Consider the following 51,422-nt stretch of genomic DNA (forward strand, 5'->3'; position numbering starts at 1 on the left):
CGCGGGCCGTATCATCGAAAGGGGTGATGATGTCGGGCGTAAGCTGGGCCAACTCAGCGCGATTCGGCGTTAAGATATCCACAAGCGGTAGCAAGCGATCAATAAACAATTGACGCAAAGCAGGTGTGGATAACTCAGTTCCGCCACCGGCTTTAAAGACCGGATCGGCCACCACGGGAATGCCTGGAAAACGGCGAATAATTTGCTCTGCGGCGCGCAGGGTGTCTTCGTCGGCGAGTAGGCCAAGCTTAATCGCCGCGACCTGCATCTCACTAATTGCCTCGGCCATTTGGCGCATCGCGGTCGGATCAGCAGGGATCACGCGTGTCACATTATGACAATTTTGTACCGTCAGCGCAGTGGGGATCGTTACCGCCCAACCGCCACAGGCAGCAATAGATTCGCTATCAGCGATTAACCCTGCCCCACCAGTCGGATCATGCCCGGCGAGTACCAACACCACGGGAGGAAGTGGTTGACGCATCAAAAGGGCTTCACAACGGCGAGAATAATAATCGCCACCAGCGCAATCACCGGTGCTTCGTTAAACCAGCGGAAAAACACATGTCCTTTGGTACAACGATCCTGGGCAAACTGCTTTAAATAGATCAAACAAACGTGATGATAGGCAATAAGCAGAACCACTAGCGCCAGCTTGGCGTGCATCCAGCCCTGGCTAAACCATTCGGGCACCAGGTAGAGCATCCAGCCACCAAAAATGAGCACCGCAATCATCGAGGGTGTCATGATGCCACGGTAGAGCTTACGCTCCATGGTTTTGAAATAACTGATAGCCAGTTCGTCGCCATTATCCCGCGCAGTGGCGTGATACACATACAGGCGGGGTAAATAGAACAGCGCAGCGAACCACGTCACTACGGCCATTAAGTGAATAGCCTTCACCCATAGGTACATTGTCGCTCCTTAAAGTGATGAATCCTTCTCGCGTTTATCAGTGCCAAGGTCATCGGCGCCGCGTGGGTCAGTGTAGTGATAATAACGCTCGATGGCGCCACGGGTGATAATACCTGAAATACGCCGCTGCTTTGGCCGATAGCCGTGCACAACGTAGAGCGCCCCTAGGGCATTATCCTGCAGTTTTAGAAACGCTTCAGAAAGCGTCGCCTGTAAACCAATCGGCGCCAGCTCCAAACGCTGCCCAGGGATTTCGAGTAGATCAATCAACTCATCCGCAGGCGGCTCTTCACCCTGCAGCGCCTCATCGTGTTCAAGTAGCCAGCGTGCCAATTCAGCTGCTTTTAGCGCCAGCACTGGTTTTTCCTCTGTTGAGCGCTCAATAACTAACCACACCGGGTTGGTTTCTAATAAAAGTCGCGCTTGATCAGGCGTGATCATGCGATCGGTGCGCACCAGTTGACGCTCCATCACCGCAGGCACCGAAACCCGTGAGAGTGCTTGCATCAACGGTTGCTGAAGCGGGTGCAGCCCGTAGCGCACCGTGCTGATAAAAAAGCCTTCACAGCCAGTCAATTGACGCGAGGTTAAACACGCCACTACCACCGCCAACATGCCGGGAAGCATAATACTCGGCGTGTGGGTTAACTCCAAAAGCGCCATTAGCGCAGCCAAGGGCGCTTGTAACACCGCCCCCATCATTGCAGCCATACCTAGCATCGCGTAAATGCCAGGATCCGCGGCTTTATCGGACCAAAGCCAGCCCCCCAGTAAACCAAACAGCGCGCCTGTGGCAGCGCCTATGACCAACACCGGGCCGATAATACCGATGGGAACACCGCCAGCGACGGTTAGCGCCGTAAGCAGCAGTTTGACGATCATTAGCGCCAGCAGCACTTTAATTTCCAGCTGGTTATTGAGCGCCGCCGCCACGCTGTCATAGCCGATGCCCTGAACCTGGGGGAACCACCAGGCCACCGCGCCAGTTGCCACCCCTACCAAGCCAAGACGCAACCAAAGCGGCCACTGCATAATCCGCTGACTGCGTGAAATATGAATAAACAGCCCGGCTAGCAGACCAATCACCAGTCCGGTAACCACAATCCACGGCAAGTTGATCAGTGAGCCCAGTGCTATCTCGGGGATACGGAAAGCGGGTTCGTTGCCATACGCCAACTGCGCCACCAGCGCGCCCATGGTAGAGGCCAAAATCACGGGCATAAAGCTCATTAAAGTGTACTCCATCATCACCACTTCCATGGCAAAGATGACACCCGCGATAGGGGTGTTAAAAGAGGCGGAAATAGCAGCTGCGGTGCCGCACGCCACGAGTACTCTAAGGCTATTATTAGGCAAACGTATCTGCTGACCAAGCCCGCTAGCCGCCGCTGCCCCCAAGTGAATAGCCGGGCCCTCACGACCCGCAGACAAACCACCTAGCACCACGACAACGCCCACCCACCACTGATTGAGCCAGTTGCGTAACGGAAAACGGCCTTGATGATAGGTAAGCCGCTCAATCACGTGGCCAACGCCCAGCTTGCGCGCTGCCGGTTTTTGCCGGTACAGCAGCACACCCACAAGGGTAACCGCCAGCATGGGTAGCAGCGCACGTAGCCAGGGTGCCATGCTTTCAAACGCTTCTGGATCGCCATCGGTCATGTAAAGCGCGGCGCCCGCTTCCAATAGCAGTCGAAACGCCACCATCACAGCGCCGGTAATAACCCCCGAGACAAGGCCCAGCAAACAGAGTTGCGGAAGGGCGTCGACGTTGGCCAACTGGCGACGAAAACTCTCTAAGGTAAAATCCGATCGGGAAAAACGCGCCACAGCGACCTTCCTTGCTCTTGTATCTTTACACTCTTGTGTATCATAGCTGGATACGCTTAAACAGCTTGGTGTCCTATGCTTAAGCTAATAGCGAATTTGGTTTTCTACTCAGCGGCATCCGTAAGGAGTGATTTGTGATTAAGGTCGGCATTGTTGGCGGTACCGGTTACACCGGCGTTGAACTACTGCGGCTACTCGCCCAGCACCCCCACGTCAACGTAGCCATGATTACCTCGCGCTCGGAAACCGGCGTCAAGGTGTGCGATATGTACCCCAACCTGCGCGGCCATTACGACACGCTGGCGTTTAGCGAGCCGGACGCCAAACAGCTGGGCGCCATGGATGCGGTATTTTTTGCCACACCTCACGGCGTTGCTCACGCCCTGGCGGGTGAGCTACTCGAAAACGGCACTCGGGTGATCGATCTATCGGCCGACTTCCGGCTGCGCGATGCCGACGAGTGGAGCCGTTGGTACGACCAGGCCCACGGCGCCCCGGAACTGTTGCAAGAGGCGGTCTACGGGCTGCCGGAAATGCACCGTGAGAAAATCAAAGAAGCACGTTTAATCGCCGTACCCGGCTGCTACCCCACTGCCGTTCAATTGGGCTACCTGCCGCTTCTGGAAGCGGGTTTGATCGACCCAGGTCAACTGATTGCCGACTGCAAATCCGGCGTTACCGGCGCAGGTCGTGGCGCTAAAGTAGGTTCACTGCTCGCTGAAGCCAGCGAGTCGATGAAAGCCTATGGCGCCTCGGGCCACCGCCACCTGCCGGAAATTAGCCAAGGACTTAGGGATATCCAGCAGTCCACGGTGGGTTTAACCTTTGTGCCCCACTTAACGCCGATGATCCGCGGCATTCACGCCACCCTTTACGGCCAGCTCACCACTGAGCCCGGCGATCTGCAGGCTCTATTTGAGCAGCGCTACGCTAACGAACCCTTTGTCGATGTGATGCCTGCTGGCAGTCACCCAGAGACGCGCAGCGTCAAAGGCATCAATACCTGCCGCCTAGCGGTCCATCGCCCCAGCAATGGCAATACGGTCGTGGTGCTATCGGTGATTGATAATTTGGTCAAAGGCGCCTCGGGCCAAGCGATCCAAAACCTCAACCTGATGTTCGGCTTTGACGAGAACACCGGACTTACTGCCCCCGCGCTGATGCCTTAAACACCTCACCAAAACCAGCATGCAGAGGGCAGCTCAGAGAGGAGGTCATTTGCCAAGGAAGGCAAATGTAGCGTCCATGGAAGGATTCACAGCGCCTCCTCGGCGAGCTGCCCTCTGCTTGATATACCAACACAATAGTTGACCAATTTGCTGGGAATTACCCATAATCACCCCCCAATGCCGATTTATTCGTTCTTTAAGCTCGCGGGAGGTACCCATGAGCGGTGCAGAAGCCTTTGTTCCGACCCCACTACTGCTCTCTGATAGTGCACGAAAACGTATTAACGCACTGATTGCAGAAGAAAATAACCCATCACTCAAACTGCGGGTCTACGTGACCGGTGGCGGCTGTTCGGGTTTTCAGTACGGCTTCGACTTTGCTGACAATGTCGCCGACGATGACACTGTGATTGAGTTCGGTGAGGCCGCACTGGTCGTCGACCCCCTCTCTTACCAGTATCTGGTGGGCTCCACGGTCGACTACGAAGAAGGCTTAGCGGGCGCGCGTTTTCGCGTTCAAAACCCCAATGCCACCACCACCTGCGGCTGCGGCGCTTCCTTTATGGTCTAAACAGCGTTGGCCCACGACGCTCCCCGTGACTTGACGCCCTGACGGTTTCTCGCCAAGGTTGATAGGTCAATAACGGCTAAAAAGGGTATTCGAGCGCCATACCTTGCTCGGAAACCCGCTACTAGCCACATAAAGCACGGGGAAACTTATGAAAGTTGCACTACCACTCAGCCTGACCAAAACAACGCTTGCACTCGCACTGGGATTGGGCAGCGCCACTGCCGCCATGGCTCAAACGCCATCGGTGAACGTGGCCACTGACCCAAGCTTTGTGCCATTTGAAATGATGGATCAAGAGACCGGCGAAATGGTCGGCTTCGATATGGATATCATCAACGAAGTCGCCGAACGTGCAGGCTTTGAAGTCAACCTGACGACCATGGAATTCTCCGGCATCATTCCCGCCGTGCAAACGGGTAGTCAAGAGATCGCCATCGCCGGTACCACCATCACTGACGAGCGCTCTGAAGTCGTTGACTTCTCCGACCCCTACTACGATTCAGGTTTACGCATCATTGTCCGCGCCGATAACGACAGCGTCGAGACACTAGAAGACCTCCAAGACCTCGCCGTCGGTACCAAAATTGGTTCCACCAGTTATGACTACCTTCAGCAAGAACTCGGCGAAGATGCTGAAATCACCCCCTTCCCAGGGACTGCCGACATGTACATGGCGCTGCTAGGCCGCAACGTCGACGCCGTGCTCTATGATGCCCCTAACGTCTCTTACTTCTCGCAAACTCGCGGTGAAGGCCGTACCAAGGTTGTTGGCCCTCTGTATGAAGGTCAGCAGTACGGCATCGTGTTCCACAAAGGCAGTGAGTGGGTAGAGCCGACTAACGAAGCGTTGGCCGCCATGCGCGAAGATGGCACCTACGATGAGATCTACACCAAGTGGTTTGGTGAAGCGCCTAGCGAAGAGTGAGTATAAAAGCTCTCTATTAGCGTAACGCTGTTACAGGGCCGGGTGGCCACAACCCCCGGCCCTGCTGCATTTCTCATGTGTTTTTTGTCATCTGCTTTTGTTTCAGGAGTCTACGCGTGGACGTCAATTTTCAGTTTGATTGGTCGGCAGCGTTTGGGTCTATCCCTTACCTGCTGCCGGGTATTCCCTGGACGCTGCTTATCTCGTTTGGCGGTCTCGCCATCGGATTCTTTATCGGAATATTCTTTGGCCTATTACGTATTAGCCGCCTGCGTTGGCTACGCTGGCCAGCCATCGTTTACGTCGAAGTATTTCGCGGCACGCCTATCCTGGTACAAGTACTGTTTATTTTTTACGGCTTGCCGCAACTATTAGGCAGCCCAATTAACGCGCTGGTCGCCGGTATTGCTGCGATCGCGGTTAATTCCGGTGCTTACATTTCAGAAATTGTGCGTGGCGGTGTGCAATCAATTGAACGCGGCCAGGGTGAAGCATCACTCTCCCTAGGGCTCTCCCGCACTCAAGCATTTCGCTACGTTATCTGGCCCCAGGCGTTTCGGCGCATGATTCCTCCCCTCGGTAACCAGGGCATCATCAGCATCAAAGACACCTCACTGTTTTCAGTGATAGGCGTCGGTGAGCTAGTGCGTCAGGGGCAGATCTATATCGCCACCACCTTTACGGCGCTTGAGGTCTACTTCATGGTCGCCCTGATGTACCTGGCAATCACCTGGACCCTATCAATCATCCTCCGCCAGCTTGAGATCAGGGGCCTGGCAGGACAATAAGGACACGCGCAATGAGCGAGACAATGAGCAACACAACGCAACCCATTGTGCGTATGCAGCAGCTTAATAAACACTTTGGCAGCCTGCACGTACTTAACGATATTGACCTAACGATTGTGCCTGGTGAAGTCGTCGTGATCATCGGTGCCAGTGGCTCTGGCAAATCCACGCTAATTCGCTGTATTAACGGTTTGGAAGAGTTCCAATCGGGCAGCCTGGTGGTCGACAGCAACGAACTATTGCCCCATGGGAAGAGTACCCAAGCGCTGCAAACCATCCGTACCGAAGTGGGCATGGTCTTTCAGCAATTTAATCTCTTTCCTCATCTCAGCGTGATCGATAACGTCACCCTGGCGCCAATGAAAGTGCGCGGTTTAAGCCGTGACGACGCGGTCAGCAACGCCAAACGCTTGCTTGACCGGGTAGGTATCGCTGATCAGGCTGACAAGTACCCCAGCCAGCTCTCAGGCGGTCAACAGCAACGTGTGGCACTGGCTCGTGCCTTGGCGATGGAACCCCGCCTGATGCTGTTTGACGAGCCCACATCGGCGCTGGATCCGGAAATGATCGGTGAAGTGCTGGATGCCATGCGCGAGCTGGCCAAAGAGGGCATGACCATGGTGATTGTTACCCATGAAATGGGCTTTGCCCGCGAGGTCGCCGACCGGGTGATTTTTATCCATAAAGGCGAGATTACCGAGCAGGGCCACCCTGAAAAACTGTTCGATTCTCCTCAACACGAACGTACTCAATCCTTCCTTGCTCGCGTGCTCAAACATTAAATTGAGCCCCTTCTACGCGTTAAAATAACCGCCAATTCACGCTGAATAACGCTTTTTTACTGGCCTGTCGACACGACAGGCCATTTTTTTGCCTGTGGATAAACTTTTTTTACATTGATCGGTTTTATCTCCGTAAGGCCCACCATGTACATCGCTTAGCGTTAGCTCCACACCAATCGTTGATTGTTCACAGGTGCGGTAACAACCCAGGTACTGGACGGTGGATAAGCCGTGGCTAATTACAGCTGTGGATAAAGCACTATTCCATCCACAGGCTTAACACCCTTTCTGCCCAGGAACTCCCGCCTTCAAACATGTAGAAGTCAACAATATAAGCGCATGAAATTATTAAGAATAAATCGCTTACACACAGAAATTGTCCACACTAGTAATTACAACATTTACAGAACTTCTCTTATTTTATATTTATGTTGTTATTAATAGAGACTGTTTAACAATTTGGGGTGTGGAAAAACCTGACGGTTACCCACAGGGGGTTTATACTTGCCGCCTCATTGATCTAAGGTGGCTGCGTCTAGAATCGACTGCACTGGCCACATCATCCGTGCCGATAGGCACAAGACGAGGTGTCTCTTGAATTACCCCGACCGCTTTGACGTGATTGTCATCGGCGGTGGCCATGCGGGAACTGAAGCCGCACTGGCCTCTGCTCGCATGGGCTGTCAGACCCTGCTGCTCACCCATAACATCGAAACTCTGGGCCAAATGTCGTGTAATCCCGCCATCGGTGGCATCGGCAAAAGTCACTTGGTCAAGGAAATTGATGCACTGGGCGGCGCCATGGGGCTTGCCACGGACTTGGGTGGCATCCAGTTTCGCGTGCTCAATGCCAGCAAAGGGCCCGCCGTTCGGGCCACTCGTGCCCAGGCTGACCGCATCCGTTACAAGGCAGCGATCCGCGGAATGCTGGAAAACCAGCCCAACTTAACGATCTTCCAGCAAGCCGCAGGCGATCTGATTGTGGATAACGACACCGTACGAGGCGTCGTCACGGAAACCGGCATCCGCTTTCATGCCGACAGCGTCGTGCTGTGTACCGGGACATTTTTGGGTGGCGTGATTCACATTGGTTTGGATCAAAGCAAAGGTGGCCGAGCAGGCGATCCGCCCTCCAACGCGTTGGCCGAACGTCTGCGCGCGCTGCCGTTTCGCGTTGATCGCCTAAAAACCGGCACACCGCCGCGTATTGATGCCAAAAGCGTGGATTTTTCCCAGTTGGAAGAGCAGCCCGGCGATAGCCCAACGCCGGTTATGTCCTACCTGGGATCACGGGAAATGCATCCTCAGCAGGTGAGTTGCCATATTGCTCACACCAATCAGCAGACTCACGATCTGATTCTGGCCAACCTTGATCGCTCGCCGATGTATTCCGGTGTGATCGAAGGCATCGGGCCGCGTTACTGCCCATCGATTGAAGACAAGGTTCATCGCTTTGCCGATAAATCGAGCCATCAGGTGTTTATCGAGCCCGAAGGTTTGGATACCCATGAGCTCTACCCCAACGGCATCTCGACCTCGCTGCCGTTTGACGTTCAGATTCAAGTCGTGCGTTCTATCAAAGGCCTGGAAAACGCCCATATCACCCGGCCTGGCTACGCCATTGAGTACGACTTTTTTGATCCGCGGGATTTAAAACACTCGCTGGAAACAAAATTTATCCACAACCTGTTTTTTGCCGGCCAGATTAACGGCACTACCGGTTACGAAGAAGCCGGTGCTCAAGGTTTGCTCGCAGGCCTGAATGCCGCCCGTCGCGCTCAAGAGCTGGATGCCTGGTATCCCCGCCGCGATGAAGCCTATCTCGGTGTGCTGGTCGATGATCTAATCACCATGGGCACCAAAGAGCCCTACCGGATGTTTACCTCCCGGGCGGAGTACCGCCTGCTGCTACGCGAAGACAACGCGGATCTGCGTTTAACTGAAGCGGGCCGAAAATTGGGGCTTGTCGACGACACGCGCTGGTCAGCGTTTAGCCAGAAACGTGAGGCTATCGAACAAGAGCGCGCGCGGTTAACCACCCTGTGGATACAACCGGGAAGTCCAGCGGCTGAACAAGTGGCCGAAAAAACCGGCGCACCGCTCACTCGCGAGTATTGCCTGAGTGATCTGCTTAAACGCCCTGAATTAAATTACAGCGATTTGGCCAATCTGCCCGGTATCGAGGGCACCCTGGTCACTGACCCGGCAGTCGCCGAGCAGGTACAAATTCAGGCTAAGTATCAAGGCTATATTGATCGCCAGCAGCATGAGATCGATAAGCTCAAGCGCCACGAAGCCACGCCACTGCCTGCGGAACTGGATTATTTGAAAGTGGAAGGCTTGTCTAACGAAATTCGCCAAAAACTGGCTGAAGCGCGGCCAGAAACGCTTGCCCATGCGGCGCGGATTTCAGGCGTCACCCCGGCGGCCGTCTCTATTTTGCTGGTGCATCTGAAAAAGCGCCGATTGGTGGCAGCGGCTGAGGTAGTTAACGGATGAGTTCGTTGAACCCACTGTTGAAGACGCTACCTGCAAGCGTTGCACTACGGCTTGATCAAGGGCTTAGCCAGTTAGGCATCGCCGTTGACGAACATCAACGCGAACAGCTGTTAGGCTTATTGGCACTGTTGCACAAGTGGAACCGGGCTTATAACCTCACAGCGGTACGCGAGGTGGATGACATGGTGTCGCGCCACGTGTTGGATAGCGCCGCTGTGTTGCCCTATGTGCAGGGGCCGCGGCTACTGGACGTGGGCGCGGGCCCTGGACTTCCTGGCATCGTATTAGCGATATTAGCCCCCCAGCTTGATGTGACACTGCTGGATAGCAATGGCAAAAAGGTGCGCTTTCAGCGACAGGCGGTAATGGAGCTAGGGCTTGAAAACGTAACACCCGTACAGGCGCGGGTGGAACAGTTTGAAGCCGCCGCTTTTGATCAGGTGATTTCCCGGGCATTTGCCAGCTTGGTCGATTTTGTCACCTTGACCCGCCAGCTACCCAGCGCCGACGGCCAGTGGTTAGCCATGAAAGGCCCTGGGGCGGATGATGAACTGCGCGACCTGCCCGCCGGTATACGTTTACACCAGCGTCATTTGTTAGAAGTACCCTTTGAAGCAGCCCAGCGGCAGTTGCTGATCTTGAATTTTGAGAGCTGAATATTTAAAGCTGAACGTTGATTCTGACCCCCAGAAGGAGTTGAGCAAGTGAGCCAGATCATTGCCCTGACCAACCAAAAAGGCGGCGTGGGCAAGACCACCTCGGCCGTTAACCTGGCGGCCAGTCTCGCTGCGCTCGACCGTCGCGTACTGCTGGTGGATCTTGACCCCCAAGGCCATGCCAGCATGGGCAGTGGCATCGATAAATACGAGCTCGATAAGAGCGTTCTTGACGTTCTACTGGGCGAAGCAACGGCTGCTGAAACGATTGTCAAAAAGCTGGCGGTCAAGTACGACGTACTGCCGGGTAACGGTGATCTCACCGCCGCCGAAGTCGAGCTGCTGGATCGCGATAAAAGCGAGAGCTGCTTAACCAACGCACTGGCTTCGGTCTCGGATGCCTATGACGTAGTGCTGATCGACTGCCCGCCCTCTTTGAACATGCTAACCGTGAATGCATTAACGGCTTCCGATAGCGTGCTGATCCCTCTTCAGTGCGAATTTTACGCCCTGGAGGGGCTGTCAGCCCTGCTCGATACCGTTGAGCAGATTAAGCAAAATGTGAATCCAGATCTGGCCATTGCGGGCATTTTGCGCACCATGTACGACAAGCGCACCAGCCTAACGCGGGAAGTGGATAAGCAGTTGCGTGACTATTTTGGCGATATGCTATTGAAAACGACTATCCCGCGTAACGTGAAAGTTGCCGAAGCACCAAGCCATGGGCTGCCCGTTACGCAATATGCACGGTTCTCCCGGGGCAGCCAGGCCTACCGCGTGCTGGCGAAAGAGATGATTCGTCGCCTAGCGTTATAAAATGAGGAAAAGCGAATGACGCGTAAACCCGCGCTGGGACGTGGCCTGGATGCCCTGATTGGTGCCGGTGCCCGTCGCCGTGACAGCTTAGAACTTGCCGGTAGCGGCACCCCGTTGGAGCTTTCTGACGCCGCGCGCAGCGCTGTGGCCAGCGACGTTGCCGAGGATCGTCTTGAGCGCTTGCCGTTAGGGCAATTAACGCGGGGTAAATATCAGCCGCGCCGGGATATTCAGCCCGAAGCGTTAGAAGAGCTGGCGGACTCCATTCGCGCCCAGGGCGTGATGCAGCCCATTGTTGTGCGCCCCATCGGCGTGGATCGCTACGAAATTATTGCCGGTGAGCGCCGCTGGCGGGCAGCCCAACTTGCCGAGCTGGACGTCATTCCGGCAGTCATCCGGGAAGTCAGCGATGAAGTTGCCCTGGCGCTGGCGCTGATTGAAAACATTCAGCGTGAAAACCTCAACGCCATCGAAGAAGCCATGGCGCTCAAGCGACTGGGGGAAGAGTTTGAGCTTACCCAGCAGCAGATTGCCGACGCGGTGGGGAAATCACGCACCCAGGTGGCCAATCTGTTGCGTCTGCTGGCGCTAGATCCGGAAGTGCAAACCCTGCTCGAACGGGGTGACCTGGATATGGGACATGCAAGAGCGTTGCTGACGCTGAACAGTACCCAGCAGCGGCAGGTGGCTCATGAGGTGGTCAATAACGATATGACGGTGAGGGCCACCGAAGCGCTGGTGAAAAAAGTCCAAACCAGCCAAACGCCAATCAAAACGTCTAGCCGGCAAAGCAAACAGCCCGATGTGGCCAAGCTTGAAACCCACCTTGGCGAACTGCTTGGCGCGCCAGTTTCCATTGATCATGGCCAAAAAGGCAAAGGTAAGTTAACGATACGCTATACCAGCCTCGAAGAATTAGACGGTATCTTAAATCATATTAAATAGCAGGCTATTCAATATCCCGTAAGAAGCGCACACGTTTTCCCCCTTTGGTCGCAAATCAGCCCTTAAGCGGGCAAAATCGGTGCGACTTCGGTTGAAGGTGTGATAGCGCTTCCCTATAATCGCGCAAGATTTGTGCAGGTTGCCTTGGTTTGTCTAGCTATTAGCTTGTCGAGGTATTGGTTTTTATCAGTGAGGCTGGGCCGGTATGCAGCGATACGAAACCCAGCGTCGAAAAGCCTATGTCGTTCGACTCACGATCGCGCAACTGATGATCACCTTCGTTGGTATGCTAGCTGCCTATCTAGTCGCCGATTTAGAAGGTGTGTCATCGGTGTTTAAAGGGGCGCTGGTAGCCTTATTACCGCATGCCTTTTTTATCAAGCGAATGGGGGTTTTGCGCGGGACTAGCCCTTCAAAGGCTGCGATGCGCCTGTTTCGTGCCGAGGCTGGCAAGTTTGGTTTGACGGTGGCACTGTTTATTGCAGTGTTCGTGATAGCGCCCCCGTCAAACCCTACTTTCTTTTTTTATGCTTATGTTGCGGTTGTTCTAACGCATTGGCTTACGCCTTGGTTAATGCCAAAAAACGCCAATGCTTAGAAAATTGCACAATTAAATTGAGGTGACACATCCATGGCCGCAGGAAACGAAGTCTCAACGACTTACTATATCCAGCACCACTTGCAGAATTTGACCTTTGGCAATCACCCTGAAAACGGTTGGTCGCTGGCGCATTCGGCAGAAGAAGCAAGTGAAATGGGCTTTTGGGCCATCCACCTGGATACCATGGGCTGGTCGATTGCCATGGGGCTGCTGTTTATCTGGATTTTCCGCAAAGCGGGAAAAATGGCCACCACCGGTGTCCCCGGCGGTCTGCAAAACGCAGTAGAAATGGTGTTTGAATTTATCGAGAACATGATTCAAGGAACGTTCAAAGGACGTAACCCGATTATTGCCCCATTGGCATTAACGCTGTTCGTGTGGATATTCCTGATGAACTCGCTAAAAATAATTCCGGTGGATTTCTTCCCGGTCTTATTTGCCAAGCTCGGCGTGGATTACATGAAAATCGTCCCTACTACGGACGTCAATGCTACCCTGGGTATGGCGTTGGGCGTTTTCTGCCTGATTCTCTACTACAGCTTTAAGGTTAAAGGTGTAGGCGGTTTTGCCAAAGAGTTGTCTTTCACGCCTTTCAATCATTGGGCATTGATTCCCTTCAACCTTGTATTGGAAATCGTCGCTTTGTTGGTTAAGCCATTCAGTTTGGCAATGCGTCTATTTGGTAACATGTTCGCCGGCGAAGTCATCTTTATTTTAATCGCAATGTTGCCTTTCTGGGCAATCTGGGTGCTGGATGTGCCTTGGGCCATTTTCCATATATTAATCGTTACGTTACAGGCATTTATCTTTACCGTGCTGTCCGTTGTTTACCTGAGCGCAGCGCACGAACATCACTGAAGTAAACACTGTTTGTAAGACAATACCCTTAACCCTCAACCTTAGACTTTAACTTGAAAAACTAGGAGCATTACCATGGAACTTATCTACATTGCCGCTTCCATCATGATCGGTCTTGGCGCGCTAGGTACCGGCATTGGCTTCGCTATTTTGGGTGGCAAGCTGTTGGAATCTACAGCGCGTCAGCCGGAGCTAGGCGACCAACTGCAAACCAAAACCTTCCTTATGGCAGGTCTGTTGGATGCGGTTCCGATGATCGGTGTTGGTATCGCAATGTACCTGATCTTTGTTGTTGCCGGTTAATGACTGCTGAGCCGAGCGTTAAACGCTCGGTTTTGTTTCACTCCGGTCGCCACGAACTTGTCAGAGGTACATTCCTGTGAATATCAACATGACGCTAATCGGGCAGACGATCGCCTTCGCGATCTTTGTCTGGTTTTGCATAAAGTATGTGTGGCCTCCGATCAGCAACGCGCTTCATGAGCGTCAAAAGAAAATTGCTGATGGCTTGGATGCAGCCAGCCGTGCTAACCGTGATCTTGAGCTTGCTCAAGAACGGGCAGAACAGACGCTGCGCGAAAGCAAGGAGCAAGCTTCGCAAATTCTTGAGCAGGCCAACAAACGCTCTGCCCAGATAGTTGAAGAAGCCCGCGAACAGGCCCGCGCCGAAGGCGAACGCCTAGTAGCGAGTGCACGTTCCGAGATTGAGCAAGAAGTGAATCGCGCTAAGGATGAGCTTCGTGCCCAGGTCTCTTATCTCGCCGTTATGGGTGCCGAGCGTGTTCTTGAAGCGTCGGTCGACGAACAAGCCCATCGCAAGTTACTCGATGAGCTTGCTGCTGAACTGTAAGGAGGTGAACCATGGCGGAATTACTGACCGTCGCTCGTCCTTACGCTAAGGCAGCGTTTGAATACGCGCGTGATCATGAGGCGCTTGATAGCTGGTCACAAGCGCTGAGTTTTTTAAGTGTTGCGGTAGCAGATGACGTCGTGCGCCATCGGCTAAGCAGTCCCAAATTAGACAGCGAACAAAAAGTGTCGCTGCTTGTCGAGCTTATTCCTGAGCAACAGGATGAGGCTTTACAGCGATTTTTGACTGTTTTGGCTGACCAGGGCCGCCTGATGGCGTTGGCATCCATTGCTGATCAGTTTGAGCACCTGCGTGCTGAACACGAGCAGCGGATTGAAGTGAACGTCACCTCTGCTTACGAGCTCGATAGTCAGCAAGAAACGAAGCTAGCGAACGCGCTTAAGAAACGTCTGAATCGCGAAATCTCTATTACTACTCAGGTGGACAAGTCGCTTATTGGCGGTGTCATCCTGCGTGCTGGTGATACCGTTATTGACGGCTCCGTACGTGGTCGATTGAACCGCCTTTTTGACGCGCTAACCGCTTGAGTCTGAGGGACATGGCATGCAGCAACTGAATCCTTCCGAGATCAGCGACATCATCAAGCAGCGAATTGAAAAGCTTGACGTCGCATCCGAAGCCCATAATCAGGGCACCATCGTCACCGTTTCCGACGGTATCGTGAAAATTCACGGCCTCGAAGACGCGATGTTTGGTGAAATGATCGAATTCCCCAACAGCATCTTTGGCATGGTACTCAATCTGGAGCGTGACTCCGTGGGTGCCGTAGTGCTGGGTGACTACCTGCAGCTCGAAGAGGGCATGACCGCCAAGTGTACCGGTCGTATCCTCGAAGTGCCGGTGGGCCCTGAGCTGATTGGTCGCGTGGTCGATGCGCTGGGTAACCCCATTGATGGTAAAGGCGACATCAACACGACCATGACAGACGCCGTTGAGAAAGTGGCGCCGGGCGTTATCACCCGTCAGTCCGTCGATGAGCCGATTCAAACCGGTCTTAAGTCTATCGACGCCATGGTGCCGATCGGCCGTGGTCAGCGGGAGCTGATCATCGGTGACCGTCAGATTGGTAAGTCCGCCATTGCCATCGATGCGATCATCAACCAGAAAGGCAAGGGCGTGACCTGTGTCTACGTTGCCATTGGTCAGAAGCAGTCGACCATTGCCAACGTGGTGCGCAAACTCGAACAGCACGGCGCGATGGAACACACCATTGTCGTGGCTGCTGGCGCTGCCGACCCGGCACCGATGCAGTTCCTGGCACCTTACTCTGGCTGCACCATGGGCGAGTACTTCCGCGACCGCGGCGAAAACTCCCTCATCGTGTATGACGACCTTTCCAAGCAGGCCGTTGCGTACCGTCAGGTATCGCTGCTGCTGCGTCGTCCGCCGGGCCGTGAAGCTTATCCTGGTGACGTTTTCTATCTCCACTCACGTCTTCTTGAGCGTGCTGCGCGCGTTAACGTCGACTACGTTGAGAAGTTCACCAACGGTGAAGTGAAAGGCAAGACCGGTTCCTTAACCGCGCTGCCGATCATCGAAACCCAGGGTGGCGATGTTTCTGCGTTCGTTCCGACCAACGTGATCTCGATCACCGATGGTCAGATCTTCCTGGAAACCAACCTGTTTAACTCCGGTATTCGTCCGGCGATTAACGCAGGTCTCTCGGTTTCTCGTGTGGGTGGTTCGGCGCAGACCAAAATCATCAAAAAGCTCGGCGGTAGTGTACGTCTGGCACTGGCTCAGTACCGTGAACTGGCGGCCTTCTCGCAGTTTGCGTCTGATCTTGATGAAGCCACGCGTAAGCAGCTCGAACACGGTCAACGTGTTACCGAACTGATGAAGCAGAACCAGTACTCGCCAATGTCGGTTGCTGAAATGGCGCTCTCGCTGTATGCCGCCAACGAAGGTTATCTGGATGATGTCGAAGTAAACAAAGTGTTGGACTTTGAACGTGCTCTGCACGACTACATGAAGTCTGAACACGGCGATTTGCTCGATAAGATCAACCAGAGCGGCGACTACAACGGTGAGATTCAAGACAGCTTGAAGTCGGGTCTCGAGAAGTTCAAGGCGACTCAGAGCTGGTAATGTCTGGCCCGCCTGCGGGCGGGTTTGCATGCTTTCTGAGAGCCACGAACGAAGGGTAGATCGCTATGGCAGCTGCAAAAGAGATACGCACCCAGATCGGGAGCATTAAAAATACGCAGAAGATCACCAGCGCCATGGAAATGGTGGCTGCATCGAAAATGCGTAAAGCGCAAGATCTGATGAGAGCCAGTCAGCCTTACGCTAAGCAGATCCGCAATGTGGTCGGCCACATTGCCGACGCGAACCCCGAGTACAGGCACGACTATATGGTCGAGCGTAGCGAGGTTAAGCGCGTTGGTTACATTGTGGTCTCTACAGACCGTGGTCTGTGCGGTGGCTTGAACCACAACCTCTTCAAAGCCTTACTCAAACAGGCCAGCGAGTGGAAAAAGCAGGGCGCAGAGCAGGATTTCTGTGCTCTAGGCGCTAAGGCCAGTACCTTTTTCCGCAACTACGGTGGCAATTTGGTGGCGGCGAAGAGCGGTTTAGGCGAAGCCCCGACCGTTGAAGGTTTGATTGGCAGTATTAAGGTCATGCTCGAAGCGTACGATGAAGGACGTCTCGACCGGCTGTACGTGGTGCACAACGAGTTTGTGAACACCATGACGCAAAAGCCAGTGGTTCGTCAGCTTCTTCCCCTGTCGCCTGATATGGGCGCAGACGCTGAGCAAGACGACGAAAACGCCCGTCCCGGAAGCTGGGACTACCTGTATGAACCGGATGCCAAGGCGTTGCTCGATAGCCTGTTGGTTCGTTTCATCGAATCGCAGGTGTATCAGGCGGTAGTGGAAAACGGCGCTTGTGAACAAGCTGCTCGAATGATCGCTATGAAAAGTGCCACTGACAACGCAGGCGGCCTGATCGACGATCTGGAGATGGTCTACAACAAGGCCCGTCAGGCCGCCATCACCCAGGAAATTTCTGAGATCGTCGGCGGCGCTGCTGCCGTATAACGCCTAGGGAGCCGACTCTTTTCAGCGGCTCCCGGCAGACAGGTTTCATTTGCAGGTTTTAGAGAGGAACCAAGATGAGCGGACGTATCGTACAAATCATCGGCGCGGTGATTGACGTAGAGTTTCCGCGGGACTCTGTGCCCAAGGTCTACGACGCGCTGAAGGTCTCCGATGTTGAGACCATCCTCGAAGTCCAGCAGCAGCTGGGCGACGGCGTGGTGCGCACCATCGCCATGGGCTCCACCGAGGGCTTGAAGCGTGGCATGGAAACGACCAGCACAGGTGCTGCTATTTCCGTACCGGTAGGTAAGGAAACGCTGGGCCGTATTATGAACGTACTCGGCGAGCCGATCGACGAAGCAGGACCAATCGGCGAGCAAGAGCGTATGCCGATTCACCGTAAAGCACCGAGCTATGCCGACCAAGCAGCCTCTAACGAGCTGCTGGAAACTGGCATCAAGGTTATCGACTTGGTCTGCCCGTTTGCCAAGGGTGGTAAAGTTGGCCTGTTCGGCGGCGCCGGTGTGGGTAAAACCGTTAACATGATGGAGCTTATCCGCAACATCGCTACCGAGCACAGCGGCTACTCTGTATTCGCCGGTGTTGGTGAGCGTACGCGTGAGGGTAACGACTTCTATCACGAAATGACTGAATCCAACGTTATCGATAAGGTATCGCTGGTTTACGGTCAGATGAACGAGCCTCCGGGTAACCGTCTGCGCGTTGCGCTGACTGGCCTGACCATCGCTGAGAAATTCCGTGATGAAGGCCGCGATGTTCTGCTGTTCGTCGATAACATCTATCGTTACACCTTGGCAGGTACCGAAGTATCGGCACTGCTTGGCCGTATGCCGTCAGCGGTAGGTTATCAGCCGACGCTGGCTGAAGAGATGGGCGTTCTGCAGGAGCGTATTACCTCGACGAAAACCGGTTCAATCACTTCCGTACAGGCCGTATACGTGCCCGCGGATGACTTGACCGATCCGTCGCCGGCGACCACCTTCTCGCACCTGGACGCTACCGTGGTATTGGCGCGTTCTATCGCCGAGCTGGGTATCTACCCGGCGATCGACCCGCTTGACTCCACCTCACGTCAGTTGGATCCGCTGGTCGTCGGTGAAGAGCACTATGCTACCGCTCGCGGTGTGCAGAACGTTCTTCAGCGCTACAAAGAGCTTAAGGATATTATCGCCATTCTGGGTATGGACGAGCTGTCTGATGAAGACAAGCTGGCCGTTTCCCGGGCGCGTAAAATCCAGCGCTTCTTGTCGCAGCCGTTCTTCGTGGCCGAAGTATTTACCGGTTCACCAGGTAAGTATGTCTCACTGAAAGACACCATCAGTGGCTTCCAGGGCATTCTTGCTGGCGAATACGACGATATGCCGGAACAGGCCTTCTATATGGTCGGCTCCATCGACGAAGCCGTCGAGAAAGCCAACCAGATGAAGAAGTAATCCCGTCCATTAGGGGGATTCGCTATGGCGAATAGCTTTACTTGCAATATCGTCAGCGCTGAAGCATCCATCTTCTCAGGTACTGTTGAGCAGGTGATTGCTTCCGGAATGATGGGTGATCTGGGCATTTTGCCAGGTCACGCTCCGCTGCTGACTGAGCTTCAGCCGGGTCCGGTTCGCGTGATCTATGATGGTGGCACAGAAGAGAACTTCTACGTCACTGGTGGTTTCATGGAAGTCCAACCGGATGTCGTGACGATTCTGGCCGACTCTGCGTCGCGTGCCAGCGACCTCAACGAGGCCGCTGCCGAAGAAGCGCGTCAGCAGGCGCTGAAAGCCTTTAATGAGAAGTCATCGGAGCTTGATTACACTCGAGCTGCTGCTGAACTTGCCGAAGCCGTTGCTCAGTTGCGAACGATTCAGCAGCTGCGTAAAAAGGCGGGTAAAGGCTAACACCCACGCACTTGGCGTGTGTCCAACGCCCCTTAAACCCGCTACCAGGGTTTAAGGGGCGTTTTTTGTTTGGCAGACAGATAAGTAAGTATGGTGAGCTTGGTCAGTAGGATGGGCTGGGCGATGAATGTGTTCGGCAGCACGACGCTTGTAAGCGCGAGGGGTGAGAGCCATGGCACTGAATGATGAAAGTCTACAGGCATTAAAAGCCGAACTGCTCGACGAGTTGGCCAAGGAAGTGCCCAGTAAATCGGTACTCTCTTTGCGTTTGGCCGAAACCCGCTCCGCGGATATCGGTGAAGTGCTTGAGGAGATGATTGAAGACGACGAAGAGCTGCCCGCAGCGCTCGCATTGCTGGATATTCTGTCTGCCGAGCGTGCTGCGAACGTACTGGGTTATTTGCCCGGTGAGAGCCAGCTTGAGGTGGTCGGGGAACTGGATGACAGCCAGGTACTCAAGCTGCTGGAGGAGATGGGTTCGGACGAACGCGCCGACCTGTTTAATCTACTCAGTGAAGACCGCCGTGAAGCACTGCTGCGTCGTATGGCCCACCGCGAGCGGGAAGATCTCAAACGGCTTGCCAGCTACGAAGAGGGTACCGCCGGTGCCATCATGACCTCTGACTATGTCTCCATAGCCAGTGGCATGACGGTGTCGCAGGCCATGATGAGGGTACGTCAGACCGCTCCCGACGCGGAAACGGTCTATCAGCTGTATATTCTGGATAGCGACGGGCAATTGATTGGTACCATGTCGCTGCGCCAACTGATGGTGGCACGCCCCGGCGCCATTGTTGATGACATCATGATCAAAGATGTCATCAGTACACGGGTTGATAATGCTCAGGAAGATGTTGCCCGTATTGTGGCGAAGTACGACCTGTTAGCGCTGCCGGTGATTGATGCGGATGATCGTATGGTCGGTATTGTGACCCACGATGACGCCATGGACGTAGCCGAATCCGAGGCCACCGAAGATTTCCACAAAGGTATGTCCATCGGCCAACTGGAAGATGGCGTAAGCCGCGTGAAGCTCTGGAGTCTCTACCGTAAGCGGGTGTTTTGGCTGGTACTGCTGGTCTTTGCCAACCTTTTCTCAGGTGCCGGGATTGCCTATTTTGAAGAGACCATTGCCGCCCAGGTAGCGCTGGTGTTCTTTTTACCGCTGTTGATCGGTAGTGGCGGTAATGCTGGGGCCCAGGCCGCCACGCTAATGGTGCGCGGTATGGCGACTGGCGACGTAGGTGTCAAAGATTGGGGAAAATTACTCGGCCGAGAGCTTCTCGTTGCAGGGGCGTTAGGTATCACCATGGCCATTGCGGTGACACCAATAGGTATCATGCGTGGCGGTGAAGCTCTAGCGATGGTCGTTGCGCTAAGTATGGTCACCATTGTTCTGTTCGGAAGTCTGCTGGGGATGTGCCTGCCGTTCGTACTCGAGCGCTTTAAGGTCGACCCAGCGACGGCCTCGGCTCCGCTGGTGACCACGCTTATTGACGCCTCTGGGGTAGTGATTTACTTCAGTATCGCCACGCTGCTGCTTTCGTGACGAGTAAGTCATTGAGGGCTTAGCGCATTGAGCTACTGGCGGCGCGGGTGATAAACAGCACCTCAACGTGACCCAGCCACTCAATATCGCTAGCCAGCGCTTTTAGCTGGCTGGCGAGACACTGGGGTGGCTGCTGCACCGCGTCATCAATGATCAGCGATACCGAGACCTTATCGTCCAAATAGTGCAGCTGAAGCTCGTTGAGCGTGCGCCATACCGGATGCTTATACCAGCGCGCATCCAGCGCGGCCTCTACTTCAGGGCGCAGCGGAAGGCCGGGAAGGCGGCTAGGATCACCCGCCCCGGCGTCGTCTTCGGGGTCAACGTGGAAGATCACATCGGTGAGCGCGGGGAATTCATGGCGTAGACGGCGGCTTACTTCGTTACCTATTTCGTGGGCTTCCGAAACGGTAATCTTAGGCCCGACCACCACGTGTAGATCGACCATTACCCAGCCCGCGGACTGTCGGGTGCGCAGGTCGTGGACGCTATCCACCCCCGGTACGCTGCAAGCCACATCGTGCATCTGATCCTGAACATCCACCGGCAGCGCGGTATCGACCAACTCGCGAGCCGACTCCCACAGCAAGTCCAAACCTACTTTGCCGACTAATAAACCCACAATGATAGCAGCGACGGCATCCAGCCAACCCAAGCCAAATTGAGCGCCTACCAGCGCTACCAGCACCACAGCGGTGGATAATGCATCGCTGCGTGAGTGCCAGGCGTTGGCTTCGAGCAATTTTGACTTTACCCGCTTGGCGACCCGCATGGTGTAGCGAAAAATCCACTCTTTGCTAAACAGCGCAATCACCGTCATTACGATTGCCAGTGCGCCAGGGGCATTTACGGCAGCGCCGCTAAACAGTCGATCCAGGCTCGACCAGGCAATACCGCCAGCCACGAAGATCAGCACACTTCCCAGCAATAGGGTAGTCAGGGTTTCGATTCGGCCATGGCCGTAGTGGTGGTCTTTATCGGGCTCCTGGCGGCCGTAATGAATGGCTGCCAGGACAAAACCATCGGTGACTAAATCCGATAGGGAGTGAATGCCGTCGGCGATCAACGCCGCTGAGCCGACCATAAAACCAATGGTCACTTTAACGATACTCAACAGGGCATCCAGCCACGCACCTATGTAGGTGACACGCTTGGCTTCTTGGCTAAGTCGCGCTTGGTCGTGAACCACTGGCGTTTCGATGGTCTGAGTCATGGGTACCTTGCAAGGAAGCACGCATACAATAGATGTCCATTGTAGCGCACTCCTTATATCCTCTATAGCGTCCACTGCTTTCAAGCCGTGAAACGGCACCTTTGCGTGTCAGTGGAGGCTAATGTCAGCAAAGGCAATGGCGGACAAAGAATAGGTGGATGTGTATCCTTAAACGCCATTGCAAACCATTAAATTGTTTCTATACATAGGGTTTTTTATGGATTGGCTCCAGGTGGTGGTGTTAGCGGTTGTTCAGGGAATTTCTGAATTTTTACCCGTTTCAAGCTCTGCCCACCTGATTTTGGTGCCTGTGCTGACAGAATGGGAAGATCAAGGCTTAGCCTTTGATGTAGCGCTGCATTTGGGCAGCCTTTCCGCGGTAATACTCTATTTTCGCCACGAAATTTGGCAGATGATTACCAGCAGCCTAGCTGCTATGCGCGGCAAAGGCGTCAACGAAGATGCACGTCTCGCCTTTTGGGTGACATTAGCCACCATTCCCGTGGGTATTATTGGGTTACTGCTGCACGATGTTATTTCTCACTATATGCGCTCTACGCTGATTATCGGCATCAGTTTAATTAGTTTCGGGCTATTGTTGGGGTATGCCGATTGGCGAAAAGGGGGAACGCGCAGCGAATATCAACTGTGTTTGAAGGATGTGCTAATTATTGGCGGTGCCCAGGCGCTGGCGCTAATTCCGGGCACTTCGCGCTCGGGCATTACTATTACGGCGGCGTTGATGGTGGGAATGAGCCGGGAAGGTGCCTCGCGGTTCTCTTTTTTGCTGTCGATTCCGGTGATTGTGTTGGCCGGTGGTTTGGAAGCCATAGGCCTTTTTAACGCATCGCAGTCGATTGATTGGGTCGCGATGCTAGTGGGTACGTTACTATCTGGGGTCAGCGCGTACCTGTGTATTCACTATTTCCTAGTCATCATCAAAAAACTGGGAATGCAGCCGTTTGTTATTTACCGCGTATTGTTTGGTGCTTGGCTGCTGTGGTTCTTTTATTTTTAACAGCTTGTTTTCAAAACTTGATTTTAAAAGCTTAATTTTTAAAGTTTTATTTCCAGGGCAAGGCAGCTATGAACAGGTCTGATAAGAAAAAGTCTGGCAAAACTAAGTGGGTAGAAAGGTCGGGTAGGTGGGGAAGGGAATTAGGAGGGTTAGGCGTATTGCTGGGCGCTCTGCTGATATTGCCCGGCTGTTCCGAGAGTGATCGTCCGCTGGAGCCCCCCGTCCGTTTTGACGGCAATATTTTTGGCACCTTTTATCAAGTCACCATTATGGATCCGCTCACTCAAGGCGAGTCTCTTGAACTGGAAGAGGGTTTCAAAGCAGAGCTGGAGAGCGTTGATCAGGCGATGTCCACCTACCGTGACGATTCCGAACTGATCGCCTTCAACGAAGCGCCTTTAGATGAGTGGCAGCCGCTCTCCAATGAGCTCATTGAAGTATTGGCGATTAGCCAATCCGTCGCTGAAGCCAGCCACGGCGCTTTTGATATTACTGTAGGCGACCTGGTCAATTTATGGAGCTTTGGCCCCGGAGCACGGCCTGAAACCGTGCCTTCCGACGATGCCCTGTCCGAGGAGCTTGCCCAGATAGGCATTGATGCGCTAGAAATCGACACCCAAAACATGCAGGCGCGGCGTACCCGCGATGTGTTTGTCGACCTTTCCGGCGTTGCCAAAGGCCATGCGACCGATCGGGTAGCTGCTTATCTGGATCAGCAGGGCATGGAACACTACTTGGTCAATTTAGGCGGGGAACTGATTGCCCGCGACCTGCGTGATGAGCAAGAACAAACGCCCTGGCAGATTGGCATTGAAGTGCCTGAAGATGGCCAGCAGCGTGCACAGCATATTATTCCGCTAGAAAGCATGTCAGTCGCTACCTCAGGTGACTATCGCAACTATTTTGAAGTAGAGGGTGAGCGCTTCTCCCATACCATTGACCCGCGCACAGGCCGACCCGTCACTCACCAATTAGCGTCGGTGTCAGTCTTCCATCCCTCTAACGCTTGGGCGGATGCTTGGGCGACGGCACTATTAGTCGTCGGCGAGCAAGACGCTATGCAAATGGCCATCGAGAATAACCTCAAAGTACTTCTGCTCGTTCGCGAGGGGGAGCAGTGGCGCAGCATTGCTACGCCTGAATTTGTTAACTATTTCGGTGAATCTCTGGTTGATGAGCTGGGTATTGAACAACTCCCTACTCCGGCGCCCACCAACCAACCCGTAACAGGTGAATAACATGCATGAACTGGATATCGTCATTCTCGCCGCGGGTAAAGGTACGCGTATGCGTTCGCAAACCCCTAAAGTACTGCATACCTTGGCAGGTAAGCCAATGGTGCAACATGTACTGGAGACAGCATCAGGGCTGCAGCCTGATCGTACCCATGTCGTCATCGGCCATGGTGCGGAACAGCTGCGCGAGGCGCTGGCCGACACCAAGGTGCAGTTTGCGGTGCAGGCCGAACAGAAAGGCACCGGTCACGCGGTGGCTCAAGCGCTTGAGCAGCTCGGTAACGGCAAGGTGCTTATCCTCTATGGCGATGTCCCCCTGTTACAGCGTGATTCACTGAGGGAGCTGTTGGCCCAAGTGGATGAACAGCACATCGGGCTATTGACGGTGACGCTGGATGACCCAATGGGCTATGGCCGGATTGTACGCAACGACGCGGGCCATGCAGTGGCGATTGTTGAACAAAAAGATGCCAGCAGCTCACAGCTTGCGATCAGTGAATGCAATACCGGCATTATGGCCATGACCAGCGCCCAGCTAAAACGCTGGTTACCGCAGCTTTCCGCAGAAAATGCCCAGGGTGAGTACTACCTGACCGATGTAATCGCCATGGCCGCCGATGAAGGCATCAAGGTATGCACGGCCCAGCCAGCCACTGCGGTTGAAGTGGAAGGGGTTAATAATCGCGCGCAAATGGCCCGCTTGGAGCGCGTTTATCAACGCCAGTTGGCCGATAAGTTAATGGCGCAGGGCGTGGCGCTTGCCGACCCCGCACGCTTGGATGTGCGCGGGCGTTTAACCTGCGGTCATGATGTCTTTATTGATGTGGGCTGTGTTTTTGAAGGTGACGTTGAACTGGGTGAAGGCGTGCGTATTGGTCCTTACTGCGTGATTAAAAATAGCACTATTGGAGCCGAAAGCGTGGTAGACACCCATAGTGTGATAGAGGGCTCCGTCGCAGCGGGCTTGAACCAGATCGGCCCCTTTGCGCGGTTACGCCCGGGGACGCGGTTGGCGGTAAAAGCCAAGGTGGGCAATTTTGTTGAAACCAAAAATGCCGATGTCGGTGAGGGTAGTAAGATAAATCATCTAAGTTATGTAGGTGACGCACGCTTAGGCCGGGATGTGAACGTTGGTGCGGGCACGATTACCTGCAACTACGACGGCGCTAACAAACACCACACAGAAATAGGTGATAATGCTTTTATTGGCTCGAACACAGCCTTGGTCGCGCCTGTCTCGGTAGGCAAAGGCGCTACCGTAGGGGCAGGGTCGACAATTGCTAAAGACGTTACCGATTACGCCTTAGCCGTCACGCGTGGCCGCCAGCTAGAAAAAAACGACTGGCTGCGCCCCAGCAAGCGCACAGAGCCATAGTTCTTAAAATGGTGCTAAGGATCATTAAAAAGCCGTATTCATAATCAGTGGCTGTCGTTTTACCGTTCTGTGGATTGGTTGAGTAGTATTTGTGAAGTGCTCTGGTTAATGACCTAGGAGAGTGATTATGTGTGGCATTGTTGCCGCCGTTGCCCAGCGCAACGTCCAAGAAATTCTATTAGAAGGTCTAAAACGCCTGGAGTATCGTGGCTATGACTCGGCCGGTATGACGGTGTTTAGCGATGGCGTGCTGACCCGCCGCCGGGCGCTCGGAAAAGTAGCGGCGCTCGCCGCGCAATTGGAAGCTTCCGCGCTACCGGGTTTTTCAGGCATTGCACACACCCGTTGGGCAACCCACGGCAAACCCTCTGAAGCCAATGCCCACCCGCATCATAGCGGCTCTCACATTGATGAAAACCAAGTGGCGGTGGTGCATAACGGGATTATTGAAAACTACGAGCATATAAAAGATAACTTGCAGCGCAGCGGCTACGCGTTTAACTCCGAAACCGATACCGAAGTGATTGCCCACTTACTCTCCGAAAAGCTGAACGATGGCCTCACCCTGTTTGACGCGACGCAACAGATCGTTAACGGCTTAGGTGGCGCTTATGCCTTGGGCGTGATGAGCGCTAAAGAACCAGGTGTGGTGGTCGGTGCCCGCCAGGGCAGCCCGCTGGTAGTTGGCGTGGGGATTAATGAAGCCTTTTTAGCCTCTGACCCGCTGGCACTACTGCCAGTGACGGATCGCTTTATTTATCTTGAAGAGGGCGACCTGGTTGAGCTACGCGAGCAGGGTGTTATTCGCATTGTGGATCGTCATGGTAACCACGTTGAGCGTCCTATTCAGACCTTTGAGCACGGTGACGGTGCTGCCAGCAAAGGCGAATACCGTCATTACATGCTCAAGGAAATATTTGAACAGCCGAAGGTGATCGAGGCAGCATTAGAAGGGCGGTTGAGTGCTCAAAGCGTGTTAGTGGAGAGCTTTGGCCCCGATGCTCTGGCGCTTTTCCAGCGTACCCGCCAAGTGCATATTATCGCCTGCGGCACAAGCTACCACGCCGGGCTGGTGGCGCGTTACTGGCTAGAGCGTTACGCCGGTGTACCGGTTCAGGTTGAAGTGGCCTCTGAGTACCGTTATCGCCACCCCGTCGTGCCCGAAGGTACGTTGTTTGTCAGCCTCTCCCAGTCGGGTGAAACTGCAGATACGCTGGCGGCGCTGCGTTTTGCAAAAACGCTGAACTATGTCGGGTCGTTGGCGATTTGCAACGTGCCCGGTAGCTCATTGGTGCGTGAGTCGGATATTACGCTGATGACACGCGCAGGTCCTGAAATTGGTGTGGCCTCCACCAAAGCCTTTACGACTCAGCTTGTGGCGTTAATGCTACTCACGCTTTCCGTGAGCAAAGCAAAAGGGCAGGCCGAATACCCAGATATCATCGCCGCACTGCGCACACTGCCCGAGGTGTGCCAACGGGTGCTGGCGCTGGACAGTCAGATCGAAGCGCTTTCCCAAGCATTTGCTGAAAAACATCATGCGCTATTTCTGGGGCGCGGTGCCCATTACCCAATTGCGCTGGAAGGGGCACTTAAGCTCAAAGAGATCTCCTATATTCATGCCGAAGCGTACCCCGCCGGGGAGTTAAAACACGGCCCGCTGGCGCTGGTGGACAGCGAAATGCCGGTGATTTCGGTCGCCCCCAATGACGACCTGCTGGAAAAGCTTAAATCCAACCTTCAGGAAGTCCGCGCCCGTGGTGGCCAGTTGTTCGTGTTTGCCGACGAAAGTGTGGGTATGGATCCCCAGGAAGATATCCGTGTACTCACACTTCCCCACGTGCATGAAGCGCTGGCGCCGCTGCTGTACACCCTGCCGCTACAGCTATTGAGTTACCACGTGGCCGTGCTCAAAGGTACGGATGTTGACCAGCCTCGCAATCTGGCTAAAAGTGTGACGGTGGAATGATTTAGGTGTCAGACTTTAGATTTAGTTAAGCCAATAAAAACGCTTTACAAGATGCGACAATTAGCCGCATCTTATGCACAGCCGTTGCGTTGCAGCATGTGGTTAGGGTGCTTATTATCGTGGCGGTCTTTCTCCCCCCTGATTGGATAACATCGCCATGAAACCACCAAACGTCCTCGCAACTCGGCATTACGCTAGCCGGGTCGCTTGGTTGTTGCTCGCCTGTACGCTTTTTGTCTTTCCTTCGCTCTCTTATGCCGCCGCTGGGCCCCTCGATCTTACTCTTTCGCTAACCGGTATCTCTTCTGTCGTGATCTTCGTGCTCGCCTATGCATTGGTGATGACTGAAGAGTTACTGCACATGCGTAAGTCTAAGCCTGTCTTGGTCGCTGCAGGCCTTATTTGGGCGCTCGTAGCCTGGGTTTATGTGCAAGCGGGCATGCCGGAAGAGGCGCAAACCGCCTTCCGTGAAACGCTGCTTGAATACGCCGAGCTGCTGCTATTTTTGCTGGTCGCGATGACCTATATCAACGCCATGGAAGAGCGCCGAGTATTCGATGCACTGCGCTCTTGGCTGGTGCGCAAAGGCTTTAGTTATCGCAGCCTATTCTGGATTACCGGCGTCATGGCGTTTGGTATTTCAGCGATCGCCAACAATATGACCACCGCCATGTTGATGTGTGCCGTGGTACTCAAAGTGGCTGAAGGTGATAAGAAATTTATCGGCCTTTGCTGCGTTAACGTGGTGGTGGCGTCTAACGCAGGCGGTGCCTTTAGCCCGTTTGGCGATATCACTACGTTGATGGTGTGGCAGGCGGGCCAAGTACCGTTTGAAGGCTTCTTCGCATTGTTGGTGCCGGCCGTGGTCAATTTCATGGTGCCTGCAGTGATCATGAATTTCTTTATTGTTAATCGTCAGCCTGCCTCGCTTAAAGAGAACGTTTGGCTCAAGCGCGGCGCACGGCGGATTATCGTGCTGTTTTTGATTACTGTGGCCATCTCCGTGCTGTGCCACTCGATCCTCTACTTACCACCTGCTATGGGCATGATGTTTGGTTTAGGCCTACTGCAGTTCTTTGGTTACTACTTGCGTCGCAGTCTGCCGCGTTCCTTGGAACGCAAGCGCGAGCGCTACTCTCGCCGCGGCGATTGGAAGAAGCTTGAACAGTTGGGTAGCGTGGTGCCGTTTGATATTTTCAGCCGTATTGCGCGCTCCGAGTGGGACACGCTGCTGTTCTTCTACGGGGTCGTGATGTGTGTCGGTGGCCTTGGCTTTATGGGCTACCTAAGCCTGCTTTCCGAAACGCTTTACGGTAGCTGGAACCCAGTGTGGGCTAACGTGGTGCTGGGGCTTATCTCGGCGGTTGTGGATAACATCCCGGTGATGTTCGCGGTACTTTCCATGGCCCCGGACATGACCGAGGGTAACTGGCTGTTGATTACGCTAACCGCAGGCGTGGGGGGCAGTTTGCTTTCGATGGGATCTGCTGCGGGCGTCGCCTTGATGGGGCAGGCGCGGGGGATCTATACCTTTGCCGTTCACCTTCGCTGGATGCCAGCCATTTTATTAGGCTATGCTGCTAGCATCGTTACCCACTTGTGGATTAACGCCTCAATGTTCTAGATAGAAAGCGCTCCTCAAATGCGAACGCCCTTCACCGAGAAATCGGTGAAGGGCGTTTCTATTTAACCTAAAGGCTAGCCATGCTGAAGCGTTATAGATCGTGACCGGTTACGACATGGCAGATGTCGGCAAAGCTTTTCGCCATCGGCACCGGATTGATCTCTTTGCCTACCGCCGTCTGTATATCGCTTGCTGAGATAATGCCGCGAATTCTAAGTTCGTGATTATCATTTTGCTCGGTGATCAACAGATGCTGGTCGGTAACGGCTTCCATTGATAGTACCAGGTCTTCGATGGTCAGCGATGCCAGTTGCGCGACAGGCATAGCGCTCAGCTTGTGCCATGGCGTCATGATCATTTCAGCGGTGACTTCTGCACGGGTCAGGTTACGCTGCTGCATGGCCAGGTTGATGCGCCGGGTACCGATTACTTCTTTCGACGTAATAACGCCGATACAGTGCGCTTGTTTATCCATGACGAACAACAGTCGTACACCGCCATGCCGCATCTTAAGGTGTGCCTCGTCGATAGGCGTGTCGGCTTCAACCGACTGCGGCATTACCTGGGAAAAGTCGGTAAGCACCGTCATGGCAGGACTGGTGGGCAACAGCCGCCGTGGGGCAGGCATCGCCAAAAGAGGGGTTGAGCCTAGTTGAACTAATGGCTTAGGTGAAAAAGTTACTTGGTTCATCGGGGGACCTCCATGTGGAGAAAAGAGTGAGCCGTGGGTATCTGGCTCGCAGTGTGCCTCCACAGTTGCATGCAATTCTTATCAGAACCTTAAGAGATCCATAAAACTCAGCTTAGGAAGCAAAGAAAAATTTATTGCTTTTCTGGACGTTGTAGAACAATACGTACGCGTAGCCCCCCGCTGGGCGCATCATCAAGTTGAAGAGTGCCGCCATGGCGAGTGACCAAACGCTCAACGATGGAAAGCCCTAACCCCGAACCCGCGCTGGGGCCTGAGCGCTGAAAGCGCTCGACCACTTTTTTGCGTTCATTGACCGGGATGCCGGGTCCCTGATCATCCACCATGAGCTGAAAGCCGTGTGGTGTCGTCGTCAGCGTGATGTTGATGGCGCTCTGGTTAGGCGAGTGCTGGATGGCATTACCGACCAGATTTTGTACCAAGGTTTCAATCGCGCCGGGCTCTTCTGTGATGGACCACTCCCCCTGCTCATCGGCGTTTAGCAGCAGTTGCTGCTGGCGTTCAGCGGCCAGTGGCGAAAGCTTGGCCAGGGTTTCCCGCACTTCACTGAGTAGGTTGGTGGCGCGGTACTCAGGTTGTGAATCTTCTTCAGGGTCCAGGCGCGCCAGCGTTAACAACTGGGTAACCAAGCGCGTGGCCCGGGCAACGCCGCCGCGCAGGTGGCTGAGCGCCTCCTGGCGATCTTCAAGATTATCGGCGGTCAGTGCGTTCTGGGCGTGTAGGTCAAGCACTGCTAAGGGGGTGCGTAACTCATGGGCGGCATCGGCAATAAAGCGCTTTTCGCGTACGCGCATGATGCGGATGCGCTCTAACAGCCGGTTAAGCGCGCCGGCGATGGTGTCCAACTCGTGGGGCAAGGGGCTAAGCGTCAAGGGCTGCAAATTGTGCGGGTCACGACTGCGAATCTGCTCGGCCATGCGGGATAACGGTGCCAGCCCCCAGCCAATCGACCACCATAGCAGCGCGGAGAGGAGCGGCAGGCCGATCAGGTCGGGCAGCAGCGTTCGGAGCGCTACCGCCCTGATTAGTTCCCCGCGGACGTCTTCGCGCTCGCTCACTACCACACGGTTTGATGAGTCCGGCACTTCAAGCACATATACCCGCCAATCGTGCTCGTCCACGGTCAGCGTCGAGTAGCCGATAGGCTGTTGGGCAAGGGGGGCTTCAGGGGCCGTGGCAGAGCGCAGCAGCAGTTGCTCGTTTTCCCACAACTGAAAGGCCAGTTTGCTTTCATAACGGTGGCCCGCAAAGCGCTTGTCGGACTGACGAGCGCGCTGCAAGGCGCTTTCCAGACTGTTTAGTAGCACATTGCGGTCAGTATCCGGCAGTGGTGCCTGTAACAACCCTTCCAGCAAGCGTGCATTCTGCGCCAGGCTGGCATCGTAAAGTTCTTCTATTTCATGGGCGGCATAACGGTAGCTGACAAAGCCGATTACCAGCATGCTTAGGCCAAATACCAGTAGCGCCAGCCCTAGGGTACGTTGGCGAATAGACGTCATATGTCATCCTTTGGCTTATCCATCACATAGCCAATGCCGCGCACCGTGCGGATAACGTCGGTGAATAGCTTGCGTCGTAAATGGTGGATATGGACCTCAATGGCATTGCTCTCGACATCCTCGTCCCAGCCGTAGACCAAGCGGGTCAAGGTATCGCGGGTAAACACCCGGCCCGGGTGGCTCATAAACTCTTGCAGTAGCGTCAACTCGCGCCGCGACAAGCTCACATCTTGGCCCTGATAGCTGACGTTAAAGGTGTGCGGGTCCAGGCGGATACCACGAAAGCTCAATATGCTGCTGATCTGGCCTTGGCTGCGGCGTAGCAAGGCGCGTAGTCGGGCTTTCAGCTCAGCCACTTCAAACGGTTTGGTTAAATAATCATCGGCGCCAGCATCCAGCCCCGCGATGCGGTCATCCACCGCGTCGCGGGCCGTCAGTACCAAAATGGGCACCTGACTGCCGTGGCGCCTGACAGCGTTTAATACCGCCATGCCATCCATGCGCGGCAGCCCTAAATCGAGAATCACCGCATCAAAGGGTTCCCCCTCTGTTAGCGCGTTTAGCGCGGTAGTGCCGTCGCTCAGATGATCCACCGTGTAGTGCTCGGGCTTTAAAGCCAAACGGATGCCTGAAGCTAGGCTTGGGTCATCCTCTACCAGCAAAATGCGCATAGGGCTCCTTCCTATTGAAGTTCTGACATCAACTGATGGATGTCGTCACGGCGGCCACTGTCAGCCAGTTCGCGACCAGGCCGAGGCGCTGCCATCAAGGCGCGCTCCAACGCTTGGCGTGCTTCTGCATCGCGACCCTGCTCATGTAAATAGTCGCCCCAGAAGTAGAGACTGTCGATCCCTTCGGGGTTAATCGCAAGAGCCCTTTGCAAATGCCACTCGGCTTTTTGTTCATCGCCAAAGCCGATCGGCCAGCCAGGTACCTGATAATAGAGCGCACCCAGGCTGGTATAGGCCGAACCATCCAGCGCCAGCGGGTTCAGTTCCAGCGCGGCTTCAAGCTCTTTTTTAGCCTGTTTTACCAGCCCCAGCGCGCTCAGCCCACCACTGGCACCTGCTTCTGTCGAGCGGATAATGCCGGCCCAGATATGCAGTTCGGCGGCGTCTGGGTAGCGTTCGACGAGCTGTTCAGCCTGGTCGCCTAAGCGGCTGAAGGCTGCCGCCTGTTCATCTGGCGGCAGCGTATAGTTAATTTCCGCCCAACGCTGCTGTAGTTCGGCAAGCGATGCGGCGACAGCCGCGCTATCCCCCTCACTGGCGATCCCCTGAAGGCTTATCAAGCCAATGGCGCTAGCCAATAGCGTGGTACGCAGCGTTTTGAAAGATAGTATGATCATAAGGAAGACTCCTTGGTGGCAACGAACCGGCGAATGACGGGCAGTTGACGTAACAGGGCCCGGTCAACAGCGCCTGGCCATAGCGTATTGAGGCGGGTAAAAAAACGTTCTGGCAGGCCAATTTGTAGTTCCTCACGCTGCTGTTCCACGGCATTGATAATGGCCAGGGCAACGGCGTCAGGAGTGTCGACGGTATTGCCCAGGGCCGCATTGAGTGCCTCGGTTTGTGGCGAGTTCATCGCGGTGCGGGTGGCCCGTGGGGCGATATACATCACCCGCACACGGGTATCGGCCAGTTCCCGGCGCAGTGCTTGGCTAAAACCGCGCAGGGCGAATTTGGTGGCGCAGTAAGTGACTTGGCCTGGGTAGCCCAGCCGCCCGAGCGTCGAACCAATGGTGATAATCGTCGCCTGGGGGCCAGCCATTAGCTGGGGAAGCAGCGCGCGGGTCAGTTGCAGGGTGGCGGTCAGATTAATCGCCACCAGCTGTTCGATATCGCTGTCACTGGCAGTATCAAAAAATCCCTGCTGATTACTGCCAGCGGTATTAATCAACATATTGCAGCCTGCCCCATGCGCAGCGCTGACTAAGCGGCTGCGATCACTGGCGTTGGTTAAATCAGCGCTAACGGCGGTGATGTGATTGGGAAAACGGTCGACTAACGAAGCCAGCGCGTCTTGTTGACGACCACTTACCAGCAGGTGCGCGCCCCGCTGCGCCAGCGCTTCGGCCAGGGCCATACCTATACCGCCGCTGGCGCCGGTGATTAAAATTCGCTGGCCCGGCCATCCGCCGGGCAGCCTATTTTTTCTCGGCCAAAGCAGGCTAGGCAAGCGCATGACTAAGTTCCTCCACCGCGCTGCCGCTCTGACAGCGGGCTTCGATGCCTCTAAACATGGCCCCGTACAGGCGGTAGAACATATTGGCGCTATCAATCACCACGGACAGATCGTCGGCACCTAGCTGATTGATCTGCTCTTCAAAAAAGGCCAAATGACCAATATCCAGGCTGCCGTGGGAGGTGAGGTAGCGCACGGCATTGTTAGGAAGCGAAAGACTCGCCTGTAAGCGCTCGGCGGCCTGGGTGGCAAGCGCGGTACTGGTGCCTTCCAGCACCTGCACCATGCCGAAAAATGCCACCGGGTTGCCGTGTTCTACGGCATCACGAATCCAGGCCACCATTAACCGAGTGGCGGGGTCTGGCAGGGCGGCAGCGGCGGTATCTGCATCCCCGCCCGCGGCGCGGATATCGTCCAGTATCCATTTTTCATGGCCGTGCTCCTCTTCGATGTACTCCACTAGCGCCGTGCGTAACCAGTCGAGCCGATCAGGCAGCCGTGCGCCGCAGGCCATCATTAGCGGCACGGTGAAACGAACGTGGTGATATGCCTGACCTAAAAAGGCGAGATACTCCTCTAGGGAGACATTGCCCGCCAGGGCGCGGTTGACGATAGGGGTGGTCAGTAGCCAGGTGCGTGCTTCCTGGGTAGCGTCTTGCAACTGTTGGTAAGCGGTCATGGTGTTACTCCTTTGGGTGTGTCAGTCACGACGGCCCTTAGCCAGTGGCCATAGGCGGCTAGCAGGGTGTCGCGGCGTAGGCGGCCGTTGGCCGTGAGTTGTTGGTTATGGGGCGTAAAGGGGGCGGCGCGCTGCCACTCATGCACTTGGGCGTAATCGGGTAGCGTGCGATTGACTGCATTGAGGGCCGTGTCTATTTGGGCGTTGGTAATATGGGGCGCGGCGGGGACGATCAACGCGCGGTTAGCGGGCAGGGCCTCGCCATACACCATGGCTTGGGCAATGGCAGGCTGCGTGCAGAGCTCGCCCTCTACCCATTGCGGGTTGACGTTACGGCCATAGGCGGTAATAAAGACGTCCCGCTGGCGGCCATTGAGCGCGATGGTGCCGTCTTGCCACTGGCCGGTATCCCCTGTGGCGTACCAATCGCCGCAAGGTGCTTCGCCGATATAACCCAGCATCAAGGCACCGCGAATATGCAGCTGGCCTTCGCGATCAATGCGGATCTGGGCATGGCGCAGTGGGCGTCCAACGCCGCAGCTTGGCTCGCCTGGGCGATTCAGACAGACCACCGAGGTGCCTTCGGATAAACCATAGCCTTCATAGACTGGCCATCCGCCACGCCGGGCGTGAGAGAGCAGTGTATTGGCCACCTGCGCGCCACCCACCGCCACAAAGCGCAGGCTATCTGGCGCCGTTGTGGACTCGCCGACCAACGCTTGAAGCAGTTGAGGCACCAAAATCATGCTGTGGGGTTGATAGCGCTCAATGGCATCAAGGGCGAGCCGAGCGTTAAAACCGCTGGCTCCCTGCCAGCCTAACGTGGCCATACCCGGTAAAATGCTGCAGGCACCCACCCATAGCGGCAGATAAAGCCCGCCGATATTTTCGAGCAGCGTTGAGAGGGGCAATATGGCTAAGTGGCGGCGTATATCAAGCGGTGCCACTACCTTCGCCAGGCTTTCAGTAACGGTTAATAGCGCCGTATTATCCAAACACACGCCCTTGGGGGTGCCGCTAGTGCCCGAGGTAAAGGTGATGCGCGTGGTGCCTGCGTGTAACGCAGGGGAATGATCAACCCGGCGCTGGGCAATGGCTGCGTCGTGGGTGGCTTTGAAGCCGAAGGCCTCGCCGCCATGCCCAATCCAGCTATCCAGGCCCGCCTGCTGAACCACGTGGCGGTGCTGCTGTTCACTGAAAAAACCGGGAATAGGCACTGCCACACACGTTTCGGCCATCAGGGCTAAATCCCATAACGCCCACTCCAGCCCATTATCCAGCGCTAGTGCGACGCGCCGGGCATTAACGTCACGTAAGCGCTGGCGCCGTTGGGCGACATGGTGAATGACGTCCGCATACGACAAATTCTGCTCGCCATCGGTAAGTGCGGTACGCTGTGGACTGTGCTGGGCATGATGGGCAAGTCGCACCATCAGCGCATTAGGCAAGGCGTGCATGCAGCACCTCTTCCCTGGCGATTTCAGTGAAGGCTGAGTGAGCCTGAAGCGTGTGCATGGCGCTGCGCAGATCACCGGCCATCACCCACGGGCGATGCTGGTAATAGCGCCCCCAGAGATGCGACGCTTCGCCCAGGCGGGTAGGATCGGCAGGGGTAATCGGTTGCGGTTCAAGCCCTAGGCGGCGCAGGCCGTTGGCGACTTCAGGCGTGGCCGTAAATAGCAGCCAAGCGATGCCTTCCGCCGCCAGTTGATGAGCCAGATAGATGAATAGCTGGCGCTGCAAGCCAGGGCGTAAACTGGCCAGGTTGCCAATTTCGGCAATATCCCGACGGGCAAGTGACTGCTGAAACCCATGGTTAATAACCTGTTCAGCCTTGCCATCCAGGTAGCGCTCCAGAAAGAGTGGCCCGCTGCTGGCAAGGCGCAGCCCCACCGCCGCTTGCGGTAGTCCCGCCTGCCACAGCCCAAACAGGCGGGGCAGAAAATGCTGAATATAAGCACTGTGTTGCTGGGCGAAGCGTTGCTGAATCAGTTGCTGAAGCATCGCTTTTTCCTGCCAATTGAGGGCTTCGTGCCAATCCAGTGTTGCCAGCGGAGTGGGGAGTGAACGTAGGCGAGCCATCGGGTGATCTCCATCGTGTTTTCCGACACTCTGGGCGGGTTTACTTAACGAAAACTTAAGCAGGGATAAATATTTATCGCTGTTTTGACCGAGCAATGGAGAGGTAACGCCCCTTGAGACCGTGCAGTGCCCCCTCACTACGTCGCGAGGCACTGCTGCAGTTGGCTGCTGCTCATGATTCTAAGCAGCAAACCGCCCTGAGCGGGGCGGTAAAGGCAATGTACGATCAGCCAGACGAACAGTGGGGCGGGTTATGGATAAGCCTTGACGCGGGACAGCTAACGGGCGCTATCTGGGTGCAACCCTTGCCGATGAACATGGCCCAGCTGTGGTTACCCAAGGCCGAAGGAGTACATGCCCGCGCGCTATTGAATAGCGCCCTTGAACTTGCCCAGCAGGCGGGTTTTAAGCAATATGCGCAACAGCGTTTATTAGCGTGGAAAGGGGGTGGCGAAAGGAGTGAAGCCCCCCACTAATGCCTAAATAGTCGTGATTGGTGGCATAGGCGCGCTTAGTAGCATTTTCTTGCGCTTTGCGTTGCCGTTATACTAGCTCTATACACGCGTCTTGGCGTCTCAGCGGTGCTTTTCACAGATTGGCGCTGCCGCGCGCAGGGGTTAAGGCAGAAGTTAAGAACAAACGGTTGATGACAATACTCAAGAGGTGGTGAGAGTGAAAGCAAAGCTGATCATGAGCGGGCTGGCGGCCCTCGGCTTCATGGCGGGCACTTCAGGTGCTTACGCTCAAGACGCCGCACGTGATGCGATTGCCGAGCGTTTAGCGCCGGTAGGGCAACTCTGTTTACAAGGCCAAGACTGTGGAACGGCGGCCGCGCCTGCAGGCGACAGCGCTAGCAGTGGCGGTGATATCGACGGGGAAGGTATTTACGGCAACGTCTGTAGCGCGTGTCACGCATCCGGCGCGGCGGGTGCGCCCATCCGTGGCGAGGAAGACGCCTGGGCGGCACGTACCGAACAAGGTTTTGCGACACTCGTAGATCATGCCATTAATGGTATTGGCGCGATGCCAGCGAAAGGCGGTAACGCCAGCCTTTCCGATGAAGAAGTAGAAGCGGCGGTAGCCTATATGGTTGAGCCGGTGATGGAAGTGCCTGAGTTAGGCGGTGGCGATGAAGCCGCCTCTGAAGAAGCAGCCACCGAAGAGACCGCCGCTGCGGAAGGTGATGCTGCCGCTGAAGAAGAGATGGCTGCTAACGACGACGCGGCGAGTGGCGGTAGCGACCTGGATGGCGCTGCGCTTTACGCAAGCGTTGGCTGTGCGGCGTGTCACGATAGCGGCGTTGCCGGTGCACCGACCAAAGGTGACTCAGAAGCCTGGGCGGCGCGTTTAGAAAAGGGTGCTGACGAGCTTTACGCCAGCGCGATCAACGGCATTGGCGCCATGCCTGCCAAAGGCGGTAACCCCAATCTGTCTGATGAAGAAGTGATGGCCGTCGTTGATTACTTAATGGCAGAAGCGCAATAAGGCGTCGCCAACCACTAGCGTTTAAGTAATTTATCCACAGGGCGTTTTAAACATTGTCCTGTGGATTATTTTTTGTCTGCCTAATGATCGATCACCCCAGCAGCGAGCGCAGCCCAGCAATCGCATCTTTGCCGCGGGCCTGTTTTTTCTCTGGGTCTTCTTTATCTGCACGACCTTCCCACTCCAGATCCTCGGCGGGCAGCTCTTCTAAAAAGCGGCTCGGCTGGCAGTCCATCAGCTCGCCGTAGGCTTTCCGCTGGCGGGCAAGTGTCAACGTCAGCGTACGCCGCGCCCGGGTAATCCCCACATAGGCCAAGCGCCGCTCCTCTTCCACGGTGCCTACTTCAATGGCGTTGCGGTGGGGCAACAGGTCTTCCTCAAGCCCCATCAAATACACATGCGGGAACTCCAGGCCCTTCGAGGCATGCATGGTGAGTAGTTGCACTCGGTCAGAGTCATCCTCTTCTGCCTGCTGCTCCAGAATATCGCGCAGTACCAAGCGTGAAATAGCCGCTTGAACGCCATCGGTTTCGGTATCAGAGGAGTCGGTACTCTCTTCCGGGTCGCGGTTAAGCGACTTCTCTAGCTGGTCGATCAAAATCCACACGTTGGCCATGCGCCGCTCGGCCACGGTAGGCGCGCTGGCGTTTTGATACAGCCAGGCTTCGTAATCCATATCTCGCAGCATATCGCGGATGGCGGCAATGGCGTCGCCTTGGTCCATGCGCTTACGCACGCCATCAATAAAGTGGGTAAAGCGGCTTAAGCGCTCTGTCGCTCGGGTTGGCAGTACTTGTTCCAGGCCAAGCTCGTGGCAGGCGGCAAACAGCGAAATTGAGCGCTCAGTGGCGTAGTTGGCGAGTTTTTCTACCGTTCCAGGGCCCACTTCACGGCGCGGTACGTTCACGATGCGTAAAAAGGCGTTATCGTCGGCGGGGTTAATTAACAGGCGCAGGTAAGCCATGGTGTCTTTAATCTCGTTGCGAGAGAAAAACGACGTGCCGCCGGAGAGTTTGTAAGGAATTTGGTAGTGCTGCAGCTTAAGCTCTAATAAGCGGGCCTGGAAATTACCGCGATAAAGCACCGCAAAGTCGCGCCACTCGGCCTTTTCCTTGATACGCCGGGTGAGCATTTCGCTGGCGACCCGCTCGGACTCTGCCTCTTCATGCCGATTCACGATTACCCGAATGGGCGCGCCGTCGCCCATATCGGACCACAGCGTTTTCTCATAAACGTGGGGGTTATTGGCGATCAGCGTATTGGCGGCGCGCAGTATCGTGGCGGTAGAGCGGTAGTTTTGTTCGAGCTTGATGACTTTTAGGCGCGGGAAATCTTCCCCCAGGGTAATCAGGTTTTCAGGCCGAGCGCCGCGCCAAGCGTAGATCGATTGGTCATCGTCGCCCACCACGGTAAAGGTGGAACGCTCCGCCATTAACAGTTTCACCAGCAGGTACTGGGAAACGTTGGTGTCCTGATACTCATCCACCAGCATGTAGTGGATTTTGCGCCGCCAGCGCTCGAGCGCTTCCGGATCGTTCTTGAGCAGTACCACCGGCAGCAGAATCAGATCGTCGAAATCCACCGCGTTGTAGGCTTTTAAATGGCGAACGTAGGCTTCATACACCCGGGCGGCAAAGTGCTCATCGTCGTCGGCGGCAAACGAGAGCGCATCGCTGGGCAGTACCAAGTCATTCTTCCAGGTGGAAATTTTGCTCTGCACGGCGTTGATCTGCTCGGCGTCCACCTGGGCGTCTTTGTTCATCAAATCGCGCAACAGCGCCTTGGCGTCTTCTGGGTCAAAGAGCGAAAAACCCGGCTTGTAGCCCAGGGTTTTAAGCTCGCCGCGGATAATATTCAGCCCCAGGGTGTGGAAGGTAGAGACCGTTAACCCGTGACCCTCTTTGCCGTGAAGCATCTGGCCGACGCGCTCTTTCATCTCCCGGGCGGCTTTATTGGTAAAGGTCACCGCGGCAATCTTGCGCGCGCTCATGCCGCATTCTTGCACCAAATAGGCAATCTTGGTGGTGATCACGCTGGTTTTGCCGGAACCTGCGCCCGCCAGGACCAGGCAGGGACCATCGATATAACGCACCGCTTCCTGCTGGCGCGGGTTTAGCCCTTTAATGCGGCTAAGAATGCTCTTGGGCGTGGCAGGCGTCATGGGGTCGGTGGTCCTCTACGAGTGTTGCTAGGCGTTTTCGATTACAATCGGCGAATGATGATAAACAGGCAGGTGGAGATGTTTGAAGTAGCGCTTTTTGAACCGCGTATGGCGCCCAATACGGGCAATATCATGCGCTTGGTTGCCAACAATGGCTGCCGGTTACATCTGATTGAGCCACTTGGCTTCGACCTGGAAGAGAAAAAACTGCGCCGCGCCGGGCTGGATTATCGTGATCTCGATAACGTCACTCGCCACCCGGATTTTAACGCCTTTCAGCAGGCCATGCAGGGGCGGCGCATCTGGGCGATTACCACCAAAGGCACTCGCACCTACAGCGATGCCGACTTTGCCCCGGGCGATGTGCTGCTGTTTGGCTCTGAAACCGCTGGGCTCTCGCCCCAGGTACACGAAGCGCTAACCGCTGAGCACAAACTGCGCCTGCCTATGCAGCCCAACAACCGTAGCCTGAACCTTTCCAACGCCGTGGCTATTGTGAGCTACGAAGCGTGGCGCCAGCAAGGTTTCACTGGCGCGCTACCGGTTTAATCAGCGCGTAATCCCATAGCGGTCACGATAAGCCCTGATCGCTTCGGCGTAGGCGAGCATTTCGCCACCGGCGTGCTCTTCAAGGTAAGTAAGCACTTGCTCAAGGGTGACGATGCTGATCACCGGCATAGCGTATTGAGCCTGTACTTCCTGAATCGCGCTCTGCTCGCCTTGGCCGCGCTCCTGCCGATCAAGGGCAATGATCACCCCGCCAGCGTGGGCACCGCTCTGATCAATCAACGTCATCACTTCGCGAATCGCGGTGCCCGCGGTAATCACGTCATCAATAATTAAAATATCGCCGGAAAGCGGCGCGCCAACGATATTGCCACCTTCACCGTGGGTTTTAGCCTCTTTGCGGTTGAAGGCGTAGGGCATATCAATATCATGATGGTCGGCCAGGGCTGCCGCGGTGACCGCTGCCAGCGGAATGCCCTTGTACGCTGGGCCAAACAACACATCGGCATTGATGCCGCTATCGACAATCGCTTGAGCGTAGAAACGCCCCAGCTTGGCCAACGCGCGCCCGGTTTGAAATAGCCCAGCGTTGAAAAAGTAAGGACTGACACGGCCAGATTTAAGCGTAAACTCGCCAAACTTAAGCACGCCTTGCTCAATGGCAAAGGCAATGAAATCGCGCTGGTAGGGTTGTAGAGTGGTAGCCACGGCGTTCCTCACTAGGCGGTAGGTTTAAATCGGCACGAAAGCAACAATAAAAGTAGGGTAAATGGCAAGTTTTAGTCGCTGCCTTTACCCAAACGTCTAAACGTCGGGTATCATACAGCAGCGACGCAAAAGGGACGATTTATGAAAATTGCCAGCATCAATGTCAATGGTATTCGTGATGCCGTCGATCGTGGCTTCCTGGACTGGCTGGCTCAGCAGGATGTCGACGTAGTCTGCGTGCAGAACATCAAGGCAAAAAGTTTTGAACTGGGTGACCACATTCTGTATCCGGAAGGCTATGAAGGCTACTTCCTGGATGCCGAAGAGGATGGTTTCTCCGGTGTGGCACTCTATTGCCGTAAAATTCCCAAGGCGATTATGTATGGCCTTGGGTTTCCTCAGTGCGATCATGAAGGACGTTTTCTGCAGGCGGATTATGAACGCTTCAGTATTGTCTCTTTCCTGATGCCTGATGGAAGTGACCAAAAAGCCAAACAGGCGTTTATGGAGCAGTACCAAGAGTACCTGACGAAGATGTCGCGCAAACGCCGCGAATACATCCTCTGCGGCACTTGGCATATTGCCCATAAAACCGTTGATTTGGCTAACTGGTCTGATAACCAGCTCACGTCGGGTTTTCGCCCGGAAGAGCGCGCCTGGATGGATCAGGTGCTTGGCCCCACCGGGTTTATCGACACCTTCCGCGAAATTAACCGCGATGCAGGCGAGTACACCTGGTGGCCGAAGCTTGACCAAGACGTGCCCCGTGAACGCCAGGAAGGCTGGCGGATCGACTACCAGTTAGTCGGCCCCAACTTCCGTCGCCACGTGGTCGACGCGTGGATTGATTACGATGCGACCTTCTCCGAGTTCGCACCGCTAATTGTTGAGTACGACCTAGCGCTCTAAGCGCTAGGCAACGAACTTTTCCCGCGTCGCCAACAGCAACAAGCCGACCCTTGGGTCGGCTTGTTGCGTTGTGGCGGGCGTTAATCCTTAGCCACGAATACCCAGCGCTTCGCGCTGATGGTCGCGAAGCGCATCTCCTGCCTTCTCGGCCAAATCGAGCATGGCGTTTAGCTCTGCACGGGTGAATGCACCCGCCTCGGCAGTGCCCTGCACTTCGATCAGCTCGCCGCTTTCGGTCATCACCACGTTCAGGTCAGTATCGGCTTTGCTGTCTTCCGGGTAGTCCAGATCCAGCACCGGCACGCCTTTATAAATACCCACGGAAATGGCGCTCACCAACTGCTTGAAAGGGTCGGCTTTGATCTTTTTCTCGCGCTGCAGGTAACGGATCGCATCGATCAGCGCCACGCAGCCACCGGTAATTGCTGCGGTACGGGTACCGCCATCCGCCTGAATGACATCGCAATCCACGGTAATGGTGAACTCACCCAGCTTCTTCAAGTTCACGGCTGCGCGCAGGCTGCGGCCAATCAAACGCTGAATTTCCAGGGTGCGGCCGCCTTGCTTGCCGCGAGTCGCTTCACGGCCACTACGGGTGTGGGTCGCGCGGGGCAGCATGCCGTACTCAGCGGTAACCCAACCCTGATTCTTACCGCGCAGCCAGCGCGGTACACCGGCTTCTACGCTGGCATTACACAGCACTTTAGTGTCGCCAAACTCCACCAGCACAGAGCCTTCCGCATGACGGGTGTAATCGCGGGTCAGGCGAATATCGCGGAGCTGGTCGGCTTCGCGACCGCTGGGACGCACAACATCAGGACGCTTAGCGCTGCTCACAAATAGTACCTCTCAATAAACGCGTAACTAGTAAAAGCCCTCCATTGTACACGTCTGGGAGTGCGCTGATTGGCCTATCGGGTAGACTGTTGGCAATGCTTTATACACCGTTGTTCTCTATTAGGATGAAACATGGCCACTTCCAGCCGCGTACACAGCATGACCGCTTTCGCACGCACCGAGCAGGCAGCTCCTTTCGGCACCCTGCAGGTGGAAATTCGCTCGGTGAATCAGCGTTACTTAGAGCCCCATTTCCGCCTGCCCGAAAGCCTGCGTGATTTAGAGCCGGTACTGCGCGAAGCGCTGCGCACCCGTTTAGCCCGTGGCAAAGTCGAGTGCAGTGTCCGGTTTGAGAGCGCCGAAACCGCTCAAGCCCCCGCCGTTAACAGCGCCCGCTTAGCCGCCATTGCTGATGCGCTAACCGCCATACAGCAGCAGGTACCCAGCGCCGTGCCGCCCACTACACTTGCGCTCCTCAACCAGCCTGGTGTGATGGAAACCCAGCACCTTGACCAAGAGGCCATCAAACTCGCCGCCAAAACCCTGTTCGACCAAGCGCTGGATGAACTGATCGACGCCCGCGCCCGTGAAGGCGAAAAGCTTGCCGAGATGATCACCACCCGCCTGACGGCGGTAAGCGAACAGGTCGCCACGGTGCGCAGCCTGCTGCCGCAGATTCTGGAGCGCCAGCGCGCCCAACTGCTGGAACGCCTGGAAGTCGCCAAAACCGAACTCGACCCGCAGCGCCTGGAAGCCGAACTGGTGCTGGTAGCGCAAAAAGCCGATGTGGATGAAGAGCTAGACCGCCTAACGGCGCATATCGAAGAAGTGAGCCACCAGCTCGCTCAGAAAGGTCCCAAAGGCCGTCGCCTGGATTTCCTGATGCAGGAGCTCAACCGCGAAGCCAACACGCTCTCGTCAAAATCCGTGGTGGCTGAGACGACTCGTTGTGCGGTGGAGCTGAAGGTGTTGATCGAGCAGATGCGGGAGCAAATCCAAAATATTGAGTAATAATAGTTGAAACTATAGTTTCTAAATATTCTATTTTTTTAAGTTATAGTTTCACATAATCGCGGATGCGATTAGCTGCTGCTCTTGCCGGTGGATACCTATTTCATTGGCATAGTGATGCCAACGGCATGTTACTTTTTGGAGCTGATCAAGAATTAGCCGTGCCTCACTTGTTGGCAACTGAAAATAGGGTGCAACTTCCAGCGCTAAATCCAAATCCAGCGCATTAGAGTACTCGTCGATATTTAAATGGAGCCCTGCTGCCCCTAGCGAGATATTGAGATCGTAAGCGGGCGAGAGTCGCCAGCCGCTACTATTTTCTGACAATAAGAAACCATGGTTGCGCAGATGATCATCAGCGTTTGAGACGAGTATGTTGAAGACCATTCTGCGCCAAAGCTGGTGCAGATCCTGCTGAGTATTGGCTCCTTGCTCTATAAGAAATTGGGCCAGCTCAAGATAACTCGCGCCTGCACCGCCATCGTAATAACCCAACTGAGTCATCGCTGAGCTAAAGTGCCGACGTAAGCTGCCAACACGGTCAAAGCGCTGAGTTAGAAAGGTATGGTGAGTGCTATTGAACCGCTGAAGTCGGCATGGCGCCATTTCGATGCCCGCATCCACTGCCATGCGATAAAGCAAATATTCCCATGCGCCTATATCGTAATCGTCATACCGGCTGGGAAATTTTGCTAGCCAAAGATCATCGCCACCCATGACACAGGCTTTTGGCCTCGCCCCTCCCAACGATGAGCCGGGTGAAATCAGCATATTCAACCACTTTAGATAATCAGGGCTATCCAAATCAGGCTGTAGCTCTATTTGGCTGACCGCAAACTCCAATTCTCTCAGGCTGGATAATGGCGGGGCAGCCAGCTGCTGATTGTTATCGAGAAAAGGGCCATCTTCTTGCAACTTAAAGCGCAACCCGCCCATGCGAAACGTATCGTGCACACCCAGGAGATAGTCGGATTCGTTGAGTTTTACTAAACGCCTACCCTCTTGCCTAGCCAAAACCGCTTCACGCCGCTGCATGAGCAGGCGCCCCCATCTATCGGGGCAAGAATCAAGGAACACCCGGAAGTTGCGCGCGTCATTATTGAACTGATCCCCCGAAAACAGCTGCAACTCAGGGTCAATCTGCACCGCAAGCGGAGAGTCGAGCCATGTCTTTGCGTAGGCGAAGCGGTAGACTTCGCTGCCCCGAACAAGGTCGACTTCTAGCCTCCCAACTAGCTCAGGTGGCTTCGTAGCAAGCCAATCAGCATAGACCCATATCGATTTACTCATGATCAACGCCTGCCTTCGGTGGTAGGGCGATAAACCACAGAGCTAGCGTGTTTCGACTTAATAGTGGCCTTATTAGACGTTTTTAGCAGCTCGATATCTTGCAGCTTGCGCCCAAACTCATCGTCTAATGCTACGTTCGCTAAATCGTTAGCAAGGCCAAGCGACGATAACACCACCAGGTAATGGCCCATTGAGACGCTAGGCTCGCCACGCAGAATATTGCGCAGCGTCGGCATAGAGAGCCCCGTGCGCTCTGATAGCTGGGTTTGGGTGATTTTACGGCGCTTCATGGCAAGCAAGATGTTCTCGCCCAGCGCTTTTAACACCTTGAGATCCTTGGGGAACACAACCGCTGAACGAGATGGCATAAAGCTATACCTTCATTTTAAAGTTAATTATGAAAGTATAGTTTCATAATGTGCAAGTGTCACGATGCTTTTCGGCGCGATAGCGCAACTTACAGTCGTGTTGGAAAGTTTCGGTAGTCTCGGTGATGCCCTCACTTTCGAGCATAGCAAGTTTATGATGCGCGGTGCCCAGCCTTGCACATTATGTTGCGGCAAGGGAAAGTAAGAGCTGTCTTATTGCAACGGGTAGGGGAATAGGGTGACGACTGAGAACATCACGAACTACCATGCCAAGTACTTTGCTTATGAGCTAACTCGCCAGCGGCGAGGTGGTGATGTCGATAGATTGGCAACATCTCTATTTGATGCTTCCGTCGACCTTAATCCCCATCAAATTGATGCCGCCCTCTTTGCGTTACAAAATCCGTTATCAAAAGGCGTTTTACTGGCGGATGAAGTGGGTCTTGGTAAAACCATTGAGGCAGCCCTGGTTATATGCCAGTACTGGGCAGAGCGTCGGCGTCGTTTAATAGTGATTGCGCCAGCCGCGCTACGAAAACAGTGGGCGAATGAACTATCCGAGAAGTTCCACCTGCCTACCCAGGTGCTTGATGCTCGTACCTACAAGCAGCAGCGTGACCAAGGGATATACGATCCTTTAGATCAAGATGTCATCAGTGTGATGTCATACCATTTTGCTGCCAAAATGGAGCCCCAGCTGCGCACCATACCGTGGGATCTCGTCGTCATTGACGAAGCTCACAAACTGCGCAATGCCCACCGTGAAAGTCATCGCACCGGACAGGCTATTAAGCGAACGTTTGCAGGTTGCCGTAAGCTGTTACTCACGGCGACCCCGCTTCAAAACTCATTGATTGAGCTATATGGTCTATCGACCGTAATTGATGAACAGCTGTTCGGGGATGCAATCAGTTTTCGACGTCAATTCATGCGTAATGGTAACGACATTGAGGGGCTGCGCCGTCGCCTTGACGAGTTTGCCAAGCGTACTCTAAGGCGTCAGGTATTAGAGTACGTCCAGTATACTCACCGAAAGGCACTAACGATTCCATTTACACCCTCACCTGATGAGCAGCGGCTCTATCACTTGGTATCAGGTTATCTGGCACGCGAAGACAGCTATGGCGTGCCATCCCGCCAGCGTCACTTGGTCTCGCTGGTCATTCGAAAATTGCTAGCATCATCCACCACCGCCATTATCCAGACCCTAGAAACACTAAAGGAGCGTTTAGAATCGCTCCACAATCAGCATCAAGTTGAGCAAGACTGGCTTGCAACGTTGCTAGCCGATGAATCACTTGATGAAGAGCTGTTGGAATCAGCCGATACCGACGAGGTTGGAGAAGTTAATGCGCAGTATTTGATAGAGCAGGAGATCAATCCAACCCGGTTACAGGGCGAAATCGCTGAAATAGAGCAGTATCTGAGCTTGGCTAAAGGCATCCATGAAGATGCTAAATCCCATGCGTTAGTTACCGCCCTTGAAACGGGTTTCGCCCGTATGGATGAGATGGGAGCACCACGCAAAGCGGTGATTTTCACCGAATCGCGGCGTACGCTTGAGTATTTAAGTCGCTTCCTCGAACGCCATGGCTTTGCTGATCAAGTAGTCACTTTTAGCGGCACCAACAACAGCCCGGGGATAACGGGAATTTACCAGCGTTGGCTAACTGAGCATTCAGGCAGCGATCACATTACAGGCAGCCCTGCTATCGACCGGCGCTCTGCCATCATTGACCATTTCCGTGATAGTGCGCAGATTTTAGTGGCGACTGAGGCTGCCGCCGAAGGGGTCAACCTCCAATTCTGTAATCTAGTGGTCAACTACGATCTTCCCTGGAATCCTCAGCGGGTAGAACAACGTATTGGTCGCTGCCACCGTTACGGGCAGCAGTTTGATGTGGTGGTCGTTAACTTCTTAAATCAGCGTAATGAGGCTGATAAACGCGTTTTAGAGCTATTAAGCGAGAAGTTCCAGCTGTTCGATGGATTGTTCGGCGCTTCCGATGACATTCTTGGCCGATTGGAATCCGGGGTGGACATCGAGAAACGCATTGCTGAAATCTATGCTACCTGCCGCACACCTGATGCTATTGAGGCGGCCTTTGTAGCGCTACGTGAGAAATTAGAGGCCGATATTGATGTCCGCATGCGTGAGACCGAGAGCAAGTTACTTGAGCACTTCGACGAGCAGATTCACGATTTGTTACGAATCCAACGCGACAAAGCTAAGGCTCAGCTTGATCGCACCGGTAAACTTTTTTGGAAACTTACCCGGCACAGCTTAGCCAATCAGGCCGTCTTCAGTGACTGTCACCTAACCTTTCAGCTAAAAGAATCGCCACTAAGTAGTGTACCAACGGGTGAATACTGGTTGATTCGCAAAGAGAAGGGCATTAAACCACCTGAACATGCCCACATCTATCGGCTCACCCATCCACTGGGTGAGCATGTATTGGATCATGGGCGCCGCCAGGAGACACCTACGGTTACGCTTCGCTTTCAGCTGGCAGATCACCCACTTCGCATATCCGTACTTGAACAACTGCCGACCCAAAGCGGCTGGTTGGAGCTAAACCTGCTTGAACTCGATAGCTTCCAACATGAAGAGCACTTGGTATTCACTGGCCTCGCCGACGATGGCACACGTCTTGATCAAGAAGCATGTGAACGGCTGTTCAATATTTCAGCTTTGGTGGAGAAGCAAGCGCCTGAACCTCCAGCAGATTTGGCTCCGCTGGCTAAAAGGCAGTTGGATGCCACCCTTAGTCGCGTTCTAGAAGAGAACCACGGCTATTTTCAGCGCGAACGTGACAAACTAGAGGCTTGGGCTGAAGACCAAGTTGCCTCCAGCGAGGCACAACTGGAAGATACGCGGGCTAAGATCAAAGACGCCAAGCGGCGTTCGCGGATCGCCGAGTCCTTGGAAGAGCAAAAAGCCGCCCAAGAGGTGCTTAAGTCGTTTGAACGACAACAGCGGCGGGATCGACAGTTAATTTTCGATGTGCAAGATGAGATTGAAGAGAAACGCGACGCGCTCATTGATGCTCTGGAGCGACAAATGCATCGTAAAAGCCAGACTCACCGGCTGTTCCGGGTTCGCTGGGAACTGGCGTAAACGCTAACCACCATCGCATGACGCAAGCCGCGAGGGTCGGTATCATCTGTGCAACTTAATATTGAGGGCTGAACAGCATGTTCAGCCCCGTTTGTGCGTAATTTACTGTTGCAAAAGGCTGTTTCAAAACGTCTTGCGCACGTAGCTAATGGGAAAGATCAATGGCTGTAGCAATTGCCGAGACTCACAAGGAACGCTTTATCAAGCTGCTGCATGAGCTGTTCCAGCTTGATAAGCCAGAGTTGGATTTCGGGCTGTATCGCATCATGCATGCCAAAAGCGACCAACTCTCCCGCTTTATCCGTGAAGACTTAGCCCAGGCGATTGAAGATGCCTTCGCCGAGCAGGGCGAGCAGCAACTATCAGCGATGCGTCATGACATTGATGAGAAGCGTAAACAAGCCGAAGAACTAGGTGCTCCAGATCCGGATAGTGCCCCTGCTGTGAAACAGGCCAGGGCGGCTTATCATGTGGCTAAACAGGAGCAGAGTGCCTCGGTAGATATCTACGACCACCTCTATCGCTTCTTCTCACGCTACTACGATAAAGGCGACTTTATGAGTCGCCGTCACCATGTGGCGGAAAATGACAGCCGTGCGGCCCCCTACGCAGTGCCCTACGATGGCCGTGAGGTTTACCTTCACTGGGCCAACAAAGATCAGTACTACGTAAAATCTTCCGAAACCTTAGCCAATTTTACCTTCAACCTAAACGAAGCGTTAAAGACGCTGCAAGGCTCCGCGGCCCAAGCAGGGTTGGCATTTGATTCGACAGACGCTGCCCTCAAAGTACACTGCCGCGTCGTAGATGCCACAGAAGGCGAACATAGCGATGTAAAAGAGAGTACTGAGCGCTTCTTTATTATCCACCATGACAAACCCATTCGCCTGGATGGCGCCGATCTCTTGCTGCAGTTTGAATACCGTCCGGATCCAGAGAAGACAGGGCAGGGTGGCGCTTGGCAGAAGAAGCGGCTGGTGGAAGCAGAAGAGCGCATTATGGAGGCACTGCGCGCCACCGATGGTGTCGCTGCTTACCGAGACGGCTTGGCGACCCGTGCACCCACCGACAAGCAGAAAGAGCGCACGTTGCTGGGCAAGTATCTGCAGCAGTACACAGCCCGCAACACGATGGATTACTTTATCCACAAAGACCTGGGCGGTTTTCTTTCCCGTGAGCTGGATTTCTATATTAAAAATGAAATTCTGCGCTTGGATGATATCGACAATGCAGAAGTATTAATCGTTGAACAGCAGCTTAAAAAGATCCAAGTGCTTCGTAAGCTGGCTAAAAAAATTATTGCTTTCCTGGCACAGCTAGAGAATTTTCAGAAGAAGCTTTGGTTGAAGAAGAAGTTTGTCACTGATAAAAGTTATTGTATCACTATTGATCGATTGAAAAGCGAGGAAGTTATTCGTTCAGTAATCACTAACAAAAAACAGCAGAAGCAGTGGGCCGAGCTATATTCCTTGAATTTGGATGAGTTTCAAAAAGATTATCATGAGACTGATATTAAAATTTTTCTTGCTAAGAAAAATTACCGTTATTTAATGGCGGATACTTCTATTTTGCCTCAGGTTTTGGCAGAAGAAGTCGCTTCTTATTGCGTTGGGTATCTCGATGGAATTTTTATAGAAGCTGACTCTTTTCATGGCTGTAGAACTATAAAAAATAAATACGAAATTTCTATTGATAAGATTTATATAGATCCACCTTATAATACAGGAAGTGATGGGTTTGTTTATAAAGATGGATATAAACACTCTTCTTGGTTGTCAATGATCGATGATAGAATAAGATCTCATGCTGCTTTGATGAAAAAAGATGCAATTTTTTCATCGAGTATTGATAAAGATGAAAATAGGAACCTTCTTCCGCTGCTTTTTGATATTTTTGGTGAGAATGGATTTGTAGAAGAATGCGTTTGGCAAAAATCTTATGGCGGAGGTTCAAAAACAAAACATATAAATAATCTCCATGAATATGTTCATGTTTTTTCGCTAAACAAAAGCGATTTGCCATATTTAGAGTTGCCTCCTTCAGGTGATGTTGAAAAGTATTATAAGTATAAAGATGAGAAGTTCTCAGTAAGAGGCCCTTATAGGCTTCAACCTTTGAATACTAATAGTAACGATTTTAGGTCAAATTTGACTTTTCCTATCCCTGTTTATGGAAAGCTATCTAAGGAAGACCTAAATAAAATTAATGACAATGAAGTGGTGCTCGAAAGGGAGAGGACAGGAGAATGGGGGTTTTATTATAAAGATGGTGGTCAATTTATAGTTGAATGCGCTTTTCCGAAGCGGCAGTGGCAGTGGAGCTGGGATAGAGTTAAAACATCGCTTCGAAATAACGAGCTTCAATTCGATGAACAAAATGGGGGATGGGTTGTAAGTTATAAACAATATCTCTGTGATGAAGGGGGGGAGCAACGAGGAAGTAAGCCGAGTAGTATTTATATCGGCCCTTATACCCAAACGGGAACTTCAGAGGTGCGCTCTATTTTTGGTGAAGATGTGACAAAGTTTCCTAAGCCAACTGGTATGATAGAAAAATTCTTGGGTATAAATTATAAAAAAAAGAATGACATTGTACTCCTGGATTCATAGAATAAGCGCAGCACTTTGGATCACAAGGTAGAGGCAGGAGGGCCAGCGCCGGTACCCTCTCTGCCTTACCTACCAAAGTGAAGCAGAGCATGGGATACCGACAACT

Annotated in this window: 48 protein-coding genes (1 of these 48 only partly in view); 31 read left to right on the top strand and 17 right to left on the bottom strand. The window is 54.3% G+C overall.

The features are described 5' to 3' along the window. The 3 genes in view from thiD to HZS80_RS12635 are tightly spaced (at most 9 nt apart) and all read right to left on the bottom strand, a layout consistent with a single transcriptional unit that may run on beyond the window. Positions 1-484, bottom strand: the 5' portion of a protein-coding gene (gene thiD, locus HZS80_RS12625; RefSeq protein WP_035556349.1) for a bifunctional hydroxymethylpyrimidine kinase/phosphomethylpyrimidine kinase. The gene continues 326 nt to the left of window position 1, outside the view; only the first 484 of its 810 coding nucleotides appear in the window; it begins with the start codon at positions 482-484; its stop codon lies beyond the left edge, outside the window. After that, positions 484-915: a protoporphyrinogen oxidase HemJ gene (gene hemJ / locus HZS80_RS12630; RefSeq protein WP_035556346.1), complete on the bottom strand. Its 432-nt coding sequence runs from the start codon at positions 913-915 to the stop codon at positions 484-486. Before hemJ ends, thiD begins: the two co-directional genes overlap by 1 nt. A 9-nt stretch (positions 916-924) precedes the next feature. Beyond that, positions 925-2,745 carry a chloride channel protein gene (locus HZS80_RS12635; RefSeq protein ID WP_179916284.1) on the bottom strand — a complete coding sequence of 607 codons (1,821 nt, stop codon included), beginning with the start codon at positions 2,743-2,745 and terminating at the stop codon, positions 925-927. A 134-nt stretch (positions 2,746-2,879) separates the two neighbouring features. Here HZS80_RS12635 and argC point away from each other — a divergent pair, with 134 nt between their 5' ends. The 19 genes from argC (at position 2,880) to mgtE (ending at position 20,723) form a co-directional block, all read left to right on the top strand. Then, positions 2,880-3,914, top strand: coding sequence for an N-acetyl-gamma-glutamyl-phosphate reductase (gene argC, locus HZS80_RS12640; protein WP_179916285.1), 1,035 nt, complete (start codon positions 2,880-2,882; stop codon positions 3,912-3,914). Between the two features lie 217 nt (positions 3,915-4,131). Further along, the gene (erpA, locus tag HZS80_RS12645; RefSeq protein WP_008959085.1) at positions 4,132-4,485 is read left to right on the top strand and encodes an iron-sulfur cluster insertion protein ErpA; all 354 of its coding nucleotides are present in this window, start codon (positions 4,132-4,134) and stop codon (positions 4,483-4,485) included. Positions 4,486-4,633: 148 nt separating this feature from the next. After that, a complete protein-coding gene (locus tag HZS80_RS12650; protein ID WP_035556337.1) occupies positions 4,634-5,410 on the top strand; it encodes a transporter substrate-binding domain-containing protein in 777 nt (258 codons plus the stop codon). A 116-nt stretch (positions 5,411-5,526) separates the two neighbouring features. Then, positions 5,527-6,198 carry an amino acid ABC transporter permease gene (locus tag HZS80_RS12655; protein WP_035582387.1) on the top strand — a complete coding sequence of 224 codons (672 nt, stop codon included), beginning with the start codon at positions 5,527-5,529 and terminating at the stop codon, positions 6,196-6,198. A gap of 23 nt (positions 6,199-6,221) precedes the next feature. Beyond that, positions 6,222-6,980 (top strand): amino acid ABC transporter ATP-binding protein, encoded by a 759-nt coding sequence (locus HZS80_RS12660; protein WP_035556479.1) that lies wholly within the window; start codon positions 6,222-6,224, stop codon positions 6,978-6,980. A 594-nt stretch (positions 6,981-7,574) separates the two neighbouring features. Then, on the top strand, positions 7,575-9,479 hold the full coding sequence (mnmG, locus tag HZS80_RS12665; RefSeq protein WP_035556333.1) for a tRNA uridine-5-carboxymethylaminomethyl(34) synthesis enzyme MnmG: 1,905 nt from the start codon (positions 7,575-7,577) through the stop codon (positions 9,477-9,479). After that, the gene (rsmG, locus tag HZS80_RS12670; protein ID WP_035556332.1) at positions 9,476-10,135 is read left to right on the top strand and encodes a 16S rRNA (guanine(527)-N(7))-methyltransferase RsmG; all 660 of its coding nucleotides are present in this window, start codon (positions 9,476-9,478) and stop codon (positions 10,133-10,135) included. The genes mnmG and rsmG overlap by 4 nt, the downstream gene beginning before the upstream one ends. 48 nt (positions 10,136-10,183) lie before the next feature. Then, a complete protein-coding gene (locus HZS80_RS12675; protein WP_035556329.1) occupies positions 10,184-10,951 on the top strand; it encodes a ParA family protein in 768 nt (255 codons plus the stop codon). A gap of 15 nt (positions 10,952-10,966) precedes the next feature. Then, positions 10,967-11,896, top strand: a complete 930-nt coding sequence (locus tag HZS80_RS12680; protein WP_035556326.1) for a ParB/RepB/Spo0J family partition protein — start codon at positions 10,967-10,969, stop codon at positions 11,894-11,896. A 205-nt stretch (positions 11,897-12,101) separates the two neighbouring features. Next, entirely contained in the window at positions 12,102-12,494 is a 393-nt protein-coding gene (locus HZS80_RS12685) for an ATP synthase subunit I (protein WP_035556323.1), read from the top strand. Between the two features lie 33 nt (positions 12,495-12,527). Continuing rightward, a complete protein-coding gene (gene atpB / locus HZS80_RS12690; RefSeq protein WP_035556320.1) occupies positions 12,528-13,355 on the top strand; it encodes a F0F1 ATP synthase subunit A in 828 nt (275 codons plus the stop codon). A gap of 75 nt (positions 13,356-13,430) precedes the next feature. Further along, the gene (gene atpE / locus HZS80_RS12695) at positions 13,431-13,658 is read left to right on the top strand and encodes a F0F1 ATP synthase subunit C (RefSeq protein ID WP_022521051.1); all 228 of its coding nucleotides are present in this window, start codon (positions 13,431-13,433) and stop codon (positions 13,656-13,658) included. Between the two features lie 76 nt (positions 13,659-13,734). Beyond that, entirely contained in the window at positions 13,735-14,205 is a 471-nt protein-coding gene (locus HZS80_RS12700; protein ID WP_035556318.1) for a F0F1 ATP synthase subunit B, read from the top strand. A gap of 11 nt (positions 14,206-14,216) precedes the next feature. After that, complete coding sequence (locus HZS80_RS12705; protein WP_179916287.1) at positions 14,217-14,753, top strand: F0F1 ATP synthase subunit delta; 537 nt, start codon at positions 14,217-14,219, stop codon at positions 14,751-14,753. A 16-nt stretch (positions 14,754-14,769) separates the two neighbouring features. Beyond that, entirely contained in the window at positions 14,770-16,314 is a 1,545-nt protein-coding gene (gene atpA / locus HZS80_RS12710; RefSeq protein WP_035556314.1) for a F0F1 ATP synthase subunit alpha, read from the top strand. A 65-nt stretch (positions 16,315-16,379) separates the two neighbouring features. Beyond that, on the top strand, positions 16,380-17,267 hold the full coding sequence (gene atpG, locus HZS80_RS12715) for a F0F1 ATP synthase subunit gamma (protein ID WP_009286339.1): 888 nt from the start codon (positions 16,380-16,382) through the stop codon (positions 17,265-17,267). Positions 17,268-17,341: 74 nt separating this feature from the next. Next, positions 17,342-18,721, top strand: a complete 1,380-nt coding sequence (atpD, locus tag HZS80_RS12720) for a F0F1 ATP synthase subunit beta (RefSeq protein ID WP_035556311.1) — start codon at positions 17,342-17,344, stop codon at positions 18,719-18,721. 24 nt (positions 18,722-18,745) lie between these two features. Next, a complete protein-coding gene (locus tag HZS80_RS12725; protein WP_035556309.1) occupies positions 18,746-19,174 on the top strand; it encodes a F0F1 ATP synthase subunit epsilon in 429 nt (142 codons plus the stop codon). Positions 19,175-19,346: 172 nt separating this feature from the next. After that, positions 19,347-20,723, top strand: coding sequence for a magnesium transporter (mgtE, locus tag HZS80_RS12730; RefSeq protein WP_035556307.1), 1,377 nt, complete (start codon positions 19,347-19,349; stop codon positions 20,721-20,723). Between the two features lie 19 nt (positions 20,724-20,742). Here the strand turns inward: mgtE and HZS80_RS12735 are convergent, their stop codons facing one another. After that, positions 20,743-21,936, bottom strand: coding sequence for a cation diffusion facilitator family transporter (locus HZS80_RS12735; protein ID WP_035556306.1), 1,194 nt, complete (start codon positions 21,934-21,936; stop codon positions 20,743-20,745). A gap of 217 nt (positions 21,937-22,153) precedes the next feature. On the opposite strand from HZS80_RS12735, the gene HZS80_RS12740 reads away from it, so the two are divergent. The 5 genes from HZS80_RS12740 (at position 22,154) to nhaD (ending at position 29,157) form a co-directional block, all read left to right on the top strand. Continuing rightward, entirely contained in the window at positions 22,154-22,954 is an 801-nt protein-coding gene (locus HZS80_RS12740) for an undecaprenyl-diphosphate phosphatase (protein ID WP_179916288.1), read from the top strand. A 68-nt stretch (positions 22,955-23,022) separates the two neighbouring features. Further along, positions 23,023-24,192, top strand: coding sequence for an FAD:protein FMN transferase (locus HZS80_RS12745; protein ID WP_246362004.1), 1,170 nt, complete (start codon positions 23,023-23,025; stop codon positions 24,190-24,192). Between the two features lies 1 nt (position 24,193). Next, positions 24,194-25,564, top strand: coding sequence for a bifunctional UDP-N-acetylglucosamine diphosphorylase/glucosamine-1-phosphate N-acetyltransferase GlmU (gene glmU, locus HZS80_RS12750; RefSeq protein WP_035556299.1), 1,371 nt, complete (start codon positions 24,194-24,196; stop codon positions 25,562-25,564). Positions 25,565-25,691: 127 nt separating this feature from the next. Beyond that, positions 25,692-27,533, top strand: a complete 1,842-nt coding sequence (gene glmS / locus HZS80_RS12755) for a glutamine--fructose-6-phosphate transaminase (isomerizing) (RefSeq protein ID WP_035556297.1) — start codon at positions 25,692-25,694, stop codon at positions 27,531-27,533. Between the two features lie 157 nt (positions 27,534-27,690). Then, the gene (gene nhaD / locus HZS80_RS12760; RefSeq protein ID WP_179916289.1) at positions 27,691-29,157 is read left to right on the top strand and encodes a sodium:proton antiporter NhaD; all 1,467 of its coding nucleotides are present in this window, start codon (positions 27,691-27,693) and stop codon (positions 29,155-29,157) included. Positions 29,158-29,248: 91 nt separating this feature from the next. Here nhaD and HZS80_RS12765 read toward each other — a convergent pair whose 3' ends face one another. The 8 genes from HZS80_RS12765 to HZS80_RS12800 form a co-directional block, all read right to left on the bottom strand. Next, positions 29,249-29,848, bottom strand: coding sequence for a CBS domain-containing protein (locus HZS80_RS12765; protein WP_008959062.1), 600 nt, complete (start codon positions 29,846-29,848; stop codon positions 29,249-29,251). A gap of 131 nt (positions 29,849-29,979) precedes the next feature. After that, complete coding sequence (locus HZS80_RS12770) at positions 29,980-31,365, bottom strand: ATP-binding protein (protein ID WP_179916290.1); 1,386 nt, start codon at positions 31,363-31,365, stop codon at positions 29,980-29,982. After that, positions 31,362-32,036: a response regulator transcription factor gene (locus HZS80_RS12775; protein ID WP_035556291.1), complete on the bottom strand. Its 675-nt coding sequence runs from the start codon at positions 32,034-32,036 to the stop codon at positions 31,362-31,364. Before HZS80_RS12775 ends, HZS80_RS12770 begins: the two co-directional genes overlap by 4 nt. An 11-nt stretch (positions 32,037-32,047) precedes the next feature. Beyond that, complete coding sequence (locus tag HZS80_RS12780; protein WP_179916291.1) at positions 32,048-32,713, bottom strand: tetratricopeptide repeat protein; 666 nt, start codon at positions 32,711-32,713, stop codon at positions 32,048-32,050. Further along, positions 32,710-33,552: an SDR family oxidoreductase gene (locus tag HZS80_RS12785; protein WP_179916292.1), complete on the bottom strand. Its 843-nt coding sequence runs from the start codon at positions 33,550-33,552 to the stop codon at positions 32,710-32,712. Before HZS80_RS12785 ends, HZS80_RS12780 begins: the two co-directional genes overlap by 4 nt. Continuing rightward, complete coding sequence (locus tag HZS80_RS12790) at positions 33,539-34,231, bottom strand: iron-containing redox enzyme family protein (RefSeq protein ID WP_179916293.1); 693 nt, start codon at positions 34,229-34,231, stop codon at positions 33,539-33,541. The genes HZS80_RS12785 and HZS80_RS12790 overlap by 14 nt, the downstream gene beginning before the upstream one ends. After that, a complete protein-coding gene (locus tag HZS80_RS12795) occupies positions 34,228-35,688 on the bottom strand; it encodes an AMP-binding protein (protein WP_179916294.1) in 1,461 nt (486 codons plus the stop codon). Before HZS80_RS12795 ends, HZS80_RS12790 begins: the two co-directional genes overlap by 4 nt. Then, on the bottom strand, positions 35,672-36,313 hold the full coding sequence (locus HZS80_RS12800) for a thermostable hemolysin (protein ID WP_035556285.1): 642 nt from the start codon (positions 36,311-36,313) through the stop codon (positions 35,672-35,674). The genes HZS80_RS12795 and HZS80_RS12800 overlap by 17 nt, the downstream gene beginning before the upstream one ends. A 113-nt stretch (positions 36,314-36,426) precedes the next feature. On the opposite strand from HZS80_RS12800, the gene HZS80_RS12805 reads away from it, so the two are divergent. Then, a complete protein-coding gene (locus HZS80_RS12805) occupies positions 36,427-36,789 on the top strand; it encodes a hypothetical protein (RefSeq protein WP_179916295.1) in 363 nt (120 codons plus the stop codon). Between the two features lie 196 nt (positions 36,790-36,985). Next, the gene (locus tag HZS80_RS12810) at positions 36,986-37,798 is read left to right on the top strand and encodes a c-type cytochrome (RefSeq protein WP_179916296.1); all 813 of its coding nucleotides are present in this window, start codon (positions 36,986-36,988) and stop codon (positions 37,796-37,798) included. 91 nt (positions 37,799-37,889) lie between these two features. Here HZS80_RS12810 and rep read toward each other — a convergent pair whose 3' ends face one another. Beyond that, positions 37,890-39,959, bottom strand: coding sequence for a DNA helicase Rep (gene rep, locus HZS80_RS12815; protein WP_035556279.1), 2,070 nt, complete (start codon positions 39,957-39,959; stop codon positions 37,890-37,892). Between the two features lie 78 nt (positions 39,960-40,037). Between rep and HZS80_RS12820 the strand changes: the two genes are divergently transcribed. After that, positions 40,038-40,508 (top strand): tRNA (cytidine(34)-2'-O)-methyltransferase, encoded by a 471-nt coding sequence (locus tag HZS80_RS12820; RefSeq protein ID WP_179916297.1) that lies wholly within the window; start codon positions 40,038-40,040, stop codon positions 40,506-40,508. Here HZS80_RS12820 and pyrE read toward each other — a convergent pair whose 3' ends face one another. Continuing rightward, positions 40,509-41,174, bottom strand: a complete 666-nt coding sequence (gene pyrE / locus HZS80_RS12825; RefSeq protein WP_179916298.1) for an orotate phosphoribosyltransferase — start codon at positions 41,172-41,174, stop codon at positions 40,509-40,511. Positions 41,175-41,315: 141 nt separating this feature from the next. Between pyrE and HZS80_RS12830 the strand changes: the two genes are divergently transcribed. After that, complete coding sequence (locus HZS80_RS12830) at positions 41,316-42,083, top strand: exodeoxyribonuclease III (protein WP_009286323.1); 768 nt, start codon at positions 41,316-41,318, stop codon at positions 42,081-42,083. 87 nt (positions 42,084-42,170) lie between these two features. Here the strand turns inward: HZS80_RS12830 and rph are convergent, their stop codons facing one another. After that, positions 42,171-42,893, bottom strand: a complete 723-nt coding sequence (gene rph / locus HZS80_RS12835) for a ribonuclease PH (protein WP_179916306.1) — start codon at positions 42,891-42,893, stop codon at positions 42,171-42,173. Between the two features lie 159 nt (positions 42,894-43,052). Here rph and HZS80_RS12840 point away from each other — a divergent pair, with 159 nt between their 5' ends. Beyond that, on the top strand, positions 43,053-43,931 hold the full coding sequence (locus tag HZS80_RS12840; protein ID WP_179916299.1) for a YicC/YloC family endoribonuclease: 879 nt from the start codon (positions 43,053-43,055) through the stop codon (positions 43,929-43,931). Positions 43,932-43,982: 51 nt separating this feature from the next. Here the strand turns inward: HZS80_RS12840 and HZS80_RS12845 are convergent, their stop codons facing one another. Continuing rightward, positions 43,983-45,221 (bottom strand): type II toxin-antitoxin system HipA family toxin, encoded by a 1,239-nt coding sequence (locus HZS80_RS12845; RefSeq protein WP_179916300.1) that lies wholly within the window; start codon positions 45,219-45,221, stop codon positions 43,983-43,985. 2 nt (positions 45,222-45,223) lie between these two features. After that, positions 45,224-45,589: a helix-turn-helix domain-containing protein gene (locus HZS80_RS12850; RefSeq protein ID WP_179916301.1), complete on the bottom strand. Its 366-nt coding sequence runs from the start codon at positions 45,587-45,589 to the stop codon at positions 45,224-45,226. Positions 45,590-45,827: 238 nt separating this feature from the next. Here HZS80_RS12850 and HZS80_RS12855 point away from each other — a divergent pair, with 238 nt between their 5' ends. After that, positions 45,828-48,707: an SNF2-related protein gene (locus tag HZS80_RS12855; RefSeq protein WP_179916302.1), complete on the top strand. Its 2,880-nt coding sequence runs from the start codon at positions 45,828-45,830 to the stop codon at positions 48,705-48,707. A 161-nt stretch (positions 48,708-48,868) separates the two neighbouring features. Beyond that, positions 48,869-51,316, top strand: coding sequence for a DNA methyltransferase (locus HZS80_RS12860; protein WP_179916303.1), 2,448 nt, complete (start codon positions 48,869-48,871; stop codon positions 51,314-51,316). The last annotated feature ends 106 nt before the right edge of the window (positions 51,317-51,422 follow it).

Origin of the sequence: Vreelandella glaciei (assembly GCF_013415125.1) — a bacterium.
In the GTDB taxonomy this organism is placed as follows: domain Bacteria; phylum Pseudomonadota; class Gammaproteobacteria; order Pseudomonadales; family Halomonadaceae; genus Vreelandella; species Vreelandella glaciei.

Excerpts from the sequence above, each read along its gene's own strand:
- hemJ (WP_035556346.1), bottom strand. The coding sequence starts at position 915 with ATGTACCTATGGGTGAAGGCTATTCACTTAATGGCCGTAGTGACGTGG.
- erpA (WP_008959085.1), top strand. The coding sequence starts at position 4,132 with ATGAGCGGTGCAGAAGCCTTTGTTCCGACCCCACTACTGCTCTCTGAT.
- HZS80_RS12650 (WP_035556337.1), top strand. The coding sequence starts at position 4,634 with ATGAAAGTTGCACTACCACTCAGCCTGACCAAAACAACGCTTGCACTC.
- HZS80_RS12660 (WP_035556479.1), top strand. The coding sequence starts at position 6,222 with ATGAGCAACACAACGCAACCCATTGTGCGTATGCAGCAGCTTAATAAA.
- rsmG (WP_035556332.1), top strand. The coding sequence starts at position 9,476 with ATGAGTTCGTTGAACCCACTGTTGAAGACGCTACCTGCAAGCGTTGCA.
- HZS80_RS12680 (WP_035556326.1), top strand. The coding sequence starts at position 10,967 with ATGACGCGTAAACCCGCGCTGGGACGTGGCCTGGATGCCCTGATTGGT.
- HZS80_RS12685 (WP_035556323.1), top strand. The coding sequence starts at position 12,102 with ATGCAGCGATACGAAACCCAGCGTCGAAAAGCCTATGTCGTTCGACTC.
- atpB (WP_035556320.1), top strand. The coding sequence starts at position 12,528 with ATGGCCGCAGGAAACGAAGTCTCAACGACTTACTATATCCAGCACCAC.
- atpE (WP_022521051.1), top strand. The coding sequence starts at position 13,431 with ATGGAACTTATCTACATTGCCGCTTCCATCATGATCGGTCTTGGCGCG.
- HZS80_RS12705 (WP_179916287.1), top strand. The coding sequence starts at position 14,217 with ATGGCGGAATTACTGACCGTCGCTCGTCCTTACGCTAAGGCAGCGTTT.
- atpA (WP_035556314.1), top strand. The coding sequence starts at position 14,770 with ATGCAGCAACTGAATCCTTCCGAGATCAGCGACATCATCAAGCAGCGA.
- atpG (WP_009286339.1), top strand. The coding sequence starts at position 16,380 with ATGGCAGCTGCAAAAGAGATACGCACCCAGATCGGGAGCATTAAAAAT.
- atpD (WP_035556311.1), top strand. The coding sequence starts at position 17,342 with ATGAGCGGACGTATCGTACAAATCATCGGCGCGGTGATTGACGTAGAG.
- HZS80_RS12725 (WP_035556309.1), top strand. The coding sequence starts at position 18,746 with ATGGCGAATAGCTTTACTTGCAATATCGTCAGCGCTGAAGCATCCATC.
- mgtE (WP_035556307.1), top strand. The coding sequence starts at position 19,347 with ATGGCACTGAATGATGAAAGTCTACAGGCATTAAAAGCCGAACTGCTC.
- HZS80_RS12735 (WP_035556306.1), bottom strand. The coding sequence starts at position 21,936 with ATGACTCAGACCATCGAAACGCCAGTGGTTCACGACCAAGCGCGACTT.
- HZS80_RS12740 (WP_179916288.1), top strand. The coding sequence starts at position 22,154 with ATGGATTGGCTCCAGGTGGTGGTGTTAGCGGTTGTTCAGGGAATTTCT.
- HZS80_RS12745 (WP_246362004.1), top strand. The coding sequence starts at position 23,023 with ATGAACAGGTCTGATAAGAAAAAGTCTGGCAAAACTAAGTGGGTAGAA.
- glmU (WP_035556299.1), top strand. The coding sequence starts at position 24,194 with ATGCATGAACTGGATATCGTCATTCTCGCCGCGGGTAAAGGTACGCGT.
- glmS (WP_035556297.1), top strand. The coding sequence starts at position 25,692 with ATGTGTGGCATTGTTGCCGCCGTTGCCCAGCGCAACGTCCAAGAAATT.
- nhaD (WP_179916289.1), top strand. The coding sequence starts at position 27,691 with ATGAAACCACCAAACGTCCTCGCAACTCGGCATTACGCTAGCCGGGTC.
- HZS80_RS12765 (WP_008959062.1), bottom strand. The coding sequence starts at position 29,848 with ATGAACCAAGTAACTTTTTCACCTAAGCCATTAGTTCAACTAGGCTCA.
- HZS80_RS12770 (WP_179916290.1), bottom strand. The coding sequence starts at position 31,365 with ATGACGTCTATTCGCCAACGTACCCTAGGGCTGGCGCTACTGGTATTT.
- HZS80_RS12775 (WP_035556291.1), bottom strand. The coding sequence starts at position 32,036 with ATGCGCATTTTGCTGGTAGAGGATGACCCAAGCCTAGCTTCAGGCATC.
- HZS80_RS12780 (WP_179916291.1), bottom strand. The coding sequence starts at position 32,713 with ATGATCATACTATCTTTCAAAACGCTGCGTACCACGCTATTGGCTAGC.
- HZS80_RS12785 (WP_179916292.1), bottom strand. The coding sequence starts at position 33,552 with ATGCGCTTGCCTAGCCTGCTTTGGCCGAGAAAAAATAGGCTGCCCGGC.
- HZS80_RS12790 (WP_179916293.1), bottom strand. The coding sequence starts at position 34,231 with ATGACCGCTTACCAACAGTTGCAAGACGCTACCCAGGAAGCACGCACC.
- HZS80_RS12795 (WP_179916294.1), bottom strand. The coding sequence starts at position 35,688 with ATGCACGCCTTGCCTAATGCGCTGATGGTGCGACTTGCCCATCATGCC.
- HZS80_RS12800 (WP_035556285.1), bottom strand. The coding sequence starts at position 36,313 with ATGGCTCGCCTACGTTCACTCCCCACTCCGCTGGCAACACTGGATTGG.
- rep (WP_035556279.1), bottom strand. The coding sequence starts at position 39,959 with ATGACGCCTGCCACGCCCAAGAGCATTCTTAGCCGCATTAAAGGGCTA.
- HZS80_RS12820 (WP_179916297.1), top strand. The coding sequence starts at position 40,038 with ATGTTTGAAGTAGCGCTTTTTGAACCGCGTATGGCGCCCAATACGGGC.
- HZS80_RS12830 (WP_009286323.1), top strand. The coding sequence starts at position 41,316 with ATGAAAATTGCCAGCATCAATGTCAATGGTATTCGTGATGCCGTCGAT.
- HZS80_RS12840 (WP_179916299.1), top strand. The coding sequence starts at position 43,053 with ATGGCCACTTCCAGCCGCGTACACAGCATGACCGCTTTCGCACGCACC.
- HZS80_RS12845 (WP_179916300.1), bottom strand. The coding sequence starts at position 45,221 with ATGAGTAAATCGATATGGGTCTATGCTGATTGGCTTGCTACGAAGCCA.
- HZS80_RS12850 (WP_179916301.1), bottom strand. The coding sequence starts at position 45,589 with ATGCCATCTCGTTCAGCGGTTGTGTTCCCCAAGGATCTCAAGGTGTTA.
- HZS80_RS12860 (WP_179916303.1), top strand. The coding sequence starts at position 48,869 with ATGGCTGTAGCAATTGCCGAGACTCACAAGGAACGCTTTATCAAGCTG.